The sequence below is a fragment of the Photobacterium salinisoli genome, assembly GCF_003614885.1.
In the GTDB taxonomy this organism is placed as follows: domain Bacteria; phylum Pseudomonadota; class Gammaproteobacteria; order Enterobacterales; family Vibrionaceae; genus Photobacterium; species Photobacterium salinisoli.
Genome location: NZ_QZMS01000007.1, coordinates 402362 through 460032, shown reverse-complemented (window position 1 = coordinate 460032; position 57671 = coordinate 402362). Strand labels below are relative to the sequence as shown.

General features: G+C 50.2%; 55 protein-coding genes and 3 tRNA genes (1 of these 58 cut by a window edge). 21 read left to right on the top strand and 37 right to left on the bottom strand.

Translation table 11 applies throughout. The features are described from left to right. Positions 1-464 precede the first annotated feature (464 nt). From D6M16_RS02855 to D6M16_RS02850, 4 genes are all read right to left on the bottom strand, one after another. A complete protein-coding gene (locus D6M16_RS02855) occupies positions 465-830 on the bottom strand; it encodes a hypothetical protein (protein WP_120510481.1) in 366 nt (121 codons plus the stop codon). Between the two features lie 10 nt (positions 831-840). Further along, positions 841-960 carry a hypothetical protein gene (locus D6M16_RS22670; RefSeq protein ID WP_420812225.1) on the bottom strand — a complete coding sequence of 40 codons (120 nt, stop codon included), beginning with the start codon at positions 958-960 and terminating at the stop codon, positions 841-843. Between the two features lie 65 nt (positions 961-1025). Then, the gene (locus D6M16_RS22135) at positions 1026-1181 is read right to left on the bottom strand and encodes a hypothetical protein (RefSeq protein WP_162940902.1); all 156 of its coding nucleotides are present in this window, start codon (positions 1179-1181) and stop codon (positions 1026-1028) included. An 877-nt stretch (positions 1182-2058) separates the two neighbouring features. Continuing rightward, positions 2059-2988: a LysR family transcriptional regulator gene (locus D6M16_RS02850; RefSeq protein ID WP_120510480.1), complete on the bottom strand. Its 930-nt coding sequence runs from the start codon at positions 2986-2988 to the stop codon at positions 2059-2061. A 139-nt stretch (positions 2989-3127) separates the two neighbouring features. Between D6M16_RS02850 and D6M16_RS02845 the strand changes: the two genes are divergently transcribed. From D6M16_RS02845 to D6M16_RS02835, 3 genes are all read left to right on the top strand, one after another. After that, the gene (locus D6M16_RS02845) at positions 3128-4063 is read left to right on the top strand and encodes a universal stress protein (RefSeq protein WP_120510479.1); all 936 of its coding nucleotides are present in this window, start codon (positions 3128-3130) and stop codon (positions 4061-4063) included. Between the two features lie 35 nt (positions 4064-4098). Continuing rightward, positions 4099-4542: a phosphate-starvation-inducible PsiE family protein gene (locus D6M16_RS02840; RefSeq protein ID WP_120510478.1), complete on the top strand. Its 444-nt coding sequence runs from the start codon at positions 4099-4101 to the stop codon at positions 4540-4542. A gap of 136 nt (positions 4543-4678) precedes the next feature. Then, positions 4679-5287 (top strand): MarC family protein, encoded by a 609-nt coding sequence (locus tag D6M16_RS02835; RefSeq protein ID WP_120510477.1) that lies wholly within the window; start codon positions 4679-4681, stop codon positions 5285-5287. Positions 5288-6097: 810 nt separating this feature from the next. Here the strand turns inward: D6M16_RS02835 and D6M16_RS02820 are convergent. The 3 genes from D6M16_RS02820 to D6M16_RS02810 form a co-directional block, all read right to left on the bottom strand. Continuing rightward, positions 6098-6184, bottom strand: a tRNA-Leu gene (locus D6M16_RS02820). 69 nt (positions 6185-6253) lie between these two features. Beyond that, positions 6254-6329, bottom strand: a tRNA-Gly gene (locus D6M16_RS02815). A gap of 3 nt (positions 6330-6332) precedes the next feature. Further along, positions 6333-6406 (bottom strand) — tRNA-Cys (locus D6M16_RS02810). Positions 6407-6782: 376 nt separating this feature from the next. On the opposite strand from D6M16_RS02810, the gene D6M16_RS02805 reads away from it, so the two are divergent. Next, the gene (locus D6M16_RS02805) at positions 6783-7535 is read left to right on the top strand and encodes a bifunctional UDP-sugar hydrolase/5'-nucleotidase (protein WP_120510474.1); all 753 of its coding nucleotides are present in this window, start codon (positions 6783-6785) and stop codon (positions 7533-7535) included. A 60-nt stretch (positions 7536-7595) separates the two neighbouring features. On the opposite strand, the gene D6M16_RS02800 is transcribed toward D6M16_RS02805, so the two are convergent. From D6M16_RS02800 to D6M16_RS02775, 6 genes are all read right to left on the bottom strand, one after another. Further along, positions 7596-8228, bottom strand: coding sequence for a bifunctional 4-hydroxy-2-oxoglutarate aldolase/2-dehydro-3-deoxy-phosphogluconate aldolase (locus D6M16_RS02800; RefSeq protein WP_046219344.1), 633 nt, complete (start codon positions 8226-8228; stop codon positions 7596-7598). Between the two features lie 14 nt (positions 8229-8242). Beyond that, complete coding sequence (locus tag D6M16_RS02795) at positions 8243-9136, bottom strand: sugar kinase (RefSeq protein ID WP_240435567.1); 894 nt, start codon at positions 9134-9136, stop codon at positions 8243-8245. Between the two features lie 193 nt (positions 9137-9329). Further along, positions 9330-10820 carry a sodium:solute symporter family protein gene (locus tag D6M16_RS02790; RefSeq protein WP_120510472.1) on the bottom strand — a complete coding sequence of 497 codons (1491 nt, stop codon included), beginning with the start codon at positions 10818-10820 and terminating at the stop codon, positions 9330-9332. 221 nt (positions 10821-11041) lie between these two features. Further along, a complete protein-coding gene (locus tag D6M16_RS02785) occupies positions 11042-11434 on the bottom strand; it encodes a RidA family protein (RefSeq protein WP_120510471.1) in 393 nt (130 codons plus the stop codon). Between the two features lie 47 nt (positions 11435-11481). Then, on the bottom strand, positions 11482-12921 hold the full coding sequence (locus D6M16_RS02780; protein ID WP_120510470.1) for an N-acyl-D-amino-acid deacylase family protein: 1440 nt from the start codon (positions 12919-12921) through the stop codon (positions 11482-11484). 61 nt (positions 12922-12982) lie between these two features. Continuing rightward, positions 12983-13846 carry a MurR/RpiR family transcriptional regulator gene (locus tag D6M16_RS02775; protein WP_120510469.1) on the bottom strand — a complete coding sequence of 288 codons (864 nt, stop codon included), beginning with the start codon at positions 13844-13846 and terminating at the stop codon, positions 12983-12985. Between the two features lie 169 nt (positions 13847-14015). Between D6M16_RS02775 and D6M16_RS02770 the strand changes: the two genes are divergently transcribed. After that, positions 14016-15290: an amino acid deaminase gene (locus tag D6M16_RS02770; protein ID WP_120510468.1), complete on the top strand. Its 1275-nt coding sequence runs from the start codon at positions 14016-14018 to the stop codon at positions 15288-15290. 82 nt (positions 15291-15372) lie between these two features. On the opposite strand, the gene D6M16_RS02765 is transcribed toward D6M16_RS02770, so the two are convergent. Next, positions 15373-16284, bottom strand: coding sequence for a LysR family transcriptional regulator (locus D6M16_RS02765; protein ID WP_120510467.1), 912 nt, complete (start codon positions 16282-16284; stop codon positions 15373-15375). Between the two features lie 113 nt (positions 16285-16397). Between D6M16_RS02765 and D6M16_RS02760 the strand changes: the two genes are divergently transcribed. From D6M16_RS02760 to D6M16_RS02750, 3 genes are all read left to right on the top strand, one after another. Continuing rightward, the gene (locus tag D6M16_RS02760; protein WP_162940900.1) at positions 16398-17054 is read left to right on the top strand and encodes an alanine--tRNA ligase-related protein; all 657 of its coding nucleotides are present in this window, start codon (positions 16398-16400) and stop codon (positions 17052-17054) included. A 26-nt stretch (positions 17055-17080) separates the two neighbouring features. Further along, positions 17081-17716 carry a LysE family translocator gene (locus D6M16_RS02755; RefSeq protein ID WP_120510465.1) on the top strand — a complete coding sequence of 212 codons (636 nt, stop codon included), beginning with the start codon at positions 17081-17083 and terminating at the stop codon, positions 17714-17716. Between the two features lie 223 nt (positions 17717-17939). After that, on the top strand, positions 17940-18140 hold the full coding sequence (locus tag D6M16_RS02750) for a hypothetical protein (RefSeq protein ID WP_120510464.1): 201 nt from the start codon (positions 17940-17942) through the stop codon (positions 18138-18140). Between the two features lie 73 nt (positions 18141-18213). On the opposite strand, the gene D6M16_RS02745 is transcribed toward D6M16_RS02750, so the two are convergent. The 4 genes from D6M16_RS02745 to amrS all read right to left on the bottom strand — a co-directional run bounded on the left by D6M16_RS02745 (position 18214) and on the right by amrS (position 20937). Continuing rightward, positions 18214-18903 (bottom strand): MOSC domain-containing protein, encoded by a 690-nt coding sequence (locus tag D6M16_RS02745; RefSeq protein ID WP_240435514.1) that lies wholly within the window; start codon positions 18901-18903, stop codon positions 18214-18216. Next, positions 18900-19352 carry an OsmC family protein gene (locus D6M16_RS02740; RefSeq protein WP_120510463.1) on the bottom strand — a complete coding sequence of 151 codons (453 nt, stop codon included), beginning with the start codon at positions 19350-19352 and terminating at the stop codon, positions 18900-18902. Before D6M16_RS02740 ends, D6M16_RS02745 begins: the two co-directional genes overlap by 4 nt. A gap of 61 nt (positions 19353-19413) precedes the next feature. Then, positions 19414-19713 (bottom strand): glutaredoxin domain-containing protein, encoded by a 300-nt coding sequence (locus D6M16_RS02735; RefSeq protein ID WP_120510462.1) that lies wholly within the window; start codon positions 19711-19713, stop codon positions 19414-19416. 99 nt (positions 19714-19812) lie between these two features. Beyond that, positions 19813-20937: an AmmeMemoRadiSam system radical SAM enzyme gene (amrS, locus tag D6M16_RS02730; protein ID WP_120510461.1), complete on the bottom strand. Its 1125-nt coding sequence runs from the start codon at positions 20935-20937 to the stop codon at positions 19813-19815. Positions 20938-21117: 180 nt separating this feature from the next. Here amrS and amrB point away from each other — a divergent pair, with 180 nt between their 5' ends. Further along, the gene (gene amrB / locus D6M16_RS02725; protein WP_120510460.1) at positions 21118-21921 is read left to right on the top strand and encodes an AmmeMemoRadiSam system protein B; all 804 of its coding nucleotides are present in this window, start codon (positions 21118-21120) and stop codon (positions 21919-21921) included. Further along, on the top strand, positions 21875-22489 hold the full coding sequence (gene amrA / locus D6M16_RS02720; RefSeq protein ID WP_120510459.1) for an AmmeMemoRadiSam system protein A: 615 nt from the start codon (positions 21875-21877) through the stop codon (positions 22487-22489). Before amrB ends, amrA begins: the two co-directional genes overlap by 47 nt. Positions 22490-22585: 96 nt before the next feature. Here amrA and D6M16_RS02715 read toward each other — a convergent pair whose 3' ends face one another. Beyond that, positions 22586-31552, bottom strand: coding sequence for an Ig-like domain-containing protein (locus D6M16_RS02715; protein ID WP_120510458.1), 8967 nt, complete (start codon positions 31550-31552; stop codon positions 22586-22588). A gap of 211 nt (positions 31553-31763) precedes the next feature. Further along, entirely contained in the window at positions 31764-32837 is a 1074-nt protein-coding gene (locus tag D6M16_RS02710) for a TIGR03032 family protein (protein WP_120510457.1), read from the bottom strand. 69 nt (positions 32838-32906) lie between these two features. Between D6M16_RS02710 and D6M16_RS02705 the strand changes: the two genes are divergently transcribed. Further along, positions 32907-34193 (top strand): sulfotransferase, encoded by a 1287-nt coding sequence (locus D6M16_RS02705; protein ID WP_120510456.1) that lies wholly within the window; start codon positions 32907-32909, stop codon positions 34191-34193. A gap of 21 nt (positions 34194-34214) precedes the next feature. Here D6M16_RS02705 and D6M16_RS02700 read toward each other — a convergent pair whose 3' ends face one another. The 6 genes from D6M16_RS02700 to D6M16_RS02675 all read right to left on the bottom strand — a co-directional run bounded on the left by D6M16_RS02700 (position 34215) and on the right by D6M16_RS02675 (position 38022). Then, a complete protein-coding gene (locus D6M16_RS02700; protein WP_120510455.1) occupies positions 34215-34742 on the bottom strand; it encodes a GNAT family N-acetyltransferase in 528 nt (175 codons plus the stop codon). 27 nt (positions 34743-34769) lie between these two features. Then, on the bottom strand, positions 34770-35852 hold the full coding sequence (locus tag D6M16_RS02695; protein WP_205576818.1) for a S8/S53 family peptidase: 1083 nt from the start codon (positions 35850-35852) through the stop codon (positions 34770-34772). Between the two features lie 239 nt (positions 35853-36091). Continuing rightward, positions 36092-36622, bottom strand: a complete 531-nt coding sequence (locus D6M16_RS02690) for a phage tail protein (RefSeq protein WP_120510453.1) — start codon at positions 36620-36622, stop codon at positions 36092-36094. 12 nt (positions 36623-36634) lie between these two features. Further along, positions 36635-37156, bottom strand: coding sequence for a phage tail protein (locus D6M16_RS02685; RefSeq protein WP_120510452.1), 522 nt, complete (start codon positions 37154-37156; stop codon positions 36635-36637). Between the two features lie 14 nt (positions 37157-37170). After that, positions 37171-37710, bottom strand: a complete 540-nt coding sequence (locus D6M16_RS02680; protein WP_120510451.1) for a phage tail protein — start codon at positions 37708-37710, stop codon at positions 37171-37173. A gap of 15 nt (positions 37711-37725) precedes the next feature. After that, entirely contained in the window at positions 37726-38022 is a 297-nt protein-coding gene (locus D6M16_RS02675; protein WP_120510450.1) for a DUF6916 family protein, read from the bottom strand. Between the two features lie 383 nt (positions 38023-38405). Here D6M16_RS02675 and D6M16_RS02670 point away from each other — a divergent pair, with 383 nt between their 5' ends. The 4 genes from D6M16_RS02670 to vctC are packed head-to-tail and all read left to right on the top strand — an operon-like array spanning position 38406 to position 41959. Next, positions 38406-39284, top strand: coding sequence for a siderophore ABC transporter substrate-binding protein (locus tag D6M16_RS02670; RefSeq protein ID WP_234204929.1), 879 nt, complete (start codon positions 38406-38408; stop codon positions 39282-39284). Between the two features lie 17 nt (positions 39285-39301). Continuing rightward, positions 39302-40240 (top strand): iron chelate uptake ABC transporter permease subunit VctD, encoded by a 939-nt coding sequence (gene vctD / locus D6M16_RS02665; protein WP_120510448.1) that lies wholly within the window; start codon positions 39302-39304, stop codon positions 40238-40240. 4 nt (positions 40241-40244) lie between these two features. After that, positions 40245-41195, top strand: coding sequence for an iron chelate uptake ABC transporter family permease subunit (locus D6M16_RS02660; protein WP_120511845.1), 951 nt, complete (start codon positions 40245-40247; stop codon positions 41193-41195). A 5-nt stretch (positions 41196-41200) separates the two neighbouring features. After that, complete coding sequence (vctC, locus tag D6M16_RS02655; RefSeq protein WP_120510447.1) at positions 41201-41959, top strand: iron chelate ABC transporter ATP-binding protein VctC; 759 nt, start codon at positions 41201-41203, stop codon at positions 41957-41959. A gap of 20 nt (positions 41960-41979) precedes the next feature. On the opposite strand, the gene D6M16_RS02650 is transcribed toward vctC, so the two are convergent. After that, positions 41980-42930 carry a LysR family transcriptional regulator gene (locus D6M16_RS02650; protein WP_162940897.1) on the bottom strand — a complete coding sequence of 317 codons (951 nt, stop codon included), beginning with the start codon at positions 42928-42930 and terminating at the stop codon, positions 41980-41982. Between the two features lie 112 nt (positions 42931-43042). Between D6M16_RS02650 and D6M16_RS02645 the strand changes: the two genes are divergently transcribed. After that, positions 43043-44986 (top strand): ligand-gated channel protein, encoded by a 1944-nt coding sequence (locus D6M16_RS02645; RefSeq protein ID WP_120510445.1) that lies wholly within the window; start codon positions 43043-43045, stop codon positions 44984-44986. 116 nt (positions 44987-45102) lie between these two features. Here the strand turns inward: D6M16_RS02645 and D6M16_RS02640 are convergent, their stop codons facing one another. The 8 genes from D6M16_RS02640 to D6M16_RS02605 all read right to left on the bottom strand — a co-directional run bounded on the left by D6M16_RS02640 (position 45103) and on the right by D6M16_RS02605 (position 51085). Further along, on the bottom strand, positions 45103-45414 hold the full coding sequence (locus tag D6M16_RS02640; RefSeq protein WP_120510444.1) for an NIPSNAP family protein: 312 nt from the start codon (positions 45412-45414) through the stop codon (positions 45103-45105). Further along, positions 45408-46028: a DUF2238 domain-containing protein gene (locus D6M16_RS02635; protein ID WP_046219367.1), complete on the bottom strand. Its 621-nt coding sequence runs from the start codon at positions 46026-46028 to the stop codon at positions 45408-45410. Before D6M16_RS02635 ends, D6M16_RS02640 begins: the two co-directional genes overlap by 7 nt. 55 nt (positions 46029-46083) lie before the next feature. Next, a complete protein-coding gene (locus D6M16_RS02630; protein ID WP_120510443.1) occupies positions 46084-46701 on the bottom strand; it encodes an NUDIX hydrolase in 618 nt (205 codons plus the stop codon). An 81-nt stretch (positions 46702-46782) separates the two neighbouring features. Continuing rightward, on the bottom strand, positions 46783-47901 hold the full coding sequence (locus D6M16_RS02625) for a DUF3541 domain-containing protein (RefSeq protein ID WP_120511844.1): 1119 nt from the start codon (positions 47899-47901) through the stop codon (positions 46783-46785). A 117-nt stretch (positions 47902-48018) separates the two neighbouring features. Further along, positions 48019-48630 carry an alpha-ketoglutarate-dependent dioxygenase AlkB family protein gene (locus tag D6M16_RS02620; RefSeq protein WP_120510442.1) on the bottom strand — a complete coding sequence of 204 codons (612 nt, stop codon included), beginning with the start codon at positions 48628-48630 and terminating at the stop codon, positions 48019-48021. Next, on the bottom strand, positions 48630-49760 hold the full coding sequence (locus D6M16_RS02615) for an endonuclease/exonuclease/phosphatase family protein (RefSeq protein WP_240435513.1): 1131 nt from the start codon (positions 49758-49760) through the stop codon (positions 48630-48632). The genes D6M16_RS02620 and D6M16_RS02615 overlap by 1 nt, the downstream gene beginning before the upstream one ends. 79 nt (positions 49761-49839) lie before the next feature. Further along, positions 49840-50334 carry a 3'-5' exonuclease family protein gene (locus D6M16_RS02610; RefSeq protein ID WP_120510441.1) on the bottom strand — a complete coding sequence of 165 codons (495 nt, stop codon included), beginning with the start codon at positions 50332-50334 and terminating at the stop codon, positions 49840-49842. Positions 50335-50575: 241 nt separating this feature from the next. Continuing rightward, the gene (locus D6M16_RS02605) at positions 50576-51085 is read right to left on the bottom strand and encodes an O-acetyl-ADP-ribose deacetylase (RefSeq protein WP_120511842.1); all 510 of its coding nucleotides are present in this window, start codon (positions 51083-51085) and stop codon (positions 50576-50578) included. 120 nt (positions 51086-51205) lie between these two features. On the opposite strand from D6M16_RS02605, the gene mobB reads away from it, so the two are divergent. Continuing rightward, positions 51206-51733 (top strand): molybdopterin-guanine dinucleotide biosynthesis protein B, encoded by a 528-nt coding sequence (mobB, locus tag D6M16_RS02600; protein ID WP_120510440.1) that lies wholly within the window; start codon positions 51206-51208, stop codon positions 51731-51733. 19 nt (positions 51734-51752) lie between these two features. Here mobB and D6M16_RS02595 read toward each other — a convergent pair whose 3' ends face one another. After that, positions 51753-52202 carry an RNA-binding S4 domain-containing protein gene (locus D6M16_RS02595; RefSeq protein WP_120510439.1) on the bottom strand — a complete coding sequence of 150 codons (450 nt, stop codon included), beginning with the start codon at positions 52200-52202 and terminating at the stop codon, positions 51753-51755. Positions 52203-52415: 213 nt separating this feature from the next. On the opposite strand from D6M16_RS02595, the gene D6M16_RS02585 reads away from it, so the two are divergent. From D6M16_RS02585 to D6M16_RS02575, 3 genes are all read left to right on the top strand, one after another. Next, positions 52416-53276, top strand: a complete 861-nt coding sequence (locus D6M16_RS02585) for a TPR end-of-group domain-containing protein (RefSeq protein ID WP_120510437.1) — start codon at positions 52416-52418, stop codon at positions 53274-53276. Positions 53277-53382: 106 nt separating this feature from the next. Next, positions 53383-53841 carry a methylglyoxal synthase gene (locus tag D6M16_RS02580; protein ID WP_120510436.1) on the top strand — a complete coding sequence of 153 codons (459 nt, stop codon included), beginning with the start codon at positions 53383-53385 and terminating at the stop codon, positions 53839-53841. A gap of 245 nt (positions 53842-54086) precedes the next feature. Next, positions 54087-55067: an alcohol dehydrogenase catalytic domain-containing protein gene (locus D6M16_RS02575; RefSeq protein WP_120510435.1), complete on the top strand. Its 981-nt coding sequence runs from the start codon at positions 54087-54089 to the stop codon at positions 55065-55067. A gap of 22 nt (positions 55068-55089) precedes the next feature. Here the strand turns inward: D6M16_RS02575 and helD are convergent, their stop codons facing one another. Next, positions 55090-57189 (bottom strand): DNA helicase IV, encoded by a 2100-nt coding sequence (gene helD / locus D6M16_RS02570; protein WP_240435512.1) that lies wholly within the window; start codon positions 57187-57189, stop codon positions 55090-55092. A 142-nt stretch (positions 57190-57331) separates the two neighbouring features. Between helD and yccS the strand changes: the two genes are divergently transcribed. Beyond that, a protein-coding gene (gene yccS, locus D6M16_RS02565; RefSeq protein WP_120510433.1) for a YccS family putative transporter crosses the window boundary here: on the top strand, positions 57332-57671 show its 5' end (the start). 1856 nt of this gene lie beyond the right edge of the window; 340 of the gene's 2196 nt are visible here — the first part of the coding sequence; it begins with the start codon at positions 57332-57334; its stop codon lies beyond the right edge, outside the window.

Below are 57671 nucleotides of genomic sequence, written 5' to 3'. Positions count from 1 at the left end.
GTCATCAAACATTGTCAGAAAGCAGGCTTGCTTATCACTTTTATTGCTGTTGTTTTCACGCTCTACACTGTGATTATGACAGGCTGATTATCATCTCGGAGCCGTATCAAACTTTACCTGTTTGAAACTGAATCTGAAATTCACTTTTCCGTTAGAAAAAATTACCTGGAATCCAGTTGCTGCAAAACCGCGCTGCAACTGAAGGTGAAGGTGAAAAATAGATTATGTGCGAAATGCGCTATCCTTTTGAGTTCACTGTTTGTATTTTTTGACAGCGATGCGTCAATTTCAGCAGCCTGATAGGTTTTTGACATTTAAAATTGAGGCATATGGATAAAAATAATGAAATTGATGAATTTATTATTTTCTTAATGTTCCGGTCCTGGTTATAACGGACCGGAATTAAGGCAACTGGGCGGAAAGGCGGTCATTTCAGCAAAAAGCCAAAAGCTGAAGTCAGCACACTACTCAATCGCCGGAAAGGTTCGATACTCATCGACTACGCCATCTTTGATGAAGAAAACGAGTAAGTATCCTTCACCGTACTGGCTTTGAACATTTCCGCCAATAAAATAAGCCAGATCATGATCGTACTCATGATACCCGGTTGGCTCACCAAGCAAATCAATCAAGGTTTCGCTTTTCATTCCGGTAACGCTATATTCTTTGAGAAAAGAATAAACCATCGTCCCTCTGGTTGATTCATCTGCTTCGCTCCAGGCACTCTGGCTGAATGCTTGATCACCTAAGGCTAAAAATGCGTCATTACTTTGCTGCTCAGAGCATGCTGAAAGAACCAGTGCTGCCGTTAGAAGGTAAATTTTTTCCACATATTACTACCTATTGAATAATCATAAGTTCGCCACCTTGAAGTGCAGCCATACATGCATTGGAAAGAGAGCTATCACTTCCACCTCTTGCTCCGATACGCAGCCCGACATCGTTGTTATGAAGATCCATTTTCTTCTCCATAAAGGGGTTATCCGGGCTGGATTCATGAGCATTAGCTCCATCAATTTGTGTGTCTATTTCTCTGTCAGCAGCACCAAAGCCACCGCCACCAACGCCTGATTATAAGAAGAATGGATGCCTTCACTCGCCATACCAATCGCAACTGAGATGTCCCATTTTTCGATGTTTGTTGCAGGCCCATGGTCATCTTCCGAGTGCTGTACCCTCAAATAATCACACCAATAACTGTATATAAAAAAGCGTGTATATGACCTTAATTTTGGAGTAAACATTATAAAATCAGCACTTTAGTAAAAGCGAATAGATAAAATTTCAGTATGATGATAACCATGCTTTACGTTGCTGCGTAATCCTACCGTGGTTCAGAAATTGTTGTAGGAGGCTTCACAGTAAAGGCATATATGACTCAGTTGATAGCTGAAAAATTACAATATCTTTCTGGCATGAAAGTTAGACATCTTCTGTTCGAAATTCTGTAAACTCCCGCCATGAAGAAGTAATATTTAGCTCAGCCCTTTCATCTTGTGTCAAAGACTCCCAGTAGGGAACCCAGAGCCAAGTAAACCAATAATCTATATCTCCCTGTAAACTCCCATACTCATCCGGGTTTATGTCAGGGAATGAAATCATTGGTTCTGGTGGGGAGAAATTGGCGTCTAAAATTGCGTCAACAATTGTGTGATCGTTCGTGATCAGATGGACTACACATCCCCCGAAATCATCCAGTAAGTTTAATTTAAATATTGAAGAATCAGAGCATGCTATCTCTTTTACCTCTCTGTACACCTCAACACTGACCTCAGGGTATTGGGCTTATAAAATACAATTCAATTGAGTCAAACATTAAATTTCCATTAGGGCTAAATAGAACAGCGCTTAATAAGCATGTTGCTAGCCTCAGTTATGGATGAATGAAAATCATCCCAAAACTATAGTAGGACCCCAAACTGACACCAATATAAACCAAGGTTTAATAATGTAGCGTACTTAACTTTATCATCCTTCATAGTCTAGTGGAGAACACACTTAAATGTAGGATGAAAATATATTAAACACTCTATTGTAGTTTCATCAATCGCCACAAATTCATGATGACAACAATTTATTATAAATTATTTTCTCATCTAACAAATGCTGAGTAAAAACTTTAGACAACGGCGTTTGAATTTTCATTGGTGATTTAACAATATGCCAGTAGGTTTCAATGGGAAATGTTTCCACCGGTAAGTAGGTGATATTATCATTTGGCTCATAATAAAGTGCATACTGAGAGAGAATAGCCAGTCCCATTTCTGCAAGAACACAGTGTTTAATTGCTTCATTACTCTCTATAACCAGCTTTGGTTTAAATGATAAGTTCAGTTTTCTCAGATGATTTTCAATAGCAAATCGAGTTCCAGATCCTGGTTCTCTTGCTAAGATCGGATAAGTTAAAAACTCATTGATTGAAATTTCTTTCTTTTGTGAAAGAGGATGATCGATGTGAGCCACTGGATAAAGTAAATTTGGCAAAAACCTAATCGCTGACTCATTCATTTCACTTTCAAGATGACTAAACAAGTAAACATCATCTAAACCTTGTTCGTAACGACTCAGTATAGTATCTCTGTTTCCAACTTTTAGAACGATATCTATTAAAGGGTATTTTTGACAAAAATCGCCTAACAGGTGAGGGGTGAAATATTTTGCCGATGTTACAACAGCTACACGTAAAGTACCGGCCTTTAAATCCACTAGATCAGCAAGTTCAGACTCTAGGTCATCTGTAGCAGAGGTTATTCTTTGGCAGTAACGAGCCACGGCATGCCCAGCTTCAGTGAATATGATGTGCTTTCCTCTCATTTGATACAGCGGAGAGCCAATGACTTCTGTGAGCTGTCTCAATTGGATTGATACTGTAGGTTGAGTAAGACTGAGCGCTTGGGCTGCAAGTGTTACAGAACCGAGTTCATAAACATGACTAAAAACGCGTAAAGGCCTAATGCTATTCAATCTGTTTCTCAGGTGCTGAGCCATAACTGCCACCCTCCAACATATCGACCCATAGATGAATGTCTATACAACGCATGTGTTTATTTAATTATAATTAATATTTGTTCTAGGTCATTATCCTCCTCAAGAAGCACTAACCACCCTAGTATTGAGGAGAATCGCTATGAACTTTCGCCACCTCCTACTTCCCATCGCACCAGATCAGCAACTTGATGAATCCTTTAAGGAAGTTCTGTACTTTGCTAATGAAAACTCAGCCAATGTTACCTTGCTTACTGTGATTGAAGGTCTAGATGAGTACATTGAGATATCTCATTATACTGGCACCACATTAGGCTTACTGGACAATGCGACCAAGTTCTATCACCAGTCGCTTAAACACCATGTTCATGCCTTCCGGGCTCAATATCCAAGCATCAAGTTCGCAACACTTATCAAGATTGGTGTTCCCTTTATAGAGATCATAAAAGCAGCTCATGAAGTACAGGCAAGTTTGATTGTTATTGATACACATAGAAAGAAGAAATCAAAACCCTGCCAATATGGCAGTACTACACGGCATCTCATGCGCAAATCAGATATACCAATCTGGTCATGCAGCATGAAGCCAATGGCTATACGTCGAGTCGGAGTAGCCGTCGATGTATCCAATCAAGAACAGGTCCAGTTCAACGAAAAAATCTTGTCATTATCCATGGAGTTTTGCTCCCTGACCGATGCTGAGTTGATATTGATACATGCTTGGCGACTTGATACCGAAGGTTTCTTACGCAAGTGGAGTGGTTACAGTCAATTAGATGTTGCACTCTTGGCTAAAAAAATGAGAGAGGATCATGCTGGGCGCATGAAATCACTGCTGAAGCCTTATGAAAACAACTTGGTGAAGCGGAAAATAAAGCTGTTAGAGGGCGATGCAAAACAAATAATTCCATCATTTATTGATAAAGAATCTATCGACATGGTGATAATGGGGTCGCTAGCTCGAGCTGGAATTGCCGGTTTTCTGATAGGCAATACAGCGGAGTCAATGCTGGATCAACTTAGTTGCTCAGTTTTAACTCTTAAACCAAATGAGTTTCACTCTCCCGTGCTTGGCTAGAAATCTGTGGGGGTTGAACGTCTAATGGAGGCGTTATGAAAATAGATAATGATGACAAACTATCCAAAAGATTGGAAAAAGTCATTCACTGGTCGGTAAGAACGTTGTCTATCCTCATGGTATTCGTGATTTTCATGGGGGTACTTGATGTAGCCTGGATACTTTATCAACGCATTATAACACCGCCAGTCTATATACTGACGATCTCCGATATGTTGGCAACTTTTGGTGCATTTATGGCAGTCCTAATTGCCATAGAAATATTTATTAACATTACAATTTATCTTAGGGAAAATGTCATCCATGTCAAAATTGTCATGGCAACGGCATTAATGGCAATTTCACGAAAAGTAATTATCATTGATGTGGAACAAATGGAAGCGATTTATCTATTCGCTATTTCAGCCGTAGCACTTAGCATGAGTATAGGATATTGGCTAATTCATCAACTTCCGAGACAAAGCCATATGGATGATTAATGTCCTAAATTATCCCATTCACCAGAGGCGAAATTATCGCCTCTAAACGTAGTATTGTTATCAAATTCAGTGACATTCAGATTAGTGTGATTTTAAACAAAAAAAATAGTCCGACCCCAATATGTTGGAATATGCCATGATTGATATTTTTGCTACTTTTATCGCATTCTTTGCTGTTGTAGATCCAATAGGAACGATTCCAGTTTTTATCGCTGCGACACGTCAGATTGATGATAAATTAAAATTACGGATTGCTATCAATGCTACAATTGCAGCAGCAGGAATTCTCTTGTTTTTTATTCTGGCTGGAGAATTTATTTTAACAGTCATGTCGATACCGCTTTCAGCATTTCAAATCTCTGGAGGTATAGTTCTATTCATTTTTTCACTCACAATGATATTTGGTGAAAGTAAGCCTGATGAAGAAATACGGTTAGTTACTGATCATCACGAGAGAGCCATATTCCCTTTAGCCGTCCCATCAATTGCCAGTCCAGGTGCAATGCTTACCGCAGTACTGTTAACTGAAAATGCGCGCTTCAGCTTTATTGAACAAGCTCAAACATTTATTGTGCTACTTACAGTCCTTTTCATCACATTTATAATGATGATTTTAGCTGGAAAAATAAATAAAATCATCGGCCGAAGTGGTGCAACAGTTATCAGTAGAGTGATGGGATTAATCCTTGCATCTGTTGCGATGACGAATCTATTATCAGGAATAGAGACATATTTTGGAATTTAGTAAATAATGCGCTCTTTAAATTATTCAACCCAAAAAAACATAGCAACAGCCTAAAAACTCAGAAAGTATCAGCCCACTCAACCTAGTTGATTCATACAACGGCTCCAACCTGTAAAGCTTTTTTATTGTTTCTTTCACATACCTCAACTGCGGGCCATGCTGCTGCTCCCTGGCTTTGTGGTGGAACTTCTGATGTTCATTGGCCAGCAGCATAGGCAGGTGAACAGGTCGTGGAATTTTCCAATCTTTCAACAACATCAGCCGTCAGTTCGGTGTATCTGGCATTGGTCGAGCGCTTTACCCTAACCCTATTCGCTTGTGTGCTTCCTCCCGCTTGAAAACGTCATCCATGAATGCGTCTGGCAGCTGTGGATAGACTTCATGCCTGACGGCCCACCAGCATAGCTCAGCGGACGTTAAAGCATGCATGCCCCCTAACCCAAGCTGCGAAGCAACAGCTTGTTGCTGTGACGTGTTGAATTTAACGAAAAGCGAACTGCGCGAAGAAGGCATTTTTTAGAACAAGGCAAAACGGGTTTGAAACAAATTAATGTGTGGTCTGCAGCATGAACAAGGCGGTAAAGGAATATGAAGAGACATCAGTGATTATGACGGCAGCTCAAAAGAGAAACAGGCATTCTCCGGCCATAAAACTGAACGTCAGGTTCCACCGATGATCGCAGGATTCAGATCGTCAAAACCATGAGCAAAGCTAATGTGCCCGAGCAGAAAGACTGATTTATATTAGGAAAAGATATTAGGAAAAGAAAAACGGCTTACAAGTGTTAGCCTGTAAGCCGTTGATTTTGATGGTGCCCCGGGCCGGACTTGAACCGGCACAACGCGAACGTCGAGGGATTTTAAATCCCTTGTGTCTACCAATTTCACCACCAGGGCACGCAATTCTGGATTGCGATGGGTCAGACACCATCTTTCACACCGAAAGTTATCGTTGTGATTAAAATTTGGAGCGACACACGAGGTTCGAACTCGTGACCTCAACCTTGGCAAGGTTGCGCTCTACCAACTGAGCTAGTGTCGCAAATGGAGGCGCGTCCCGGAGTCGAACCGAGGTCCACGGATTTGCAATCCGCTGCATAGCCACTCTGCCAACGCGCCTTAAACTGATAAACCAATTTGCTTATCGTTTACTACCACGACCGCTTCGTCGTTAACCTCCGTTGCGGTACGGGATGCATTCTACGCAATGGAGAGATCGAGTCAACTGCAAAATTCATCATTTTGAACTGAGTGATTATTTTGCGTTCAAAACCTGTCTTTCTTCTCGTTTTTTGCCCGGTAGCCTATGAGCACAGGCTGAGTTTTCAGCGCTATAAGAGGGAGTTAGCCCCTTTTACAGGTAAAAACAGTCGCCTGGTTTTTTGCTAATTTACCGATTTTTCTGCCACCGGCTATTACACCCTGTCACCTGGCCCCTTGTCATTTCTTTGCAAAAAGCAGAAAATAGCGACCCAGATCACATTCCGATATTGTTATGCGCCGTTACATCTTTTGCCTATTCTCTCTGATGTATTCCTTACTGGCAGGCTGTACGCCCGACCTGCAGGATAGCGCTCATCTGCAGGTTCGCTTTCTGACCCAGTTGCCACCTTCGCCGAGCCAGGCTGATCTTGATCAGGTTACCCTGCCGAGCAGCGAAGGCATCACCTTTTATTCCGCGCAAAATCCGAATGTGGAACGTCAGCCGTTTTCGTATATCACGGCCATTACCTCTGAGGCGCGAGAATACAAGGATTCGGTGAACCTGCTGCCACAGGCAAATTATCCGGTATTGGCAAGCAACATTGATTTTGGTCTGAAGCAGAGCGAGACAGGTGTCTATGCCTATAACCGTTATAAAGGCCGGGCAGATGCGCTTATTCGCTGGTATGGCAATACGCGGGTGGCTTATCTGGCGTTAATTAATCCGTATCATGATCAAACTGACAGCTTACAGGAACAGGATCTCGAGTTACTGCGTAACAGTGTCGACCGTCTTCAGATAAAAGGCATCAAAAACATTATTTTATTAAGCCAGTATCCGGCCAGTGTTTCACCGGACTTGCTGCAAGCCATTCAGGGCATCGATGTGGTTATCAGTACCGGCGAGCACAGCCAGACACAACTGGCAAAAAACGTCTGCATGGCACAGTTCTCCCAGAACCGGACAGATAATTTAGCCCTGGTATTTGATGCCAGAGGGCACCTGACACAGTGTCGTTTTCATCCATCTGGGTCGGCAACATAACAACAAAAAAGCCACCCTATTCAGGGTGGCAAACAACTCAAACAAGATAGGTATGTTGTCTTAGTCGCGAACCAGCTCTACGGCTTCGCGCACCAGACGGCCGATTTCATCCCAGTCGCCGTTGTCGATCAGCGCAGGCGAAACCATCCAGGTTCCGCCACAGCACAGTACACGGTCAACAGCCAGATAATCGCGCACATTCGCTTTGCTGATCCCACCGGTTGGCATCAGGCTGACATCAACGTAAGGCGCCAGTAGAGATTTCACCATATTGATGCCACCTGACGCTTCTGCCGGGAAGAACTTCAGAAAATTCAGCCCAAGCTCCAGCGCCTGTTCAATCTGACTCGGGTTATTCACGCCCGGCACCACAGCAATGCCTTTTTCCTGACAATAGCGAACCGTATTCGGGTTGAGACCCGGTGCAACAATAAATTCTGCGCCGGCCGCCTGCGCGCGATCAACCTGCTCGGCATTCAACACAGTGCCGGCACCAATACACAGCGACGGATAAGCTTCATGCATCAGGCGGATCGCTTCTGCCGCAGCGTCTGTCCGGAAAGTCACTTCAGCGACAGGCAGACCATTTTCAACCAGGGTTTTCGCCAGAGGGACGGCCTGTTCAACACTGTTGATCTGGATAACAGGAATGACTTTAAATTGTTTCAGTTTTTCAATCAGGGATTGAGACATTAACTTCTAGCTCCTTACATAATGTCTGTCATAGCTTCAGGCGGAATAATCGCGCCTGGGTGTTGAATGACGATGGCGGCCAGCTGATGACCCAGTTCGGCTGCGACACCTGCGGTTTGACCGCTTAAGCGTCCAGCGAGGTATCCGGCAGCGAAGGAATCGCCGGCAGCACAGGTGTCGACCACATTGTCGACCGGATTGGCCGCCACTTCACAGATGTCGGGTTGACGGTTTTGCAAACCGGTCACTACAACACAGGGGGCAGCGCCGCGTTTAATGACCACTTCATGGCAGCCCAGATCGCGGCACCGTTCGATCACGTCACTCTGGCCCCACACTTTGTGGTCGTCATCTTCTGTTATCAGGGCAATATCGACAAAAGGCAGCACCTGTTTGTACCAGTATTGTGCCTGTTTCGCCGTCCACAGCTGGGGACGGAAATTATTATCAAAAACAACTTTGCCGCCGTTGGCTTTATGCTTTTCCAGTAAGGTGATCAGAATGGCTTTAGCTTCCTCAGCCAGAATGGCCAGACTGATACCACTGATGTACAACACATCGAACTCTTTGTTTACAATCGACTTTTCCAATGGCGTTTCGTCTGAGGCAAAATAAAACTTCGCCGCACTGTCGTTGCGCCAGTAATGAAAATGACGCTCACCATTAGGTTCGGTTTCAACCAGATACAACCCGGGCAATTTGTCATCCAGGCGCCGCACCAGACGCGTATCAATGTATTCTTCCTGCCAGGCAGACAGCATATCCTGGCTGATATTGTCTTTTCCGAGCGCTGTCGCATAGCTGACATCCAGTCGGCGGGAACGCCCTAAACGCGACAAATAAAGCGCCGTATTTAAGGTGTCTCCCCCAAACGTACGCCGCAGTGGCTGGCCGCTTAACTCGACCATACATTCACCAAAAAATGCGATTTTCACACTGGTACCCTTCAATGAGATTGGACACTAGAGTCGGACATCTTAATGTGCTGGGCATATTTCACTGGCGCCAGCAACAAAGGTTAACCGATTCTAATTAAAGCCTAATTCATGATGCAGGCCTTGGTTCATCACAAAGACCTGCATTTTTACAAGTTTCAGCTAATTATTTCGCACAAGCAGCTTGCGTACCGATGTCCTTCTGAACACTGTTTTCCATCGCTTCTCGCTCGGCATCCAGAATCGCTTTGGCCTGAGCCGGCGTCACCTTATTGGCAGGTGTCACCAGGCTGACGGCAACACCGGCTGCCAGTGCTGTGATTACTGAAGGGATACACGGGTTACCCCAGTAAGCGCCCCACTCTGCATTGAGTATGATGGCAAAAGAGGCCGCTGATGCACCGGCCAGTGTCGCCAATGCTCCCTGCCAGGTGTAACGTTGCCAGAAGCGTCCCAGCATGCCGCAAACAAACATGCCTGACATCACGGTCGAAATCATTTTGGTGATATAGCCGATAATGTCATTCGATGTCAGGGCGAATAACAACGCCATGCCAATCACAACCACCAGCGACAGGCGCGAGTACAACACCATTTTGTCTTTGGACGGCACTTTGCCGGTAAACAGGATGAAGACATCGCGCAGCAAGATTGACACACCGGCGATGGCATCCGAGCTGGCGCTGGACATGGTGGCAGACAGGCCGGCAATCAGCACTATCATGCCAATGCCCACAGGCAACACCGTTGCCGCAATGTACGGGAAAGCATAATTGGCATTATTCAGCTCAGGATTGATCGCATGGGCTGACATGCCAATGATGGCCGGAATGACAGAGAAAAACAGGTAGAGCACACCGGACATCACGAAAGAGCGCCGGATAGTGGCGACATTTTTGCCTGAGTAAATACGCTGACGGAAAGACGGCGTGGCCAGAATACCGACACCCACCACGGTCGCCAGAGACAGCGCAGGCAGACCGCCCAGTTTCTCAATACCTAACAGACTCACTGCGGCAGGATCCATAGCAGCGTACAGGTTTTCCAGCCCGCCGATCTGATTGACCGACAGCACAGCCATCAGGATAAAACCGGCAAACAGAATGACGGCCTGAATGGTATCTGTCCACACCACAGCGGTATAACCGCCTATTACCACATAAATCGTAAAGGCGGCTGCGATGATGATTTTGGCGGTGTTCAGGTCGATATCGGCAATCCAGGCCAGATACAGGCCACCACCCAGAATATGTGCGCCAAGCCAGCCGATACACGCGATGAAAATCAGTAATCCGACCACGTTCTTAACCGCTTTATTGGCGCCCACATAGTAAGCCAGCTCTTCGCTCATGGTCATAAAGTTCAGCTTGCGCACCGGTGCAAACCACCAGGCGAGCAGCAGGATACCCAAAGCGCCACCGATACCGTAAAGTGCACCGGCCCAGCCATTGTTATAGCCGAAACCCACGGCCCCCATACTGGAGCCGGTACCGACCATAGTTGCCACTGTTGTCCCTAACATCAGGAATAATGGGAGACCGCGACCGCCCAGCAGAAAATCTTCACCCGATTTCTGCGAGCGGGACACAAACCATCCCAACCAGATCATAAACACCACATATGCACCGAATCCGGTGAGAAAGAGTGTACTGTTCATTCCATACCTCTTATAATCCGTCATTGCTTTTATTTGCTTGGGGATAAACCTGCTTGGTTATCCCATGTATTACTGCCATTGAGTTTTCATCGCAGTAATTTGCTTTTTACGGGCTGGTACATTGCCAGCCCTTTTTCTGTATCTCCGTCTGATATATTCCAGATCAGAGTGATTGTCTTACTGATTTTCAGGCTTCAGATCTTTCAATGAAGTTCGGCGAATTAACGGCGATCTTCACGGTAACAGGTCACATCTACTTCAACTTTTACATCCACCACCAGATCGCACACCATGCAGATACGCGCCGGTGGATGCTCGCCGAAGAACTCTTTGAAGACTTTATTGAAAGACTGGAAATAACGGGCATCCGTCAGCACCACTTTCACATGCACCACATCTTCCAGGCCGTAACCGGCTTCTGTCATGATATCGACACAGTTCTGAATCGCCAGACGCGACTGCTCAACAATACCGCCTTCAACCACTTCGCCGTCTGTCATCGGGGTCTGTCCGGACACATACAAAAATCCACCGGCCTGTGTCGCACGTGCAAATGGCAGATGCTGACCGCCTGTTCCTGTACCGCCTTCAACGCCGTAACGAATAATTGTCATACTTTGTTCTCCAATAAGGTTTACTGCTAAAAAATTCGGTGTAAGAGTCAGGATTGTTGTCTGGCCAGAAAGCGGCCATGACGTTGCGGACTGACCCGGCCCTGCCGGTAACTGATCTGTCCGTTCACCATCACCAGCTCAATGCCTTCTGCGGCGGCAACCGGACTTTCGAAACTGGCCACATCCCTGATTGTGTTCGGGTTAAACAGCACGAGATCGGCATAAGCGCCTTGTGCAATCACGCCGCGGTTTTGCAGCCCGAAACGCATCGCTGACATGCCCGTCATTTTGTGTACCGCCTGCTCAAGAGAGAACAGCTTGCGCTCCCGGCTGTAATAGCCCAGCACGCGAGGAAATGCGCCCCACAAGCGAGGATGCGGGTGCGGATCATTGGGCAGGCCATCGGAACCCACCATGGTCAGGCGATACTTCAGGACCCGCTCAACATCGGCTTCATCCATACAGTGATAGACAGCTCCGGCTGGCTGCAGGGCTTTGGCCGTGTCCATCAGCGACATCCCCAGAGTTGCTGCAATGTCTTTGAGCATTTTTCCGGCATGTTCAGGATGGGCTTCTGACCAGGTGATAAAAATATCAATTTCATCCGTCACCTGATTCAGATCCAAGGTCGAGGAACTGGCGGAATACGGATAGCAATCGCAGGCAACATCCTGACGCTGAGCGGCCGATTCCATTCGCGCCAGCACTTCGACCGTTCGCCCCCAGTTGCCGGCACCGGCACATTTGAGATGAGAAATCACCACAGGCACTTTAGCGTGCTTGCCGGTACGAAAGGCTTCATCCATGGCATCAAGGATCTGTTCAAACTCAGTGCGCATATGAGTGGTATAAATACCACCGAATACCGCCAACTCTTCTGCCAGCGCCATCACTTCCTCTGTCGGTGCCTGTTTTGCTGATGCGTAAGCCAGACCAGAGCTTAACCCTAACGCACCGTCTGCCATCGCCTGCTTTAACTGTGCTTTCATTGCCGAGATTTCCTGCTCGCTGGCGGCACGGTACACATCATCCATCACGTTATTACGCAAAGTGGTATGGCCAACCAGCGCCGCCACATTAACGGCGGGCTGCGCCTGACGAACGGCGTATGCGTAAGCGGCAAATGTCGGGTATTGAAAGTCCTGTTGTTTACCCAGCAGGTTCATGGGATCTGGCGGATCCCCGGCCAGAATCGCAGGAGAGGCACTGATACCACAGTTACCGACAATCACAGTGGTGACCCCCTGGCTGATCTTCGGCTGGCAGTCGGGATAACGAATGACATTGGTGTCATCATGGGTATGGACATCAATGAAACCCGGAGACAGTGCCAGATGCTGACCATTAATGATCTGAGTTGCCTCACACCCGGCCAGATCACCGATGGCGGCAATGCGGCCATCCTTGACTGCCAGATCGGCCTGATACGCCTCGGCACCTGTGCCATCAATAATGGTGACATGGCGGAATACGGTCTCAAAATGCATGCGTTTTCCTTCTCTTTGTATGCTTGGATGCCGCCATGTCGTGATAGATCAAGCTGGCGGGCTAATCTCCCAGCGGCTGACGATCATCGCCGCCCCTGTGACTGTCTAAGGCCAGTTTCAACCGACGAAGCCTGTCGCGGGATCGTCGCTTCTGGCTCAGTGCCAGTTCAGTCGACAGCACATCAATCAGTGCCATCATGGCGTAACGCGATGCCGAGGGCTTATAAATGAAGTCGGTTTCATCCGTGACCAGTGGCAATACCACATCACTGACTTTTGCCAGCGGCGAATCCGGTGCGGTTATCGCGATCACCTTCAGCCCGTACTGTTTGGCAATCGATGCCGGTTCCACCACTTCTGCCGTGTAACCTGTGACTGACAGGGCAACCATCACATCCTTGCTGTCGGCGGTTGAGGCCACCATTCGTGCCAGCAAACCGTCGTTGTAGGCACTGACAGCAAAGCCAATCCGAAACAGCCTGAACTGCAACTCCTGCGACATAATGGTAGAGCCGCCCCCCATGCCGATTGACAACACCTGACGGGCATTAAGCAGCATCTCAACCGCTTGGGCGACATCCGCCTCGTTCACTATTTTGCGGTTGATGTTGATGACGTTCTTAATCGACTCGTACACCCCCTGGATCCCCGACTCATCCGGACTTTCATGGATGAATCTCTGTCCTACCGCCAGTGACTGGGCCAGCTTCATTTTCAGGTCGCGCACATTTTTGCAGCCCACCGCTTTGGCAAAGCGAGTGATAGTGGCTTCACTGACGCCGGCTTCTTCAGCCAGTTCTGTGATGCTGGCTGAAGCTGCACCACTTAAATCGTCCATCACCAGGCGGGCGACTTTTTTTTCTGCTTCTCTTAATTGAGGGAAGCACTCTGTAATTCTGGACACTATGTCCACTTCAATGGTCACGGCTGCCTTTCCTCTATGGGGTGAATACTAGTAAGACGGGCGGTAACAAACAGTGAGAAACCGCACAAATCATCTCTTATTGTTTGATAGTTTCTAACATCAAGAATACTATCAATGCGCCACAAACCATATGTGGCAAGGCCTAAAGGCTATGTTAGGAGAATAACCAATGCCTCAAGCAAACAAAAAGCATGTTAGTAAATACCAAGAATTCGATCACAAAAACTTTCCTGCAGGCACCAAAGGTGTGTGGGTAAATGAAAAAAGTGACGCTCAATACAGCCTGATTAACGAGGAAATTTGCCTGCCTGCTGCCGTGATCCGGAAATCGGCTATCAACAATAACCTGAACTGGATGCAGCAGTTCGCCAACCATCATCAGGTGAAATTGTCGCCGCACGGTAAAACCACAATGACACCGGCGTTGTTTTCAGAGCAGCTGGAAGCCGGTGCCTGGGGAATTACGGTTGCCACACCCGCTCAGGCAGAGACAGCGGCAATGGCGGGCGCCAGGCACATTCTGATGGCCAATCAGTTAGTCGGCAAAGCCAATATGGCGCTGATTGCCCGGCTGATGCGCCAACACGGGGCGCAATTTTATTGCTGTGTCGACTCGTGTGAAAATGCCGCTCAGCTGAGCCACTTTTTTTCGGAAGCCGCTCTCACGCTGAATGTGCTGATTGAATACGGTGTACCTGGCGGGCGATGCGGGTGCCGTAATCACGAAGAAGTCGAGACACTGGCCGGTTTCATTCAAGCGGCCAGCGGCCTGACTTTGTACGGGCTGGAGGTTTACGAAGGGGTGATCCACGGTGCGGATGCGGAAGATAAGATCCGTTTATTTCTGCGCGATGCCGTAATGCTGGTCGAACAACTGACCGAGAAAAAACTGATCACAGTCGACAGGCCGATTGTCACAGGGGCAGGCTCTGCCTGGTACGACATAGTGGCCGATGAGTTTTCATCCCATCCGCACTTAACGGCCATCATACGCCCGGGGTGTTATCTGATCCACGACACAGGTATTTATCAGGATGCCCAGCAGCAGGTCATGTCACGTGCGAGACGCAATCAGGGCTATGCCTGTGAGCTGGGCGGTGATCTGGAATCTGCCCTTGAACTGTGGGCCTACGTTTTGTCTGTACCTGAAGCCTGTAAAGCCGTGATTGGTATGGGTAAACGGGATGTGGCTTTTGATGCCGGGCTGCCTCTTGTCGAGCGTGGATTCCGCGACGGCCAGGCGCTGAATGTGCAGGGGCTGGAAGTCACCGCAATTATGGATCAGCATACCTTTGTCAATGTGCCTGCCGGCACCGATCTCAGGGTTGGGGATATCCTGGTGTTCTCAACCTCGCACCCCTGCCTGACCTTCGACAAATGGCGCTACATCTGTGTCGCCGATGATACAGATACAGTGACTCACTTCGTGGATACCCGCTTCTGACGCCTGTCGTACGCAATGAAACTGCAGCCACTCTCGGGTGGCTGTTTCTGTGCCGATAACGGCTAAACGCATCTGCAAGCACTCACCGACCTAATTTACCGACAATATAATCGGCAAACAGGCTGACTTTTGCCGGGATATGCCGTGTTGCGGGGTACAGCATCCACAAATCACCTGTGTAGGCAGTTTCAAATTCCCAGTCCGGCAATACCTGTCTGATACTGCCATTGGTGATGCCAGCTTCTGCCACAAACACCGGCAGACTCGCGATACCAATTCCCTGCTCCGCCGCTTCCAGCCGCACACGGGAATGATTGGCCCGGTAGCGACCGGTAACCGGTACAGTCAGGCGGCTTTCGCCCTGTCTGAAGCGCCATTTTGAGTCCGCATCGTTTTCTCCCAGTGAAATACAACTGTGCTGCGTCAGCGCTTTGGGGTGATTTGGCGTCCCTCTGCGGCTCAGATACTCCGGTGATGCGCAAAGCACATGATCGATCGGCATCAAGCTGCGCCCTATCAGTCCCTGCGGCGGCTGACGGGTAATTCTGAACAGGATATCAATCTCTTGTTCAATCAGATCCAGCGCCTGATCATCCAGCACCAGGTGCACATCTATGTCCGGATACAGACTGAGAAACTCCGCCACATAAGGATGAATCAGCGAATGCGCGACAGCTTTCGGCGCGGCCACTTTCACCACACCGCGGGCTGAGCTGTCCTGGCTTTCGCAAATAGCTAACACCTCTCTTGCGGTGTCATCCAGTTGCAGGCAACGCTCGTACACTGTCCGGCCGGTTTCACTCAAACGCAGTTTGCGTGTGGTGCGTTGCAGCAAACACACACCCAGTTGCTGCTCCAGTTGCTTAATGGCGCGGCTGACCGCAGAAGGCGACACACCCAATAATCTGGCAGATTCGGAAAAGCTGCCGGTTTTCACCACAGATACAAAAATCGCCATATCCTGCATTAAACCAATGTGTTTATTGCTGCTCATGCCGCCTCTGATTGATGCGCTCTGCGCAAAAGTTATTTGAATTGATGATGGATTATCATGTAGTGCAGCCACTATTACAATGGATGACAGATAAGCGGACACGGAAGCACAACATGGCAACTGAAGCATTATACCTGGATTCCCACGCCCTCCACTGTGAAGCAGAATTACTCGCCTGCTTTGAAGAAGGCGAACACTGGATTGCTGTGCTGGACAAAACCGTCTTTCATCCACAAGGTGGTGGCCAGCCCGGCGACACTGGCCGCATTACCACCCATTGCGGTGAAAGGGCGCAGGTACTGCACACCAAAAAAGCAGGTGACATTATCCAGCATGTGATCAGCCAGCCGCTACCGACTGGCATAGTCACTATTGCTATGGATAAAGAACCCAGAAACACCCACAGCATACTGCACAGTTTGGGTCATCTGATCGGCAACATCGGTCAGCAAAATGGCTGGCAGCCCGAGAAAGCCCACCATTGGCCTAACGAGTGCCGGGTAGAATTCTCCCCCCGTGAGCATGTTATCGATCTGGACGAACACACCATACAGCAGCATCTGACCCGGCTGATCGCGGCCAACTTGCCCATGCGTTCACACACAAAATCGGATGGCACACGCTGGGTTGCCTTTGGTGATTTGATGGCCTGGCCCTGCGGCGGTACGCATGTTGCGGCGACCGGCGAGATCCCGGCGAATATCCAGGTTTCAACCAAACTGAAAAAAGGTAAGCTTCAGGTTCGCTATCAGATTGCTGATAGGGGCTGAGTCCAACAAGCATAAGGATATTGCTGATGTTAAATGAATACTGGCCTGAATTTATTTCCCTGGCGCTGATCCATTTTATGGCCGTTGTCGCCCCCGGTCCCGATTTTGTCATGACAGTACGCCAGAGCCTCAGGTTTGGCCGCCGACACGGTATAGTGACCGCTTTCGGTATCGGCGCTGGCCTTTCCGTTCACGTGCTCTATACCCTGCTTGGCGTCAGCGCCATTATGCATACCTCAGAGTGGCTGTTGATCGCGGCCAAACTGCTGGGCGCGGCTTATCTTGTTTATCTCGGCGTGCAGTTATGTCGCAGCAAACCAGCCACCAGCGACGCCCCGACGGTCGATACGACACCAGAGTCAGGCCATCAGACACTACGTCGCGCGTTTGGCATAGGTTTTCTGACTAATGCCACCAACCCGAAAGCCACACTGTTTTTTCTGGCCATTATCACTAATGTTGTCAGCCTGGATACGCCACTGACTATTCAGATTTTCTACGGTGTCTGGATGTGTGCAGTCACCGCCTTGTGGTTTGTCCTGGTCAGCCTGTTGTTTTCCGCCGAAAAAGCCCGTCTGTGGTTTCACCGCCAGATGCACATTATTGAGCGCACTTTGGGTGTGGTCCTGATTGCCTTTGCAGCAAGACTGGCCTTTGTATAAAAAGCAGCAGACAAACAGTCGCTTAGCCTTTACACCTTTGTCACTCTTGATTACATCCTCCGGGATTACACTCGCTGGCAGAAGGTGTATCATTCGCCCCGAAATAACGACCAATCAGGGTAAGATTCCGGTTGGTATAAGACGTGCAGTTCGTCACTGGCTAGCAGCCAGAAAGGCCAACAACAAGCATGCATACACCTTGGGCTCATAAAAGAGGATTGATATGGCGTTTATTGATTTCGTCCAGGCCGGTCTGTTCAGTCTGGGCGTACTGGCCGTTGCTCTGGCGGGAGGCTGCTTATTCAGCATGCTGACCGTTCAAAAAGAAGAAGTGGATTGTATCGTTGAAAAGCGCGTCGAATACGGCGTCTTTGGCGGGGCTTGCATTATTTTTGCCAGCCTGATTGGCTACGCCCTGTTGTAATCATCTGCAAACTGCGCGACAAGACAACGGGCTACCTGGGTAGCCCGTGCTTAAATGTGGATCCCTTTCAACATCAGTCCGCTCCGTTCAGGCGGAAATGCCAATTTTCGAGCTGACCTGTCTTCAAGCGTTTCTCCACCGTATTGCGCCAGCTGACCGACAGCGCCTCACACTCTTGCAGCATACGCAGTTTGTCCATATTCATCGGATCATTAAAATACCACTCCAGCACGCGTTTTACCGTAAACCTGTCTTCTCCTTGCTTGACCAGCACCAAAGGATCATTGCTACTGACGTATCCCGGCGTAATGACCCTGTAAAGCCAGCCACAGCGGCCTGTCTGCTGCATCACAGCAGAGAATTCCGGCAGTTCCCAACGGCGGCTGAGCTTAAAGCAAGGAGAGCGGGGCTGGCTGATTTCAATCACTGCCTCACCCCATTGAAAACGGTCACCGACCCGCACATTCTCTTCCGTCATGCCCTGAGTGCTGATGTTCTCTCCCACACCGGGGGCTGGCCAGTCACGTTCCGGAAACTGCTGCTTCCAGAACGCATAATGCTCCAGCGGATACTGATGCAGCGCTCTTTCTGTACCGCCATGAAATTTAGGCTCGGCGCATTCATCGCCATCCAGTCCGGTTGCGGACAGGTACAGTTTGCCACTGACCGCCTGCTTGGCCATAGCCGTCCTGATACCATACTTCTGCGCCACTTTTCCGCGGTAAAGGCCTGTTAATGCTATTGCTGTATCAAGCTGAATCAATGACTGAACTCCTTTCCGTTCAGCCGAACTGTGGTATTCAGGCTGTTGGCAATAAAACAGTTGTCGTGCGCTTTCTGGTGCATTTTTTCCAGCACCTCCGGCGATACTTCTGCACCATCCACAAAAGTGATGACAGGGTTGAGATCGATAGCCGCCACTTTGGTTTTTCCGGCTTCGTTCTTACCCAGTTCAGCGGTGACATTGTCCTGATAACTGGCAACCGGTAATCGCTTGAGGTGAGCAATAGCCAGGAAAGTCAGCATGTGGCAGGAAGACAAAGCCGCCATCAGGCTTTCTTCCGGGTTGACCTTATCAGCACTGCCTTTGAAATCCGGTGCTGATGAAGCATTGAGAGATTGCCCGCTGCCAAACCGGATTTGATGATCCCGACTGAATTCTTCACCCGGCTGGCTGTTACCCTGCCAGACAACGTTGACGTTAAAACTCATACCGACCTCCTAGTGAATGATTAATCAATAAAGAAAAGGCTCCCAACGGGAGCCTTGCTTATCACAATTCGAAGTCACCGAGCGCATCGGCTTCAACCTGCCGCTCTAAAAAAGCGACCAGATCATCGTGACCCCCGATATATTTACCGTCCAGGATGATTTGCGGCACAGTGCGTACTGTGGTGCCGGCCACTTGCTCGATAAAAGCAATCATCTCGGTTTTTTCCAAATTCTGGCCCAGTACCAGGGTGGTATAGTCAGTACCGCGATCATCCAGGATAGCTTTTGCTCTCACACAGTAAGGACAGTTTGGTTGGGTAATGACCAGATTCTGAAACTGGTGTAATTCTTCGATAGTCATGCGGGATGTTCTCTGTTTGGTACCGGGAAAAACGGTAAGATAATGCAAAGCAGCACAGGAGTAAAATCTCAAAGCCCGACTTGTTGCTTTTATCCGGTTTCAGGCACGAATCTGGATTGGAATCCGTCTGCGGCCAAAGCTGCCATGGTAAGCCGTAAACCGTCCTGCCAGATGAAAACCGCAATGCCGGCAGCAGCCATTCTCGGTCAGCTCATAATCACCCAGCGCATACCAGTTACGTGAAATCACCCGCTGGCCGCAACCCGGGCAATAGGTGCTGTCGCCAGCCTCATCGAAGATATTACCCACATAGACATAGTGCAGACCCGCCTCCAGCGCAATCCGCCTGGCCTGCAGAACAGTGGCAGGTGGTGTCGGCGGCGTATCCATCATTTTAAAATCTGGATGGAAGGCACTAAAGTGCAGAGGCACATCCGGGCCAAGGTTGTCCATCAGCCAGCGGCACATCGCCGCTATTTCGGCCGGGCTGTCATTCTCACCCGGGATCAGCAAAGTGGTGATTTCAAACCATACCCGGGTTTCGTGGCGAAGGTATAACAGGGTATCGAGCACAGGGGCCAGATGGCCGCTGCAGATTTTATGATAAAAGTGCTCAGTGAAGGCTTTCAGATCGATATTCGCCGCATCCATCTGGCGGTAGAACGCCTGACGGGGCGCATCGCAGATATAACCTGCACTTACCGCCACACTGTGAATGCCAAGTGCATGGCAGGCTTGTGCACAATCCATGGCGTATTCCATGAAAATGACAGGATCGTTGTAGGTGAAAGCAATAGAATCACAGCCGTATGCCCTGGCCGCCCGGGCTATCTGCTCCGGCATGGCCGTTGCGCCTAAGGTGTCGATTTCCCGCGATTTGCTGATGCTCCAGTTCTGACAGAATTTACAGCCCAGGTTGCAGCCCGCCGTACCGAATGACAACACTGAACTGCCGGGATAGAAATGGTTCAGCGGTTTCTTCTCAATGGGATCGATACAAAAACCGCTCGATCGCCCATAACTGGTCAGCACTATCTGACCATGTTTCGCCATGCGTACAAAGCAGGCACCGCGCTTGCCCTCACGTAACCGGCAGTGCCGCGGGCAAACGTCGCACACCACACGTCCATCATCCAGCGGATGCCAGAACTCGGTAGGCCAGCTTTCAGCTGAGCCGTTTTCTATTCCAATCTGCACTGCCGGTGCTGGGTTGAGTCGTGACATGGTGGTATTTAGTGTCCGGTTGGTTTCTGGAAAGGTGCCGCTAACAGTTCTGGTAACAGTTCTGGTAACAGCCCGGTCATTATTCCTTCCTATACTTAACTATAGTTGGTGGCGCTCTGTTCTCGCTTGAAAGCGGTGCGTTACCTTGTTGCAGTAATAACCTATGTCAAAGGCCAGACAATGAGCATTCGCGCTCCCGCTGTGGCCGGGCGGTTTTATCAGGCTTCACCGCTCGGACTGAGAAAACAGATTCAGCAATGGTTTGCTGAACCCTGTGAAACTGAGCTGATGCCAAGGGCGCTGATCGTGCCGCATGCGGGATACATGTTCTCCGGAAAAGTGGCGGCCAATGCTTTTCGCCGGCTGAAAAAAGCACACAGTCAGTATCGCAAAGTGATTTTGATTGGCCCCAGCCACCATTATGCGTTTGACGGTTGTGCCCTGCCTGCTGACCAGTATTTCGCCACACCGTTAGGTGACGTCAAAATCGACTTACAAGGTGTTGAAAAGCTGTCGCATTTGAATGATATTGAGTTATCAGATCGCATACACGAACTGGAGCATTGCCTGGAAGTACAGTTACCATTCCTGCAAAGCTGCCTTTCTGCGTTTACCCTGCTACCTATTCTGACCGGTCGCATTGCACCATCCCGGCTGGCAGAGATTATCGATCCCCTGTGGCAGGACGACACCCTGTTGGTGATTAGCAGTGATCTGAGCCATTACCACCCCTATGCAGATGCACAGGATATCGATCACCGCACCCTGAAAGTGATCGAAACGTTCGACCCCAGTCTGACGCCGCAGCAAGCCTGCGGGTCGACCGGGATCAACACCTTGTTATTACTGGCAAAGCAAAGAGGCTATTTCTTAACACAAATAGAATACAAAAACTCCGGCGACACAGAAGCCGGAGATAAGGAGAGAGTCGTTGGATATGTCAGTTACCTCGTGTCCGCCACCACCAAAACCGGCCCTGAATAAAGGGGAAATGACCCAACTGCTGGATATCGCCAGAGAGGCCATTCGCAGCCATTTCTCTGAAGCATTGCCGCGACCACCGCAACTGGATTTATACAATCGCAAGTTACTCGCCAACGGCGCATGTTTTGTGACCCTGGAAGTCGACGGCGAATTGCAGGGCTGTCTGGGGACGGTGACCGCCAATGAGCCTCTGGTACTTGAAGTGCACAATAAAGCCAGAGACAGCGCCTATCAGGACAGACGCTTCATGCCGCTGACCGAAGAGCAGCTCAGCAGCCTGACCATAGAGATTTCAGTGCTTTCCGATCCTAAACTGCTGCAGGTCGATTCCGAGGAAGCACTGATCGCCTATCTTGAAGAGCACAAAGTGGGCGTGATCCTGACAGAACACCATTCGCAGGCGGTCTTTTTGCCCCAGGTGTGGGATAAACTGGCCTCGCCGGCTGCCTTTATCAAGGCGCTGAAACAAAAAGCTGGCTGGCCAATCAACCACTGGTCACCCAATGTCAGAGTGAAAACCTTCACCACGACGCAAATCAAAGGGAAGTATTTCTCTCAGTTTGTCTGAGTGGATAGTACTAACCGCCATAGCCCCAATGCTGACAAACGCCGGCATTGGGCTGCTCAGATTGCGATTTACCTGGCGATGATTTCTGACTACGGACTACTGCCCAAACTGATAACTTAGCGTCAATGTGATCTGGCTGACATCGTTGATATCAATAAAATACCGATTGAATTTACCCCCGACCCGCCATGCCGGTGCAATGCGATAATCCAGCCCCGCAGTCAAATACGGATCGACACCCCAGTCGGATGAACGGATTGTCTGCCCCTGAAACGTACTGCTGTAGTCCGCTTCCCAGCGATAGACACCCCCACCGACCAGAAAGCGAAAATCCTTATCAGACACCACGGGGTAACGCACGTCCAGCGCCACACCAGAGGTCAGCACAGGTGTGGCCTTGACCACACTCTGATGATAGCTATCAGATACAGAGCTGTTGGGCTGAAGTGTGGCTTTGCCGTCCCCCTGATCCAGATAGCGGGCCGTCAGCAGCCAGTGATGACGGGTTTCATAACCCACACCCAGTGACACAGCCGTATCGCTGTCATCTTGTGAGACCAGAGTCTCCGCCGGCTGGGTATGTCGCTCGCTGGCTTCACTCACGCCCAGTTCGGCATCCACAAACCAGGCTGCCTGGCTGTTAAAGCTGATCAGCGCCAATACCAGCGCAAGCAGCCGTCCCCCCCAGCGCCGGATGACGGCCAAACCACCGAGTAAGACCAGCATCAGAGCAGTCACAGCTCCTCCTGCACGGTTTTTCACCACTGTGCCCTCACTGAGCCTGGTAGTAACACGTGCCTGCGCACTGGCTTGCAGGCCAGTCGCATCTTCTATCTGGTAAGTAATAATGCTCTCTCCTTCATAACCGGCTTCGGGCGTAAATGTCAGGCTCTGGTCACTGTTAATCCTGACTGTGCCGCGTGTGGTTATCGCAGAGATGACAGACAAACTGTCACCATCTGCATCGGTATCATTCTCCAGCACAGCAATGACCACTGCCGTTTTATCGTCGGTCTGAATAATATCGTCCACTGCAACCGGGTAATCACTGTTCAGCACTGTCACTTTCGCTTCCGCATTCGCCGTACCGCCGGTCCCGTCTGAAATGCTGTAACTGATGGTCGCATCGCCATAGAAACCATCGGGAGCGCTATAGTGGATCTGATTAGCCATCAGATTTACAACGCCGAAATCAACCGAAGCAGCCATCACAGACAAGGGATCATTGTTGGCATCCGTGTCATTGGCCAGCACATCAATCGTTATGTTTCCGTTCCGGTTAAGCAATACAGCGTCATCCACCGCCGATGGTGACAAATTCGCACTCAGAGGGACACCCACACCGCCCGGATCCAGCACGCTGCCATTGGCCAGGCCGTCATCATCATTCGGGCCACCATCTTCTATGGTTAGCTGCACGCACCAGTACCCTTCCTGTAATCCGGCCTGCCATTGGCTGTCGCCCGGAGGCGGACAGTAACCCGCCTCACCTTGCGCTGAAAACACAAGGTTCTGCGCATCCGTGACAAAGTTTTTCCAGCCCTGGCTCGCTGTGTATTTGCGATAGACCGCGTTTGCCGGTATGGGTAAACGTTGAGGCAGTACCACCTGATAACGCTGACCGGCTACCGGCAAACCATAAGCGATAAAGTCAAACACACCACCAATGTTTCTGGCCTCTGCATCTAGCGGGATTTCACTGGCCAGCAGCTGTACGCCCCCCGTCTGATTCCCTGCAATCGTCACGCCTTTATGCAGGCAAACACCCGGGTCGCCTTCCAGCAGATAGCGGCCTGATACCTGAACCTGCTCAGGTATGACATTACAGTCTGCCGCCATATCCAGATAATCCGGAATACCGTCTTCATCGCTGTCTGTAAAACCTTCCAGATTATCGGGCAGCAGATCGCCATCACTGTCCTCGCTGCCTAACTGTGGTAACTGAGTCACCGCCTCCAGGTAAATGTCTTTAATCACAGACTGAGCAGGCGTACCGTTATCCGTGACGGTCAGTTTCAGGCTGTATATACCCTGCGCCAGCACGTCCGGGGCAAAAATGAAGTGTTCATCATCAGTACTGATATTGGCAATCGCACTGTGGCTGGCTTCCCACAGATAGCTGTGACTGTCGCCACTGTTCTGATCTGTGACGTGCGCACTGACGGTGACCTGGCCGCCTGAGATATCCACAACATGCCGGGAGTCGCCATCCTGGCTGACATCCGTGGTTACCCTTGGCGCTAAATTCTCTTCTGAGATAGTCAGTGTGTAATCTGACTTACTGCCAAGGTTCAGCGCGGGCGATAGAGTGACCTTCAAGATTTCCGGCCCTTCGGGCAGACCATCGTTCAGAACATCGAACGCAATAGCACCTTGTGTTCCCTCGTGAATCTCAAACACACCATCAATAAGGGTGTGATCATTCGCATCACTGCTGCCTGATACAGTATAAGGAATCGTTACCGGGTAATCGGGCGCAGGGCCGTTAAGGTACACACGGATACTGTGTGTCGTCCCTTCCGTGGTGTGGTCATCTTTAGAGAGTGTGATTAATGGGTGCAGAACAATCTGCTGACTGACCTGGGACTCATTCCCTTGCGCATCCACTGCCCGCCAGTAAACCGTGTGCGTACCCGGCTTGAAAACGGGTGTCTGATCAACCAGAGAGACAGCCAGTGGCCTGCCTTTACTGTCTGTGGCTTTGGCAACGCCCAGATTGACTCTGGTAAACAAACCGGTTGCGTTCAGCTCAATATCAGCCGGGGGCTGGATCGTCGGAGGCTGACTCACCGCCGACTCAATCACCACAATCACCTGGCCGATTTGCTGGCTCCCCTCACCATCGCTGACGCCATATTTCAGCGAAAACGTACCCTGCCGAGTGGTGGCCAGAACCAGCTGACCATTCTGTATGCTGGCTGTTCCTTTCACCGCCGTCACCCAGAGCAGATTCAGCAGATCCTGATCAATATCCGTATCATTACTCAGCACATCCAGCACATAACGGCCCGAGTCACTGGCCTTAAAGTGATAGGTATCAGACACGATCACGGGCGGATCATTGACCGGAGTCACAGCAAGCGACACGGTATAGGTACCGGATACCGTGTCGCCGTCTGTCACCTGATAACTGAAACTGTCGACCCCGTTAAAGTCGGCATGGGGGGTATACAACCAGCCACTGCCCTGCACGGCCAGGCTACCGTGTAACGGCGGCTCGCCCACCAGCAAACCCAATGTTGTGCTGTCGACATCTGTCATGGTCGGGGTAATACTCAGGCTGGTATCTTCAGCCAGAGTCAGCGCCAGGTTTTCCCCTTGCGGCGCATCGTTGACGTTAATCACGCTGATACTGAAGGCTGCCAGAGATGCCGATTCACTGCCGTCGCTGACACTGATAATAATGCCGCTGCTGCTGCCGACATGGCTGTTATCCGGTGTGCCGGATAACTCACCTGTCTGCGTATTAAAGCTGGCCCATAGTGGCTTGTTCTCAATGCTGAAGGTCAGCGTGTCCGCATCGATATCGGAGGCCTGAGGGATAAAGCTGTACTGAGTATCTTCAGACACCTGATCCTGAGGCTGCCCGCTGATAACAGGCGCATCATTCACATTGTTGACTGTCAGGGTGAACGGCGGCAGCGAGGCAGATTTATCGCCATCAGTAACACTGATCACTATGTTGCTGACGCTGCCTACGGCATCATTATCCGGTACGCCATACAAACGCCCGGTCTGCGAATCAAAGCTCGCCCAGTCGGGCAGATGAGAAATACTGAAGGTCAGGCCATCGTTCTCTACGTCCGCAGCCACTGGCTGGAACTCGTAGCTCTGATCCTGATCGACGCTCAGCACTGGTGTACCGCTGAGGGTCGGTGCATCATTGACCGTTTCGATCGTCACTGAAACCGTGGCTGTATTGGAAACCTCGGCCTCGTTATCAGCAATGGTGTAAGTAAAGCTGTCATTCCCGGACTGATCCGCATCCGGGGTATAGCGCAGGCTACCGTTACCCAGATCCAGCACCTGACCCAGCTTAGGCGGCGTCAACACCTGAATGGATCTCAGATCAAGCGTACCGTCCAGATCACTGTCATTGCTGATCAGAACAATATCAACCGCCGTGTCTTCCTGAGTAGTTACCTGATCGGCATTGGCAACCGGCGCATCATTCACGGCCTGTACCGTCATGGTCACAGTCGCGATATTGGATTCAGCACCCAGATCGTCGCTCACTTTGTATGTAAACTGATCCTCACCGCTGAAATTCGCCGCCGGGGTATAGCTCACCATGCCATTGCTGTCTGCGCTGACACTACCCTGAGCCGGCTGGGTCACTATTGTTAATGTATTCGCGGCTATCGTGCCGTCGATATCCTGATCATTACCCAGTACGTTCACTGTGTGCGGCGTATCTTCCAGTAAAGTAGCCGTGTCGTTCACGACCACTGGCGCATCGTTCACATTGACCACAGTCACGGTAACCGTGGCTGGCTGGGACGTTGCACCCAGATCGTCCTGAACGACATAAGTGAAACTGTCATTGCCAAAGAAGTTAGCCGTTGGGGTATAAGTCACCTTGCCGTCTGCCGCAATACTGGCCTGCCCATGCTGTGGTTGGGTGATCACCTGTACCGTACCGGCATTGAGCGAGCCGTCGACATCGCTGTCGTTGGCCAGCACATCAATCGCACCGCTCTCATCTTCGTTAACCGACAAGATATCCGCCTCAGTGACAGGGGCGTCATTCACTCCAGCGACATTCATGGTCACAGTCGCGGTGTTGGATACCAGCCCTGTGCTGTCCTCGACGGTATAGGTCAGGGTATCCGTGCCTTCGTAGTTTGTTTCAGGCTGGTAATGAATCTTGCCGTTTTCAACCGTGGCCGAGCCGTGCGAAGGCTGAGTGATAATTGTCAGTGTGGCTGGCTGCAGAAGATCGCCTGAATCAATATCGCTGTCGTTAGCCAGCACATCCAGCACCACCAGCGTATCTTCATCCGTACTGCTGACATCAGCGGTTGCTACCGGTGCATCGGCCACAGGTGTCACTGTCACAGTGACGGTAGCTGGTGAAGATGCCGCGCCGTAAACATCCTGAACCTGATAGCTGAAGGTATCTGTCCCTGCGAAATTCGCATCCGGCGTAAAAGTAATAGTACCTGTTCCGGTATTGATGCTGGTGGCACCATGCAAAGGTGCCGTGACGACGGTGACACTGGCCGCATTGAGATCGCTGTCTGCATCACTGTCGTTGTCGAGCACATTGATAGCAATCAGGTTATCTTCCGCAACCGTTACCGCGTCATCGACCGCCACCGGTGTGGCGTTCGCAACAGAGAAGTTATAGACCGAATCACCACTGATACCGACAAAGGCATTGCCCGCCATATCTGTCAGGGCATCGCCGGTCATGGTGACGTAGTAAGTATGCGTGGGTGTGAAACTGCGACTCGGATCCACCAGCAACTGATTGCCGGAAATGCTCACCTCGGTGTCAGACATTGCGTATGTTGCCAGCGTTGTTGCATCCGTGGCATCTATCAGACTCAGGGTGCCTGAGGAATTGCCTGTCTGTATGTCCTCGCTGAAAGTCAGCGTCAGATTGCTGTTACGGCTGACATCTGTGGCATCATCGGCCGGGCTCAATGCGCTGATATATGGCGCAGTGCCGTCATAATTCACCACCAACTGAGTTGCAGCCAGATTTCCGTTGCCATTCGGATCAGTAAAGCGGCCACTGCTAATATCCAGGGTGATATTGCCGTCTGTCACCGGCGTCAGGGTCGCGCTAAAGCTGCTGCCGCTACCGGTAAAGCCCGACAAGGTCCCGCCACTCACAGTGACGTCCGCCGCTTCAAAATCTGTGCTGTCTTCACTCAATGTAAAGGTGATATTCGCGGTTTCACCCTGTTTCAGCGTTAGTTTATCCGCATTTAAGGTCACGCTTGGGGCTACAGTATCCACACTGATCGTGAACTGAGTCGCGACCGTATTGCCATTGCCGGCAGCGTCGCTAAACACATTCGCCGCGACATCAATCGTTGCCCCCATCGTACTGTCTGCATCTGGAGTGAAAACCGCGCTGTAGCTGGTACCGCTACCTGAAAAATTCGACAGCGTACCACCGGAAACAATCACATCGCCGGCGGCAAAATCGCTGCTGATCTCACTCAGGGTAAAGGTGATAGTGGCCGTTTCGCCCTGTTTTAATACAGTTTTATCGCTGCTGATGGTGACCGTGGGCAGCACGGTATCCACCGTGATGGTTTCCGTCGCGGCTACCGTGTTACCGTTGCCTGCGGCATCGGTGAACTTGCCAGCGGCGATATCGAGCGTACCACTGGTGACATTGGCATCTGGGGTAAAAGTGGCGCTATAGCTGGTGCCACTGCCGGTGAAGTTCGACAGACTGCCGCCGGTGACAGCCACATCGTCGGCGGCAAAATCGCTGCTACTCTCACTGAGGGTAAAGGTGACGGTTGCCGTTTCGCCCTGTTTTAATACAGTTTTATCGCTGCTGATGGTCACCGTGGGTAACACGGTATCAATCGTAATCGTTGTCTGCGTGGCCGCGGTATTGCCATTGCCAGCGGCATCGGTGAACTTACCGGCGGCGATATCGAGCGTACCACTGGTGACATTGGTGTCCGGGGTAAAGGTGGCGCTGTAGCTTGTACCGCTACCTGAAAAATTCGACAGCGTACCACCGGAAACAATCACATCGCCGGCGGCAAAATCGCTGCTGCTCTCGCTCAAAGTAAAAGTGATAGCGGCCGTTTCGCCAAATTTCAGGGCTGTTTTATCACTGCTGATGGTCACGGTGGGCTGCACGGCATCCACTGTGATGGTTGCAGGTGTGGTCGCAGTATTCCCATTGCCAGCAGCATCGGTGAATCTACCAGCAGCGATATTGATTGCACCGCTGGTAACATTGGCATCTGGCGTAAAGGTGGCGCTGTACGTCGTACCGCTGCCGGTGAAGTTCGACAGACTGCCACCGGTAACATCAATATCATCCGCGGCAAAATCGCTGCTGCTTTCGCTCAGAGTGAAGCTGATGGTGGCGGTTTCGCCCGGTTTCAGAACAGCTTTATCACTACTGATGGTCACGGTGGGCTGTACGGCATCCACTGTGATGGTTTCTGGCGTCGCCGCGGTATTGCCGTTGCCTGCTCCATCGGTGAACTTGCCGGCAGCGATATCGAGCGTACCACTGGTGGCATTGGCATCTGGGGTAAAAGTGGCGCTATAGCTGGTGCCACTGCCGGTGAAGTTCGACAAGCTGCCGCCGGTGACAGCCACATCGTCGGCAGTAAAATCGCTGCTGCTTTCAGTGAGAGTAAAGGTAATGGTGGCGGTCTCGCCCTGTTTTAATACATTTTTATCGCTGCTGATGGTGACCGTGGGCAGCACGGTATCAACTGTGATCGCTATCTGTGTGGCCGCGGTATTGCCGTTGCCTGCGGCATCGGTGAACTTACCGGCAGCGATATCGAGCGTACCACTGGTGACATTGGTGTCCGGGGTAAAGGTGGCGATATAGCTGGTGCCACTGCCAGTGAAGTTCGACAAGCTGCCGCCGGTGACAGCCACATCGTCGGCGGCAAAATCGCTGCTACTCTCACTCAGGGTAAAGGTGATAGTGGCCGTTTCGCCCTGTTTTAATACATTTTTATCGCTGCTAATGGTGACCGTGGGCAGCACGGTATCAATCGTAATCGTTGTCTGCGTGGCCGCGGTATTGCCGTTGCCTGCGGCATCGGTGAACGCGTCTGCAGCAATATCAATCGTACCACTGGTGGCATTGGCATCTGGGGTAAAAGTGGCGCTATAGCTGGTGCCACTGCCAGTGAAGTTCGTCAAAGCACCACCGGAAACAATCACATCGCCGGCGGAAAAATCGCTGCTGCTCTCGCTGAGGGTAAAGATGATGGTGGCGATCTCGCCCTGTTTCAGCGCGGTTTTATCGCTGCTGATGATCACCGTGGGCAGCACGGTATCCACCGTGATGGTTTCCGTCGCGGCTACAGTGTTACCGTTGCCTGCGGCATCGGTGAACGCGTCTGCAGCAATATCAATCGTACCGCTGGCGACGTTGGCATCTGGGGTAAAGGTGGCGCTATAGCTGGTGCCACTGCCGGTGAAGTTCGACAAGCTGCCGCCTGTCACAGCCACATCGTCGGCAGTAAAATCGCTGCTGATCTCACTCAGGGTAAAGGTGACGGTGGCCGTTTCGCCCTGTTTTAATACATTTTTATCGCTGCTGATGGTGACCGTGGGCAGCACGGTATCAACCGTGATCGCTATCTGCGTGGCCGCGGTATTGCCGTTGCCTGCGGCATCGGTGAACTTGCCGGCAGCGATATTGATGGTCGCCCCGGCGGTACTGTTGGCTGCCGGCGTAAAGGTGGCGCTGTAACTGGTGCCGCTACCGGTGAAATTCGACAAAGTGCCGCCCATGGCAGTTACATCGCCGATAGCAAAATTGCTGCTGCTCTCGCTCAGAATGAAAGTGATAGTGGCGGTTTCACCCGATTTCAGGGCTGTTTTATTGCTGCTGATACTAACAGTGGGTGGCGTGGTGTCCGAATCATTACAATCTGCATCTGTCGAACAGACTTGATTGTTATTGGTACAGATATACAAATAGCACTCACCCGCGGCCAGCATCGCCTCGCCGGCTTGTGTACTTCGGTTCGGCGCGTTAACAGGTGAGAGTTCACCCACTATATGTTTGGACGACTGTACACTGCGATTGAGGTTTTCGGTTTGTGCCAGAAAGGTATTCAGATCAAACTCAAGGCCGGAAGACGCTGACTGAGAAATAGCGCTGGGTTCCGAAACTGAGGTCTGTGACCTGAGTTGCTGGCTCACTTCTGCGTGAGCGCCAGCGATCAATAGCTGGCTGCCTGCCAGCCCCAGCGCCAGTGTGGTGACCCACTTCGCCACATCCTGCTTAACGGGATGCAGTGAGAGTGTTTCAACATTCACGTCATCCGAACATACGAAAAACTGCCGCGTAGCTTTTGCTAAACGCGACATCATCAGCCCGTTGTTCATAATTTGCCTGCAATAGTGTGATGCTTCAAAACGAGCCAACCCCGCTTTCCGCCAACTACTCAGGAATGGGCCTTAGCTCCAACAGAAAAAATAAAAAATTAAATGCAACTTGTAGCTATTAAATCAGAGGCTAATAAATGTACAAGAAAGCCATATGAAAAATATGACATAACAGGATATTTTAAACGCAAAAAAATGAAGGGAAACTTTGTCAGAAGTGAAATAAATCAGATAATTCTGTCGAGTTTGAATCCAAAATGAGTGGGTTATTACAGCCAATAACGATTTCAACGTCATAGATCTGATTCAAATCCCCCGAAAAAGTCAGACAGGCAATTTCACTGCCATCACGGAGATCTATCACACTAATGCCAGAGCGCAGATCTTGTTGTTTTTCCAGCAAAGGCATGTCGATATGCCGGGATGAGCCGTCTTTGGCCTTTCGCACTTTCGACAACCCGACGAACGCCATATCTCCCACAATACGCAGCCCGCGGGTGAAACCATTCAGCTCGGCCACCAGTTCCAAATCGCTTTTCAATGCCGGCAAGCGTGCTTCAGAACATCGCCACAGGCGTCCGGTACCCGATTCGCAAAAGTAAAGATAGTTCTGATGAATACGAGGTGAATGCGGGAGACACAGACCCTGAATGACTGGCTGTGCATCGGAAACGCGCATAATGGCGCCCCCAAAACTGCTGCCATCACGCCAGCCAAAACGGTGATCGGTGGCCGCAAAGTAGCTGACATATGCAGGCTCTCCGTGTTTGAGTGCCAGGCCATTCAAGTGACACCGATCTTCTGCCACCAGCGCGGAAATAAAGGGAGGTTGCCAGACAATCTCAAAACTTTTGCCATAGACGGGACTGGCGATGCAATTAAACCGGGTATTAACCATGTACAGCTTCTCTTTCCCCCAGGCAAGATCATGGGTGTTGAGATAGCCGGTCGTCATTGCACCACAAGGGTAAAAAACGGCGTCCCTGTCCCGGGCAGACGGAAAAGGTGCGTGCAGTTCGGACAATGCCGTGATTCGTTGATAATCCCATACCTGATGATAAGCCGCTAAGGATAAACGTTGTTGATCGTCGCTAAGCGCAATCCCCTGTAACTGCGGCAGACGCACATGCTCAGCCTTTATTTCGTCACCGTCACTGCTTATCACAAACAAGCAGTCGAGATTATGCGCGCTGACCAGTAAGCTGCTCTTCATTGCCTTAAGCAATAAGGGAAAACGGGCACAACTGGTCATGACATAATTCAGTTTCACTTCCTTGTCTGTCATAGCGATTGCTTTTCATCCAACAATAACGATAAGGTTTGTTATCTCTTTTTGACTTTATACAGGCAACATATGCTTCTTGACCAAGCCTGCATTCAGATAGGTGACGTCGATATCAGCGACATTAGCCGGTTCCTCAAACAATTACCGGATTCCGCCTGGAAGGCAAACACTTATCGTCAAAACACCTATGAAGTACACAAACAAACTGAAAGTATCGTGCTGTACTTTAAAACCGATACCTTCACGGAAAGCAATGATTCCTTGCTCTCTGTCGTTCAGCCTCTCCTCGCCCCGATATTTGCGCGCTTTGCCCAATACTACGGTTACGCACGCCTGGATATTGCCAAGCTGATGTTTGCTAAATTACCCGCAGGTGGAGAAATTGCCGAACACAGAGACAGCGCACCGATATTTGCCCGATACCACAGAGTACATGTTCCGATTATTACTCACGACCATGTGCAGTTTTATCTGGGCAAGGAACGGCATCAATTAAAAGCCGGCGTCATGTACGACATTAATAATCTGGATCTGCACAGGGTCATCAACCGCTCTGATACCGACCGCATCCATCTGATTTTTGATGCCAGGCCCGTCAAGCGAATTCACCATGCCAAACATCACCTGTTTATTATGAGTCCGAATAATTCTGGCTCATCCCTGGTGTCGGCAGCGCTCGGCGACTGTAAACAAGCCATCACACTGCCCGGCGAAGGGCACTATATTGCTGGTTTTGCCGGTCCGAATCCCAACCGGGACAACAGCCACTTTGTCTGGAGTCAGTTCAATACCCTGAATAAACTCCGCACTCCCTCAGCCTATGACTGGACGTCCATTCGCCGGCGGTGGGAAGAAATGGCAACGCCTCAATCAGATAACGCCTGCATCTTCGTCGAAAAATCGCCTTGCAATATTGCCAGAATGGCCATGCTGGCCGAGGAATTCGATGATGCAAAATTTCTCTTTCTGATCCGCAATCCGTACGCCATGTTTGAATCTGTTATCAGAGCCAGACGCGATCTGCCCGGTATTGAACAGTTGGCCGCACAGCATGTGATATGGTGTTTCAGGCAACAACAGGCCAATTTACAACAATGCAGTTCGCCACATTTACTGATTCGTTATGAAGATGTGTGCGACAGCCCCGGACAAACCGCAGAAACCATACGCCACTTTATCCCTGAACTCGATGACCTGGACTTTCAGCCCCCTCGCTGGGTCAAGGGGCAGCAATCCGCGCTGGAAAATCGCAATACCCGCCAGATTGCCCGCCTGAGTCCGCCAGCGCGCGCGATTGCTGATAAATATTTTACACCGCATGCCAGCTTGTTCGCCCAGTTTGGCTATCAGGTGTAACGCTGTCAGATACCCTTCTCGTCAGAGACCTGCGTAAATCTGACGGGTGCCGGGCGGATACCAGATCATCCGCTCATAAGGCGGTTCAATCTGATCAAGCACAAAACCGAGTTTAAGGTATAGCTGTCTGGCACTGTGATTCAGCTGCTGGACAGACAAGATCATGGGTGCTTTCAACTGGCTGGCTGAATACATGAATGAGCGAATGACCGCCTCTCCCAATCCGTGTCCTCTTGCTTCTCTTTTAAACGCAATATCAATCAGGTGGACTTTGTCCTGCGAAAAATCGAGTACTGCCCGTCCTACCGCCTCTTTGTGATACTCAATAATGAAGTACAAGGCATTGGGGAACTGATCGCCATACCCCTGATTCATCGCGTTGAACTGCATCTCAATCAGCGATTCAATAAAATCTCTCTCGCCGTCAATCAATCGCAAATCATCCCGACGCTCATTGTGCAGCTTCTCCAGAAACACCCTGTCTGCGGCAGAGGAATTGGATGGCCGGACATGTAATCCGCCCGGCAACGCTAAATCTTGTAATTGCATAATCTGACTTCCCTGAACCGATCGCTTTTAATGCGTCATACGATTGTGTTGCACATGATGCATCATGCTTTGTGCATTCAACGCTGGCTGACTATATTGCCGGACTAACTGAGCCAGCTGACTGGCAGACAATGACGGCTGTACACTCAGCACAGCCGCCAGCACGCCTGTCATGGCGGCTGTTGCCGCTGATGAATTGGAATACACCAGGCTGTATTTGCCCGTCGCGCTGGCATATACCTGATAAGGCACCTCGACATAGCTGACAATATGGCTACCTGTCACCGGCCACTTCACCTCTTGGCTCACCGCATTTACCGTCAGCACCTGAGGCTGAGCGGCCAGTGAAAATCCATCATCGAGGTGATCAGCATGATTACCTGCAGCCGCGACAATCACAGTGCCTTTTCCCTGCCGTCCACGATAGGACAGATAATCTAACGCCTCCGTGAGCGCTTGCTGAGTAAAAGGCAAAGTCCAGGCGGCCTGAACCAGATCAGCCCCCGTCAGATAAGACAATTGCAGCGACATGAGAATGTCCGAGGTCCAGTTTTTATCGCGGCGTAATAAAATAGCACTGGCATCAGGCGCAATGCCGGGGTAATCAGGGTGACGTGACCATATGGTGGCCAGACTGGCATCACCGTGTAACGTGTCGCTCTCAAGCAACGCCGGTTCTGGCTTTACCGGTAAGGCGCGCCGGTTATCTATGTCGTAATGCATCTCAACAGGCATGGAATCAAGCATAGGATCTGACAGGCTGAATGCAGAATCTATCACCGCAATCTTCACTCCACGCCCGGCATGTTCAGGCCAGCTGGTCAGTGACAATTGCTGCCTGACAGCGGCGGCAGGTGCACGGGAGACAGGGCTGTTGCCGCTGTCCCTATATAGCCTGACCTGTAACCAATCAGGTTCTGCCAGTGTGATGCCTTCTGTACGGCGCAGCTGTTCAATCAGAGCCAGAGACTCACTGGCGCTTTGGGTCAGAACGACAGACCAGCAGGCTTTTTCGAGCTCAAACACCCTGGCAAAGCGTCGGCCGGACAGCGCCTTCACCAGATCTAAATCCAGGGTTTTACTGTGACGAAACAGCACCCTTTGATCCAATCTCAGTCCTTTGTTTGTGAGCGCTGAATGCGTATAAACCGGAGCACCCTGCCTGAGAGAAGACAAGGTCAAGGCGATCGGCTGCCCCTGATACATGACTGAGATTGAGGCCGGCCAGTCTGTACCTGCGGCTACCCTGCCCGACAGCAAAACACATAACATTATTATCAATCGCATCATGCTGACCATATGGTCCAATAAAACACCTCCGGCTGTAAAAAAGGCCGGAGGATAAGAAGTTACGGTCGCTGAGGATAAATACCATCAATACAGATACAAAAATGGATGGCCAGATAGGGCTGCATATTTTCATGTGCCTCCGTCTGCCCTGTCTCACTCAGACTCTCTATATTCAATGTTGTATTCGGATCGCCTGTGCTGTAGCGGTTTTCAACCAGACTATTTCCCATCAGTATGCCAGGTACTGCGCCTTGCGCCTCAGTTGTCGAAAGGGGTTTTACCGCACCTCTCATCTGGTGGGTGTGCTCAGGCAGGTTAGCCTCCCACAGCGTGACTGCATCACTTCCCGCTTTCTCAGCCAGACGTTGAGGTGTCAGTCCAGGGCCATTGCCTGCGCCAATCGGCACTCTGGCTCTCAGATCAGGCAAATTGAGGTATGTCCGGTTGTCCGAGCCAAACCTGTCGCCAATCACTGCATACAAGACCTGATTTTGTATCAAGCTCATTTGCTGCCCGTTGCAGTATGCCCACCCTCTCGGCGCATAGGTATAAGGCATCATCATTATTTCACCATAAAATGCTTCGCTCATTAGCCTTGTCCTCTAGCTTTGGGATGGATATACACCTGCAGTGCAGATGATAAAATTCAGCGCCAGTGAGGGGGACATATTGGAATGCGCCTGTCCGCCGCCCGTGGAAGAAACCGCCTGCTGCTGCATGTCAACAAGATCCTCTGCCGCTGGATTGGCAAAGTACTGATTGGCCTGTCCGAGTACCAAAGCGGAAGAAGGCTCCGGAGACAGTGCAGGATTGGCCGAAGCCTGAAGTGCATGGCTGTGATTTGGCAGATGATTCACTGTTAGCTGGACAGTTTCCTGTCCGATTTTTTGCCCCTGTCTTCTTAATGTCAGTCCTGTACCCTGTCCCATACCAACCGGCACGCGCCCCTGAAGGTCCGGCAAAGCAAAGCTGGTGCGGCCATCGCCGCCATTCGAGACCCCCAGCAAAGAATACAGGGCTTCATTATTGGCAATCGGCAGTAAAGTGCCGTAGCAGTATGCCCACTGTACAGGTGCATAAGGACCGGCAAAGAGGGTGATTTCCGAAAGATAGCGTGTAGACATATTAGATCTCCGTATCAATCTCTTTGAGGAAAAAGGCCAGTCAGCGCGATACAAAAATTAATCACTGTACTGGGCTGGATGTTATTGTGTGGCTGATTGCCACCGGTTGCACCGATTGCCTTATCATTCATAGATACAAGTTGCTCAGACTGGGAGTAAACCGGCGTGTTTAAGGCCGATGACGATAAAACGGTTGCCTGGCTGGCCGCTTTGTTATTTGGCCTCGGGGAATTACCGGGGGCTGTTGAAGCATAAACCTCGTGGCTGTGCGCGGGCATTTGCGCCACTGACAGGGTCACAGCTTCCATCCCCCCAGACTGACCTTGCACCACTTGCCGGCCTGAATTCTGAAATACCCCCGGAGCAACAGGTATTCTTCCCTTCAGATCGGGAAGTTTAAAGCTGGTATTGGCCGAGCCACCAAATGTCACACCCAATAAAGCATATAGCGCTGGGTTTTGATTGATCAGGATCGTTTGCCCGTTACAAAAGGCATAATCTCTCGGCGCAAAGTTTGCCCCGAACATTTGAATATTACCGATATAAGGTTCCATGCTGACCTCTGATGTTTATGAGTGAGTGACCTTGCGGGAAAAAATCACTTCCAGCTCTTTTTCAGAATTAGGTGAAACAAACAAAGAAGCTTCACCTAAGCTTTGGTGGCCGAAAAGATACGTGCCCTGTTCAACCGCCCCATTCAGCCCACTGCTATCCAGGTACAATGCAAAAGATTCCCATGCTTTACTGTGAGTGCCAGTTCGTTTCACGCCGGTAATTTCGACATCAAAGGATGTCCCTTCATCGAGAGTCACCGACATTTTATCGCCAACTAACTTTTCCAATCGTTCGAATGTAAACTGCTCCATACCTGCTTCCTTATAAAGGGCGAGGACCCTTTGTCCATGTATTTTCCACTCGTAAGGTTTAGAGCATGGTTGCATGTGTGAACAAATGTCAGAATGAAAACTTGATGATTGATCATAAAAATAATGTGCTGTGTCTTCTGATATCCCCTGTGTATTTCCAGCGAAAAGTCAAGCTTGGCCGCATCCATTGGTCATCATGAGCCCGACCGCTCTTTTCGTAACTTTACATAAGAAATATTGATTTGTTCCTCAAAAACCATACAGTAATCGAAATGATAATAATTATCGATTATGTAAAGGAAATGGAAATGAAGTGTTTCGCTAAATCAGGTGTGATCACAGCGGGCTTAATCAGTTTCGGTGTTATAACCACGCTGCCTGCCATGGCTGAATCCGTCACCGTTGACCACATTATGGGCTCAACCACTATTGAGACATCGCCCACACGTGTCGTGGTGATCGGGATTGGTGCGTTAGATGCTGTTGATGCGCTGGGCATAAAGCCGGTTGCGGTATCAAAAGGCACGACATTACCCAGCTATCTCACTCAATATAATGATAATAATGTCTCTTCTGCGGGCACCATTTTTGAACCCGATTTTGAATCCATTTATACCCAGAAACCTGATCTCATTATTGTCGGCCCTCGCAGTTCCAAACACTTTAAAGAGCTGACTAAAATTGCTCCAACCTTTGTTTTTGCGGTCGAAAATGGCAGTGATTACTGGCAAAGCACCCAAGCGCTGTGGCACGACTTAGGAGAAATCTTTGATAAACAGGATGTCGTCAATCAAAAAATCGAAACCTTAAACCAGCGCTTTGCTGCAATCAAAAACTACAACCAAAGCCATAATATGGACGCGCTCATGCTGATGAGCTCGGGGGGCAATGTGACGTCATTCGGTGAAGGCTCTCGTTTCGCGGTCTTGTATCAGGATTTCGGCTTTAAACCCACCATTGAAACAGACGCAAAAGAGACAAAATCAGAGAAAACTGGCGGCCACGGTCAATTGGTCTCGTATGAACTGGTCAGCCAGGAAAACCCCTCCACCTTGCTGATTTTAGACCGCGATCAATTAGTTAATAAAGGCAAAAGTACCACCCGCCAGGATTTTGATAACGACTTGGTCAAATCAACCAAAGCTTATCAGGACAATCGTATGGTTTACCTTGATATTCCAGCCTGGTATGTCGCCAGCTCTGGTATTACAGCCACACAAACCATGATTGAAGACATTGAAGCGTTGAGCAAAGCGCAATAATCAGATCCGAGGTTGTTGTGACTAAATTGCTGTTTATTTTAGTCTGCCTGAGTCTGTCTTCATTGTTTATCGGGGTGGGCAACGTATCGTTAGCCCACCTTATTAATAATGATGCCAATGCCTGGCAACTGTTTATTTCTAGCCGTGTTCCCCGTTTACTTGCAATATTGCTGGCCGGCGGGGGGCTGAGTATCGCAGGCCTTATCATGCAGCAAATCAGCCAGAACCGCTTTGCTGCGCCTTCAACCTCGGGCACCATTGAGTGCTCAATGTTGGGTTTTGTCTTAAGTTTAGTGATTTTTGGCAACGGCGATCAGCTGTGGCTTATTTTTGCTACAGCGATGATCGGCACGCTTTTTTTTGTACAGCTTATCCAGCGAATTCAGTTTAAAAACGCGGTTTTTGTACCTTTAATCGGGATCATTTTCGGCAATATCATTGCTTCTATGGCAACCTTTATCGCCTATAAATATGATGCACTGCAAAATCTGTCTGGTTGGGCTGTTGCTAATTTTGCCAATATCCTGGCAGGTAATTATGAGCTGCTCTATATTGCCCTGCCTGTGACCATCTTCAGCTATTTATACGCAACACGTATTTCGGCTGCAGGCATGGGTAAAGACTTCGCAATCAATCTTGGTTTGAATTACCAGCAAGTGATGACGATTGGTGTCGCCCTGGTCTCAATTATGGCCGCTACTGTGGTGATGATTATCGGCCAACTGCCCTTTCTCGGTTTGATTGTTCCCAACCTGGTTAACCATTTCTACGGCGATAATCTACGCAAGAACATTCCGCGCACTGCTGTGTTAGGTGCAATTCTGGTTCTGGCATGCGATCTGGTTGGCCGAGTGCTGATATTTCCCTACGAAATTCCAATCTCCATGGTAATCAGCCTGCTCGGTGGCAGTGTCTTTATTTTCCTGGTGTTGAAAGGAATGCGCCATGATCAATAAACAGATAACGGATAAACATAAAATGTTCATCCTGCTGATCTTATGCATAGTCATGACCGCACTGTTCATTGGTTATGGCTTAACGGCAGACAACTACCAATACTTTTTATCGCGCCGAATTCCCAAGGTGCTGGCGATGATCATTGCTGGCTTGGCTATTGGCATGGCGTCTTTTTGCTTTCAGACCATCACCAATAACCGGATATTAACCCCTAGTATTATGGGCTTTGACTCGCTGTATTTACTTATTCAGGTGTTGGTAGTAAGCCTGTTTGGCGGGCTGAGTATGATGATGACAAATGCTGTGATCAACTTTTCGATCTCCGTGATCTTGATGATGGCATTCTCTTTTATTTTGTTTTTACTCTATTTCCGGTATTCCGCCAGGAATATTATTTCACTGCTTTTATTAGGTGTTATTTTTGGGCAGCTTTTCCAAAACGGTTCGTCTTTTCTTACCATGCTGATGGATCCGGATGAGTTTGCCAATGTACAAGCTAATATGTTTGCAAGTTTCAATAATATTCATGTGGAATTAGTATATTGGACATTACCTGTTCTTATTCTGGTAACAGTCTGGTTATTTAACATTCACCGAACGCTTGATGTGTATTTACTCGACCAGGATAACGCTACCAGCCTGGGTGTAGATATTCAACGAACAACGCGTTCCGTTTTATTACTTTCCTCTGTACTGATTGCCATTTCAACCGCATTAATTGGCCCGATTATGTTCTTTGGCCTTTTGATCACAAACCTGACCCGGGAATGGCTGAAAACCTATCAGCACAAATATTTATTAACTGTCTGTGGCTTGATGTCTGTTGCCACTTTGCTAACCGGCCAATGGATTATCGAAAAAGCATTTGGCTTTGAAACCACACTGAGCGTAGTGATTAACTTTGTCGGCGGCATCTATTTCTTATTCTTACTGTTACGAAGTAAAGTGGTGTAACCCTGATGATTGAATTAAAACATTTAACTAAACGCTTTGGCGAGCACCCTGTGGTGAAAAATGCCAGTGCTGAATTTGCAAAAGGGAAAGTGACAGCCATTATTGGCCCCAATGGTGCCGGAAAAAGTACACTGCTTTCTATCGCCGGACGTTTATTGAAGCGTGACGAGGGCGAAGTCTGGATTGATGGCAAGGAACTGGTTGAATGGGATACCAAAGCGTTGGCCAAACGTTTATCTGTATTGCGCCAGGCTAACAACGTTAGCCTGCGGTTTACCGTGCGGGAGCTTATCGCTTTCGGCCGGTTTCCTTATTGCCAGGGCAACCTAGCCACAGAAGATAACGATGTGATCGATAAAGCCATCGAATATTTAGATCTCGGTAACATCCAGGATAAATACCTTGACGAGCTCAGTGGCGGGCAGCGTCAGCTTGCTTTTATTGCCATGGTCATCGCGCAAGATACCGATTATGTCTTTTTGGATGAACCGCTCAATAACTTAGATATCAAGCACTCTTTGCAAATCATGCACACCATTCGGCGTTTAGCCCATGAGTTACATAAAGCAGTCATCATCGTCATTCATGATATCAACTTTGCCTCCTGCTATTCCGACACCATCATCGCGCTGAAAAAAGGTCAAATTGTTGCTAAGGGCCGGGTTGAGCAAGTGATTGATGCTGATGTGTTGTCTGAGATTTACGAAACTCCCTTTAACGTTGTCGAAATCGGCGGAAAACGTATGTGTTTATACTTCTCATAAGTGCTGATATCCACTCTGCATCAACCCACTTCAGACAAGCTATCAGGGGTATGGGCTGTCACGTTAATAGGCTCCAGCCATTCTTTCGGGGCATGCTCATTCAGTGTTTTGATCAGGGTTTGCACCCTGAGCGGCAGCACGCCGGCGGCAAAATAGCACAGCACAGGGCGGGCTGCGCCATACCATTCGGGTAAGCAGGGCATTAAATTACCCGGGTGTGCTTTAAGGTAATTACTGGCAATCCAAGTCGGTAATAACCCGACGCCATATCCCGATGAGATGGAATCAAGCTGAAGCAGCAGGTTATCGCTGCTTAACCGGCTGATGGGCGGCATCACCACACAGTCCTCCTGCCCGTTAGAAAGATAAACGGTATTGATTTTATCGCTGTCAAACGGCAACCACTGATGCGCATGGAGCTGTTCTGGGTGTGTAATCACCCCGTATTTCTGGATATAACGCGGAGATGCATACAGACCAAACTGCCAGTAACCAAGCGTTTTCTTACGCCATGTTCCCGGCAGTTCCTGCTCCCCAATCGCTAACACAATGTCCGGCTCGTGCTGGAAATATTCATCACGATCTTCGGTAAATAAGCGGATATTGACCTGAGGATGGGCATCCAGGAAGTGATGCAGTTCATGCCTTAACCAGCCTCGCACCAGGCTTTGGGGCGCCAGTAAAGTGACTTCGCCTGCCACACTTTGCTTAAGTGATTGCAGCGCATTTTGTGACTCTTCAGCCATTGTCAGTAAACGCTGACAGTATTCAGAAAAGACCTCTCCGGCACGTGTCAGCATCAGACGTGAACCTTGCTTGATAAAAAGCCGCTGTCCCAGTTCAGTTTCTAACTGAGCCAGGCGTCGACTGATGGTCGATTTCGGCTGATTCAATGCCTTTGCTGCGGCAGTCACACTATGAAAACGACTCAGTGCAGCAAATGCCCGGATACCCTGCAGTTCTGTTTTCATCCTCATCCCATTTTCGGAACGGCCCGTTCCACTCATTGATCTAGTCAGTAGCAGCGAATATAGCAATAATCGCAAATAGATTTAAGAATCATTATCATTTATGGAAAAAATAATGTCTAGCTATCGTTTACCCCTCTCCACTTTGACAGGATCAGTACTATTGGCTGCCAGTGTACAGGCCGCTCAACAATCCCCTGTGACCGAAACCATGGTAGTGACTGCGTCCGGTTACGAGCAAGCAGAAATCACCGCGCCCGCCAGCATCAGCGTGATCACTCGTGAGGAGCTTGAGCATAAATATTATCGTGATGTCACAGATGCACTGAAAACCGTTCCCGGTGTCACCATCACAGGGGGTGGCGATAATAAAGACATCAGTATCCGTGGTATGGGTTCAGCGTACACTTTGATTCTGGTTGATGGTAAACGCCAATCATCTCGTCAGACCCGACCAAATAGTGACGGTCCGGGCATTGAACAGGGCTGGTTACCGCCTTTAGAAGCGATTGAGCGCATTGAGGTTATCCGTGGCCCGATGTCGACACTGTACGGCTCAGATGCCATTGGCGGTGTTGTCAACATCATCACCCGCAAAGACAACCAGCACTGGCTCGGCAATCTCCAATTGGGTACTGTCATTCAGGAAAATCGCGACTCTGGTGATGAGCGCAGCGCTAACTTCTTTCTTACCGGCCCATTAACGGAAAATCTCACCGCACAATTTAACGGGCAAACCACAGTCCGCGATGAAGATGCGATCACCAATGGCTATGAAAATAAAGATCTGAACAGCTTCAACGCCACACTTACTTACCAGCTTAATGATCTGCACGCGATGTCGTTAGAAGCAGGGATCAGCGAGCAATCCCGTGCCGGAACGGTCGGTAAGTCAGTTGCGACTGAAGGTTGCCGTGGAGAATGTGTTGATACTTTAGAAGAATATACCCGTACCCATTACGCCATCACGCACCTGGGTGACTGGGGCGCAATCGGGCAATCCAACACTTACCTGCAATATGAAGACTCGGAAAATAAAAGCCGGGAAATGGAAAGTAAAAATACTGTCTTCAAGACCAGCCTGGTTACGCCAGTCTATTCCCATATTTTGACATCAGGTTTTGAATATCAATATGAAAAACTTCAAGATTACACATCTAACAGTGCTTCCGACCTGACTGAGCTGGACAGTGACCGTGTGGCGGTATTTCTTGAAGATGAATGGGCCATTGCCGACTCATTCAGCCTGACTTTAGGAGCACGTGTCGATGATGATGAAAACTATGGTACTCACGTCAGCCCACGGGCTTATGGTGTCTGGAGCATCACATCAAATTGGGTGTTTAAAGGCGGTGTATCTACAGGTTATCGCGCGCCGACACTGCGAGAAACCTCTGCAGAATGGGCACAAGGCAGCCGCGGCGGTGATATCTATGGTAATCCGGATCTGCAGCCTGAAAAGTCAGTAAATACCGAAGTCAGTCTGAACTACCAGAATGATAACGGGCTAAATTCGAGTGCCACGCTCTTTCATAACGACTTCAAAGATAAGATTTCTCGTATCGAATGTTCCAGTTGTGGCCCGACCAATAGCAGTGGCAGCGTAGCAACAAAACGCATCAACATCGATGAAGCGACGACACAAGGTGTCGAACTCAGCCTCAGCACTCCACTGGGTGACAGTGTCTTCTGGAATGCCAGCTACACCTTTAACGATTCTGAGCAAAAATCGGGCGACTATAAGGGCCAGCCACTGGTTCAGTTGCCAAAGCACTTATTCAGTACCGATCTTTCCTGGCAAGCCACAGCTGACTTAGAGACCTGGTGGCAAGTCACCTATCACGGTGAAGAGATGGAACCGACAACAGGGCCATCATCAAGCAGCCTGGAAGCCCCGTCTTATACCTTCCTAGACATGGGGGTAAGTTATCAGTTAACGGATAATGTGGCCGTCAATGCCGCCATTTATAACCTGCTGGATGAAGAAGTCACTTATGACGAATATGGCTATGTGGAAGATGGTCGACGTTACTGGGTCGGGATGAATGTCGGCTTCTGATACCTGACTCCCCTTACTATCAATGCCAGCCGGTGTCGGCTGGCATTGTTCTGATCTATCCCGGCTCATCCAATATCACTGGCATTGCAGCCAGACAACGCATGCTCGCAAGCGTGTTATGCATTGCCGAACACCGGGCGGAAAAAGTTTCGCTCGTAACTGATAATACAGCGGGTATCCTCGGCATACTGAAAGGCGCGCAGGCAATCCGGATCCGTCATGGACGCTTTCCGGTAGGTTTCGTAATCCGCCAGGCTGGGAAAGGTGAACAGCGCCAGGGCGATATTACTGGCACCTTCAGAAGGCAGGAAATAGCCGTTGTGCTGACCACCAAATTTATTGACGAGCGGGATCCACATACGGGCATATTCTTCAAATTCGCTGACTTTATAAGGGTCTATAACGTAGCGTAAAAAACAAGTCACCATGATGCATTCCTTTGATGTGTTTCATTCCTTCGATGCACAGAAACCAGCTGACTGTCATGCCAGCGGGAAAGCAAAAACGTAGCGCACAAGGCACCGACTAATGCAAAGGCCATATCAGACTGGGTATCCCAGACATAACCCTGTGTGCCCAGAAAAGCCTCTGCGTTTTCGCCTGTTGCCAGCGCCACCCACCATTCAATCAATTCATAAAAGGCGCTGAAGGCTAAACACACAGACACAGCAACAACACTCACCCAAAACCGGCCATTGACTATCTGCTTTCTGATGAGTATTTCCCTTGCCAGAATAGCCGGGACAAACCCCTGAAAAAAGTGACCGACTTTGTCGTAGTTATTTCTTTCGGCCCCGAACAGATTGTCGAACAAAGGCACTTCGGCGTAGGTGTAATGCCCCCCCACCATTAATACAATGCAATGCAGTAAAATCAGCCCGTACAGTAAAGGGGTGAGCCTGAATGTATTATAAGTGAACACTATCAAGATCAGGCCAATCAGCGCAGGCAATACTTCAAGAAACCAGGTAAAGGTATCTTTCGGTTCAATACCAGACCAGATAAACACCACGGTAAACACAGAGAGCCAGATATATTTCAAATGCTTGTCCTTTTATACAACATATTTACTGAGTTACCTTTCCCGTCCGGCACCATTAATCAACTTGCACAGGCAAGTTCGGGTTTTCAACATGCTCGAACATCATGACGATATCTTCGGCAAGTACCCGGCTTTGCGACAAAGGCGGAATGGTGTCCCGTGCAAAAAAATCAATTGCTGAAATTTCGATGTTCTCTTTTGGCTCACCGGACACAAAATGACAAAGAAAGAAGAGCTTATAAACGTGATAGGGATAATCGGGCTGGTATGGGTGAACCGCTCTGTCTTTTATCGCAATCAGTTTGGGCTGACTGACGACCAAACCGGATTCTTCCAACACTTCGCGGACAATCCCCTGTGACGGGGTTTCACAGACATCGGCCCACCCTCCGGGTAATGTCCACTTGCCATCCTCACGTTCTTTGACCAGAAGAATTTTGTTATCGCGAATCACTCCGGCCCGCAGATCAACTTTCGGGGTAGGATAGCCCTCTTCAGGAATAAACAGATGATGCACTTTACTGAGTGGCTGGCCGCTAATCTGTGCAAACATTTGATATGAAATGTCGGCAATCTGATCAAAGCGTTCAAGATCGTATAGATCGTGACTGTAAGCTTTACCGGCTTGTGCAATGGCCTGAAGTTTCTTGGCCCAAGTTAACCAGTCACTCATTATAGTCATGCCCTCATTTCGGAAAAAATATTGACTCACCCTATATGAACCAATACTCACAATCAATAAGGTTTCATTGTTCTACTGCCGCGGCACCAAACCAAAAGGTAAACTCTCGAACATAGCCGGCTGGTTGGTGACAGTCGGGGCGGCATGTACGCCACGCCAGTCCAGTAGCATGATTGCCAGCGTGTTGCGGTGCTCACCGTCATACAGCTCGCTTTCGCCTTTTACTGACGGCACCATACCCGTTTGCCGGTCGATCGATTTCTGGATGAACTGGCGCGTTTTTTCGACCACGGGATCATCCTGCAGGCCGGCTAACAGGAAGCTGATACCCACTTCGGCCACCACATCTTCCTTGGTATGCAACAGAATATCGTCGATATGGCGGCGAAAGTGATCATAAATCCACTGAAAATCGCTTTCCTTGAGCTGATATTGATAATACGAGGATGCCGCAAAGATAATATGGGTCATGCCGTATATCTTATTCATGTACTGCTGCTCGCTGAGCTGTTTATCCTGGCTGTCCGGATAGATCGCCCGGAAAGCAGCAATAAAAGGCTCAACCACGTCCTGCTCGCCAAGCTGACGTAACCAGTAAACCTGATTGGCAAGCTGCGCTGCCCATGCGCGGATCATGTCTGGGTCGGTGGCATAACGGGCAAAATCATAGCGACGGATGATGTCGCGTAATTTGTGGTCTTCTCTGTGTTTAAGGCCGTATTCATTGGCACGGGCCATAGAGCCAAGCAGATCGACGCCCAGAAAATAATACTCAGGGTAATCTCTGGTGGCCAGATAACGTAAATCGCTGCGGGCATCGTCTTTGCGCTGATACCTGGCTTCGCGGGCTTCCGAATAGGCTTTTATTTGTGCCGGCGTGTAAATTTCTGTCGTCACGGCATTGAGCCGGCTGGCCACACGTGCCAAGTCTGACCACACGGCCGACTGGTATTTGGGATCCATCGTCTGGCGATACATCCTCAGGCCATAATGGCCCATTTTAAATGCCGGTAATGTAAACAACTGGGTTTCAAAGGTTTGCCGTATCAATGCGGCGTCATCGGCATAGGATGGCAATACCTGTTGCTGTACAGGCGGTTCTGCCGGTCTGGGCGAAATTTGCATCGCCGCCCAGCCAGGCAGTGAAAGAAGCGTAATCAGAAGATAAACAATAAAACGACGAATATTCATAGCAACCCCGCAACGATTTAACAACACAATCATAGCAAAGGCGCCGTTGTTCACGTCAGTGGTATGTCATTTAAGCCTGTGGAATATCTGCATTTTTACGTTTGCGGTGCTGAGCAGTTACGTATTAATCCATCGGTAAGTCAGGTTAATCCGCTCACTGAGAGGCTGAGTGGTCTTTGGCACGCTATGCACCCAGTGGGACTGAGTCTGGCCCGCCATGATGAGCAAAGAACCATGACTGAGCTGAAAATCAATTTTCTGCCCGGTGTTACGATGCTTCAGCAAAAAACGCCGGGTCTCGCCTAAGGTTACCGAGGCAATCACAGGCGCGGGGCCGAGTTCGGGCTCGTTATCCTGATGCCAGCCCATGCTGTCCTGTCCGTTACGATACAGATTAGCCAGCACCGAATTAAAACGGGTATTCGCCACTTGTTCACAGGTGGCCTTTATCTGCAGCAAGGCTGGCGTCCACGGGTCCGGCTGCATAGTCAAGCCCGAGTAGGTATAGGAAGCCTCCCCGCACCAGGCCTGCAAACGCGGCTGCATCACCCGGCGACCATACAGTGTAATGGCTTCCTGCTGCCAGTTGAGCGACTGGCGCAGCGCGCGAAAATAGCGATCTGAGTCGGAAACGGTAAAAAAGGCCGGCGCCCAGAACAGCAAGCCGCCATCAATAGCAATCCACTCGCCCGGCGTGCTGGCTTCACCGAATAAGTCGAGATTGTGCATCAGCTGTACTCGTCCTTCACCGCAGGCAGACGTACATCGACCCATACCAGCCGGTGATCAGAGCTGATATCAGCCCGCTCTTTGCCGTCTTCGCCAGTGACCAGTCTGCGCAGCGGATCTTTCTTATCCGGCCAGAACACGCCGCTGTTCAGCACATCGAAATCGGCAGAAGGCAGAACATAATCGAGCCGCAGACCACTCAGGTGTGTCCACTCCGAACTTCTGCCCCGGCGTAATTTCCAGGGCCGGAAAAATCGCCCGCCCAAGCTTTTCGGGGTCAGTTTACCTTCTGCAACAGCCCGATGAACCCTGGGGTGATACAGCAGGTGCCGGAGTGCAAGCACCATACCTTCACCATCATGCAAATCGGCGTTGAGATCCCCCAGCAACACAAAAGGCGTGTCTTGGTTCAGACCGCCAGAATTACCCTGATCATCGGTCAGATAGGCTTCATCATTGATAATGTCCATTAAGAGTCGCAACTCATCATGGTTACGGCGGGCATTACGCCGCTCGGGGCCGTCAAACACAGGCGGCGTCGGGTGAGCGCAGAGCAGCTGGAATCGCCTGTGCCCGACCTGTACCGGAATTAAAAGATGATTTTTCGATGACAGCCTGAGCTGTGCCATTGCTTCTGGGCTGTAATAGCCTTCCGGCATATGGTTATCCGGCATCTGCTGCCACAGCAGGGTTTGCCAGCTGCGGATATCCTCTTCTATCAACGGATAACGCGACAGCACCACAAAGCTGAAATGACCATGATGAAACCCATAGCCCTGACCATCCTGAGGCAGGGTGCGTTCCCCGTCTCCGTCCAGATCCGCCTCGCACAATGAGCCGGTATTCGCAGGCGGGCAATAACGGTAAGGGTAATCAATTGCGACCTGACCATGTTGCGGTTCGGCGAGATAATAGCGGCAGAAATCCGTCAGGCCACCGTCATCGCCCCCTTCACCGGGGTGGTCAAACTCGCACAGTAGCAGGACATCGGGCTGCACATGCTGAATCATGGCTGCCAGCCGGGAAATTCTTGCGTGGCCCGGCGCCGACAGCTTCTGCCGTATCCGGCCGGCAACAGGATCAGACAGGGCGATATTAAATACCGCAACTCTTAAGGTAGGTGTTGGCACAACGCACTCCCAACAGACTGAAATTCAATAGCCTGTATTGATTGTACGCTGTGTTGTTCAGTTGCTCCAGCGCCTGACATCAGCCCGGAATATTCACCAGGCTGCTTATGGCCTGATAAATCTGCCTGGCATCATGCATGGCTCTGTGCCTCGCAGGCCCCAAGGCTTCCAGCGCACGCTGAAAACGGGCTCTTTCTATGCCGTTTTCCTGCTGCAGCCAGTGGCCGATTTCGGTCAGTGTGAAGGAGGGCCGCATATGGGCCGCATGATACAGCCGCCCCAGCCAGAACAAATCCCACTGGCTGTCACAAAACACATAGTCCAGTTGCCCCAGCACACTGTTCAAATGCTGGCAGACTTCCAGCACCTGCATACCATGCTGTTCCAGTTCGCTGCGGGGGATTCTGTGAATACGTTGCTCGGCGTAGCTGTCCCAGTACTGCCAGACATCACCGGCGGTCAGTGGGTTGATCAGGATACTTTGCCCGTTGCCGTCAGGAAGTACATAGCCCACTTCAATAGGGTAGGATTGGTCCGATAAGCCTGACGCTTCAAAATCTAGTGTTGCCCACATTGCACTCTCCCTGATGCTTATGTCGTCCACGGCTCAGCCATTCTGGTTCCTTCCCTACCTGCAATTACAAATTGCCGGTAAGCCGAGCCGGACATCTCTCAGTGAACACAGCAGCTCTGCAGACCCCTCTCATACCCCGAGAGCGCATCCAGACTGTGTCACCGACTGCCTTCTCATTAACTGTAGACCCGCGATAATACTTTACCCGCTATTTCATCTGCTTGACGCAGGATTGATACACTCAGTCAGACCGTAACAAGCTGTGATAAATCTCAGCATCTTCCTGGCTGAAACAGACAAAATACACTTTGTCGGGTGTACTTTTGCCTTCCAGACACTGCCGGGCTGTCTGCACGGCAATACTGGCCGCCAACTGTTTCGGGAAACCGTAAATCCCGGTACTGATGCAGGGAAAAGCAATCGTGCCGGCGCCCACTTCATCCGCCAGCGCCAGACTCTGCCGATAACAACTGGCCAGTAATTCAGCCTCATTCTGTTTACCGTCCTGCCATACCGGCCCCACCGTGTGAATCACCCACCGGGCTGGTAACTGGTATCCGGGGGTGATTTTTGCTTCACCCGTCGGGCAGCCATGCAGGCGCCGGCACTCTTCCAGTAACTGCGGACCCGCCGCTTTGTGAATGGCGCCATCGACACCACCGCCCCCCAATAAGCTGTTGTTCGCTGCATTAACTATCGCATCCACATTCAAGGTCGTTATGTCGCCCTGCCATACCAATAAATCTGCCATTTCAGCCTCCGGTTTGATCTGACACAGCAAAACGTCAGGTGCCCAGGCAAGATACTGTGTCGGCACTGACTATCATGTTATTTTAGTGCCAATCTTTCATTAACAGGCCAAAGACTTACTATGACACCCGTCATCGGTTTCGCCGGTTTCAGCGGCGCAGGAAAAACCACATTAATTGAGCAGGTTATCCCGTATTTAAAGCAATATGGGTTGCGTGTTGGTCTGCTGAAACACAGTCATCATGATGTTGAGCCGGATACAGCGGGAAAAGACAGCTATCGTCTGCGCCATGCCGGCAGCGATCAGCTGTTGCTGGCGACGCCGCATCGACACATTCTGTTTTTTGAATATCCGGATGATCAAAAGCGTGAACCGGTACTGGAAGATTGCCTGATGCAGCTGGATCACAGCCGCCTGGATATCGTGCTGGTAGAAGGGTTTCGCGACCAGCCAATCACCAAAATTGAAATTCACCGGCCGGATTACGGAAAACCTCTGCTGTACCCCAAAGATACAAACATAGTGGCCATAGCCACCAGCGAACCGGGCGACATTCACCCGATTCCTGCGCTGGATTTAAATCAGCCTGCCGGTGTGGCAGCGTTTATTATGACCTGGCTTGAAAGCGCCGAACCTGCGCGGTTCTGACAGTCACTATCGGGTTTAATCAGAACATCAGGCGTTTGCGGCCGGTCTGCTGATCGGCATCTTTGCCAATTGAGGCAGACTTGCCTGTATTTGGCTTCTTGTTGCCGCCTTTTCCGGCTGGCGAGCTTTTGCCCGCTTTGGCAGAACGGTGCTTCGCCGACTGGTTTTTTTTCGGTTTGGAGGCTGTGGGCTTGGCAACAGGTTCACTGACCGTTTCCGTTACTGGCTGATCACAGAGCACCACATAAAACTCACCGTTAAACTCTATGACATCACCGTCATAAATCTTGCAGCGTTTCCGCAGTTCAATCTCACCATTCACGGCAACATAACCTTCGGAGATCGCCATTTTGGCCTCGCCTCCGCCTCCGACGGCATTGGCAATTTTCAGCACTTTATATAACTCGATGGGCTGAACAGACACTTCAATCCCAAGCGCTTCAACTTCTATTTCCTGATCCTGACTCACGGTACTCGACCTGTTTTTACTGAGAATACGGTGAGTATACCACTTTGCCTTCCCTCTCTGCGCATCATTCCTGCTGTCAATCCAGCCCGCTCTGTGAATACGCGGTCAATTGCACCGACCACAAGGTTTTGGCCCGTTACATAGAGATAACGAACCCAATCGGTTATGCTTGTTACAACTTTCACGTACGTTCCCGTTAACAAGGAAAACATTATGCTGAAACTGCTGTATGCCGCTGTATTCTGTCTGCTTTTCGCTATGCCTGCCATAGCGCAGGAATCAGAAGAAGCGCCCCCCTACTCGGAGCAGCCAGTGTTAGATAAGCCTTTAATGGAAAGGTATATTCTTGATGAAATGAAATCGCTGCGCCAGGATCAGCAGGATCTTGAACGTCGCTTAACCCTCTCTTTTACCGATCGCGAACTGGCAGTGGCAGATAAATCGCTCAATTATGCCAATGTGACAGTCACCTATTTTTTCTATCTGATCGCCGGTGCCGCCTCACTCATTGCGCTGGTAGGCTGGCAGTCGCTGAAAGAAATCAAGGTCAATACCAAGAAAATGGCCGAACAGCAGTTAAAGGAAATCACGGATCAGTACGAGAAGAAATTCCAGATGCTGGAGCGGGATCTGAAACGCAAAACCCGGATCATCGCGCAAAATAACAAAGAGATTGAGATTATCAATGAAGTGCATAATCTCTGGCTCAGAGCTCAGAGTTCGCAAACCGCCGAGCAGCAGATGGAAGTGTATGATGAAATCCTCAAACTGCGACCGGGCGACCTGGAAGCACTGACGCACAAAGCGGATGCTGCGATGGAAATCCGTGAATTCCATTGGGCACTGAGCATTTGTAACCGTGTGCTGGAAGTGGACAGCACCAATGCCAATGCCCTGTACCAGCGTGCCTGTGCATACGCCTGTCTGGGAGCGGAAGATCAGGCCGTGTCTGATCTTGAGCGAGCAATTCAGGGCAGTGCTTTCCTGCGTGAGCTGGCAAAAGAAGAAAATGACTTTGAAACACTGCACGGTCACGAACGATTCGAACAGCTTATCACTCACCATAACGAGTAAGTTTCTCTGCGTATTATTCTTACTTGGGATATTCACTGGACAAGCTAATAACAGCAAGCTTAGTATCTGGTTATACGGAGATTATGCCGACTTAACGGAGTAACAAATGCACGCCACAACCCGACAGATGCAAGCCCGGAAACACATTGCCCTGGTGGCTCACGATAACTGTAAAAGCCACTTACAGCGCTGGGTCAGTGAACATAAAAGCAAACTGGAAAATCATACCCTGTATGCCACTGGCACGACCGGGCATCTGCTGTCAAAGCAAACCGGTCTGCCGATTAATTGTTTACTGAGCGGCCCAATGGGCGGCGATCAGCAGTTGGGTGCGCTAATTTGCGAAGGCAAGATCGACATGATGATTTTCTTCTGGGATCCACTGAATGCCGTGCCCCATGATCCCGATGTAAAAGCACTGCTTCGGATTGCCGCAGTCTGGAATATCCCCGTTGCCACCAACCGCGCCAGTGCCAATTTCATGATTGCTTCCACCATGATGGAGGAAGCCGTGTCGATAGAAATTCCCGATTATGAAGCTTATCTGGCTGAGCGCCTGTCTTAAGAGGCCGCGCCTGAGTGCTGAGCAAGTAGCTATCCGTCAGCTCTGCAACTGTCATAAAACAGCACTCAGACAGCTGTAACACCCCGCTTCAACACATCGTCCCCGCACAGACGGGGACCACCTTACTTTCACACTGCAACTCCGATTTCCACCTGCTTTACCGCTTTTACCGCCAGCAAAGCCATGCGTTTAGGTATATGCTTTAAATTAATACCAAAAACAACCTGTTACCCTCATGGTGGCTTATGAAAGCATGGACTCTGACTGAACCCAACGGACTGGACAGCCTGCAGCTGACACGTACTACCCGCCCCAAACCCGGTGCAGATGAAATCTGCATCAAAGTGGCCGCGATGGGCCTTAACCCGATTGATTACAAGCTGGCAGACTGGGGATACGCCACCTGGAACTACCCGCAAATCATCGGCATGGACATTGCAGGAACCGTGGAATCCGTTGGCCTTAATGTACGCCAGTTTAAACCGGGAGACAGGGTATTTACCTTTCTCGACCCGCGCCATTGCGGCGGTTTCGCTGAGTATGCCTGCTGTAAAACCGGGGCCGTCAGCCGCCTGCCTGCAGCTGTCAGTGTTGAACAGGGGGCGGCTTTACCTTCTGCCGGTTACAGTGCCTGGCTGGCGGTACATGATAAGCTCAGACTGAAGCCGGGGCAGCGAGTCGCCATCACAGGTGCCGGTGGCGGCGTGGGCGGTTTTGCGGCCCAGTTAGCCAAACTGGCCGGCGCCACTGTGTATGCCATTGCCGCTGAAAGGCATCACGCCAGATTACTCAGTTATGGCGTCGATGCCGTCATTGATTCGGATCATGACAATGTGGCCATGAAAATCATTGAATTAACCGAAGATAACCTGCTGCATGCTGTGATTGACTGTGTTTCTGCCCGCTCAGGAAGCATTATGAGTGCGCTGATTCGCTTCAACGGCCAGATAGTCATGGTGGCCGATCAATTCAATCAGGTTCCTTTGCTGGCGACAACAAAAGCACTCAGCATGCACGAAGTGGCGCTACATGGCACCTATGCGCATGGTGCGCCCGAGGATATCCACCATCTGTCTGATATGGGGAACAGCATGAGCAACCTGATCGCCGAAGGAAAACTGGATCCTATGATAGATAAGCTGTTTTCCTTTGAGCAATTGAAGGAGGGACTGGCGCTGCTGCACAGGCAGCAGCACAGCGGCAAACTGGTAGTAGTACTGGATTAAAAAAACGAGTGATAAGACGGTATCAGCGTTTCATTTTTTTAATCTTATTATTGACCTGATATCTGTCTTCAATCAGTTCATTCACAAACGGCGAGAGAGTTTCCGGGTTGGCGCAGATCCAGACATGCTCTTTGGCCCTGGTCATCGCGACATAGAACAGACGGCGCTCTTCCGCATCGGCAATGCCTTCGTTACCGCCAGACTGCAGACAAGCCAGCAAACCTCTGTCGCGATCCTGGGCCGGGAACACGCCGCGGTTCACATTGAGCACAAACACAAAATCTGCTTCGCGGCCCTTGCTGGCATGGCAGGTCATAAATTGCAGATTAAGCTGTGGCCACTGACTCTGCCAGTCGGCCAGCTTTTCAGGCCGTTGATCGTGATTGCGTCCCAGCAACAGCACGCTGGCTTCTTTTTTCACTTTAGAGGCAAGCTGCACCAGTTCCTGTTCCAGCAGGTCCTGCGCCAGTAAGGTGACTGCCTTTCGCTTCTGTTTTTTCACACTTGCCAGCGATTTTTTCAGTTGCTGCGGATTTTGCTGAATAAACATATTGGCGACTTCACCAATCATGTTGTTAAAGCGGTAAGTAGTGTCGAGTTCCATGACATGGCTGGCACCAAAACGCTGCTCAAAGCCAGTGGTCAGATTGACATCGGCACCGGCAAAGCGGTAAATCGCCTGCCAGTCATCTCCAACGGCATATAAGCTGGGGGCTAAGTTGTCCGTTCCCGGTACCTGGCAAATAGCATCGATCAGCGCCAGCCGGTGTGGCGAAATATCCTGGTATTCATCGACCATGACAAAACGCCACTGCGGAATGAATTTGCCTTGTCTTACATACTCAGTGGCCGTCTGGATCATGGTATTGAAATCAATCTGGCGATTGGCTTTCAGGTGCTGGCTGTACACCTTGTAACACGGCCACAGCAGGGCCAGTTCGCTTTTCATCTGAGCTTTATCACCACTGCCCATGGCACTGTCGACCATGGCTGATAATTCCGCTTTGTTGCCACCTTGCTGGCCCATCAGCTCAATATGGCGCCATACCCAGTTCAGCAAGGGTTCGCTGCGCGCCTGTTCTTCGATGGAATTGTCACCACGAAAGCCCGGTATGCGCCACTGTGTCAGGTGCTTTTGCCAACGCTTTGCCGCCGTCTCGTTCTGCCACTGATCTTTGAGCAGAGCAGACAACCATTCATTACGGGCTTGTTCATCCTGTACTAACGGCGACACGCCCGGTAATTGACCTTCAACCGCCTGAATAATCTGGCAACCCAGACTGTGGAAGGTCGCCACTCTGATCTCGCGGCCGACTTTGTCTTTCAGCCGCTCGCTCATTTCTTCCGCCGCTTTTCGGCCAAAGGCTAACATCAGAATATCGTCCGGCCCGGCTTGCTGGCTGGCCAGCAGGTAACCGGCCCGGGCCACCAGCACACTGGTTTTGCCAGAACCGGCCCCGGCCAGTATCAGATTATGGTCCTGATTCAGCAGCACGGCCTGCCGCTGAGAATCATTGAGCGGTGACGATTCAATCCGGTCAAACCAGGACGACCACTTCTCGGTTTCTTCCTGTATCCAGGCAGCATTGGTTTCACTGACCCAGTCTGCATTGTCTTCGAGCCAGGGGAATATCTGTTCAAATGCCATTGGACGAAATGAAGCGGCCAATTCATCCGTCAGGCCTGTTTCAGACAAGGCATTATGGAGCGATTGTTGTAAGTTCAGGTAATCGGAACGGCGTTTATAGCCAGGCTGGGTGATAAATGCGTCGATGCGGGCCAGCATCTGCGGCAGGTGGGCATCCAGTTTTTCGACCCGCCCTTTCGCCCATTGGCGGTAAGTGTCCACCAGATGGTGGGCGAAAGCTTGACACTCCGCCCAGGGCAGCCCATGCACAGTCCAACTTGCCGTCTGATCTGCCGAACTCAGTTCCATTGCGCCCCACAACACCCCGCGGTGCAGCGTCACTGAACCATCCCAGTCATCAAATGACAGGACTTCACTGTTTTGCAGGCTTTCCAGAACAACCTGTTCTTCATCCAGTTCAATACTGCAATAATCGCCCTGCACTAACCATTGTGCGAGCCTATTGGCCGTTAATCGCATTGTGTTACCTGACACCTTGATTCACTCAGCGAGAAGATTATCAAGAACTGCGCACAGACCATAGCGGTAAGCGCTTTATTTACGTAAAATTTGAGACAAAAATGCCCGCTGCTTCAATGAACAACCCTGTTTATTATCAGCATCGACCGGATACCCGATGACAAAATTTTCTCTGCAAACCACTTTTCGACGTTACTGGGCAAAAGACCGCCTTCATCTCAGTGCCCGCGTCGCATTAGCCTTGATTGGCGCTGTCGTACCCTGCTGGTATCTGAATGCAACCACTGCAGTCACTCCATTGGTATTGGGGATCATTGCAGCTGCACTGGCAGAAACCGACGATAATCTGGCCGGCAGACTGAAAGCACTGGCAATGACCTTGCTGTGTTTTCTGATTGCCTCACTATCGGTTGAGTTACTGTTCGATTACCCGGCGCTTTTTGCCGTCGGGCTGTTCTCATCCAGCTTTGGCTTCATGATGCTGGGCGCGATGGGCA

Bases quoted from the DNA above. Each gene is read 5' to 3' on its own strand.
- D6M16_RS22670 (WP_420812225.1), bottom strand. From the start codon at position 960: ATGGATCTTCATAACAACGATGTCGGGCTGCGTATCGGAGCAAGAGGT.
- D6M16_RS02850 (WP_120510480.1), bottom strand. From the start codon at position 2,988: ATGGCTCAGCACCTGAGAAACAGATTGAATAGCATTAGGCCTTTACGC.
- D6M16_RS02845 (WP_120510479.1), top strand. From the start codon at position 3,128: ATGAACTTTCGCCACCTCCTACTTCCCATCGCACCAGATCAGCAACTT.
- D6M16_RS02840 (WP_120510478.1), top strand. From the start codon at position 4,099: ATGAAAATAGATAATGATGACAAACTATCCAAAAGATTGGAAAAAGTC.
- D6M16_RS02835 (WP_120510477.1), top strand. From the start codon at position 4,679: ATGATTGATATTTTTGCTACTTTTATCGCATTCTTTGCTGTTGTAGAT.
- D6M16_RS02805 (WP_120510474.1), top strand. From the start codon at position 6,783: ATGCGCCGTTACATCTTTTGCCTATTCTCTCTGATGTATTCCTTACTG.
- D6M16_RS02800 (WP_046219344.1), bottom strand. From the start codon at position 8,228: ATGTCTCAATCCCTGATTGAAAAACTGAAACAATTTAAAGTCATTCCT.
- D6M16_RS02795 (WP_240435567.1), bottom strand. From the start codon at position 9,136: ATGGTCGAGTTAAGCGGCCAGCCACTGCGGCGTACGTTTGGGGGAGAC.
- D6M16_RS02790 (WP_120510472.1), bottom strand. From the start codon at position 10,820: ATGAACAGTACACTCTTTCTCACCGGATTCGGTGCATATGTGGTGTTT.
- D6M16_RS02785 (WP_120510471.1), bottom strand. From the start codon at position 11,434: ATGACAATTATTCGTTACGGCGTTGAAGGCGGTACAGGAACAGGCGGT.
- D6M16_RS02780 (WP_120510470.1), bottom strand. From the start codon at position 12,921: ATGCATTTTGAGACCGTATTCCGCCATGTCACCATTATTGATGGCACA.
- D6M16_RS02770 (WP_120510468.1), top strand. From the start codon at position 14,016: ATGCCTCAAGCAAACAAAAAGCATGTTAGTAAATACCAAGAATTCGAT.
- D6M16_RS02765 (WP_120510467.1), bottom strand. From the start codon at position 16,284: ATGAGCAGCAATAAACACATTGGTTTAATGCAGGATATGGCGATTTTT.
- D6M16_RS02760 (WP_162940900.1), top strand. From the start codon at position 16,398: ATGGCAACTGAAGCATTATACCTGGATTCCCACGCCCTCCACTGTGAA.
- D6M16_RS02755 (WP_120510465.1), top strand. From the start codon at position 17,081: ATGTTAAATGAATACTGGCCTGAATTTATTTCCCTGGCGCTGATCCAT.
- D6M16_RS02750 (WP_120510464.1), top strand. From the start codon at position 17,940: ATGGCGTTTATTGATTTCGTCCAGGCCGGTCTGTTCAGTCTGGGCGTA.
- D6M16_RS02740 (WP_120510463.1), bottom strand. From the start codon at position 19,352: ATGAGTTTTAACGTCAACGTTGTCTGGCAGGGTAACAGCCAGCCGGGT.
- D6M16_RS02735 (WP_120510462.1), bottom strand. From the start codon at position 19,713: ATGACTATCGAAGAATTACACCAGTTTCAGAATCTGGTCATTACCCAA.
- amrS (WP_120510461.1), bottom strand. From the start codon at position 20,937: ATGTCACGACTCAACCCAGCACCGGCAGTGCAGATTGGAATAGAAAAC.
- amrB (WP_120510460.1), top strand. From the start codon at position 21,118: ATGAGCATTCGCGCTCCCGCTGTGGCCGGGCGGTTTTATCAGGCTTCA.
- amrA (WP_120510459.1), top strand. From the start codon at position 21,875: ATGTCAGTTACCTCGTGTCCGCCACCACCAAAACCGGCCCTGAATAAA.
- D6M16_RS02715 (WP_120510458.1), bottom strand. From the start codon at position 31,552: ATGAACAACGGGCTGATGATGTCGCGTTTAGCAAAAGCTACGCGGCAG.
- D6M16_RS02710 (WP_120510457.1), bottom strand. From the start codon at position 32,837: ATGACAGACAAGGAAGTGAAACTGAATTATGTCATGACCAGTTGTGCC.
- D6M16_RS02705 (WP_120510456.1), top strand. From the start codon at position 32,907: ATGCTTCTTGACCAAGCCTGCATTCAGATAGGTGACGTCGATATCAGC.
- D6M16_RS02700 (WP_120510455.1), bottom strand. From the start codon at position 34,742: ATGCAATTACAAGATTTAGCGTTGCCGGGCGGATTACATGTCCGGCCA.
- D6M16_RS02690 (WP_120510453.1), bottom strand. From the start codon at position 36,622: ATGAGCGAAGCATTTTATGGTGAAATAATGATGATGCCTTATACCTAT.
- D6M16_RS02685 (WP_120510452.1), bottom strand. From the start codon at position 37,156: ATGTCTACACGCTATCTTTCGGAAATCACCCTCTTTGCCGGTCCTTAT.
- D6M16_RS02680 (WP_120510451.1), bottom strand. From the start codon at position 37,710: ATGGAACCTTATATCGGTAATATTCAAATGTTCGGGGCAAACTTTGCG.
- D6M16_RS02675 (WP_120510450.1), bottom strand. From the start codon at position 38,022: ATGGAGCAGTTTACATTCGAACGATTGGAAAAGTTAGTTGGCGATAAA.
- D6M16_RS02670 (WP_234204929.1), top strand. From the start codon at position 38,406: ATGGCTGAATCCGTCACCGTTGACCACATTATGGGCTCAACCACTATT.
- vctC (WP_120510447.1), top strand. From the start codon at position 41,201: ATGATTGAATTAAAACATTTAACTAAACGCTTTGGCGAGCACCCTGTG.
- D6M16_RS02650 (WP_162940897.1), bottom strand. From the start codon at position 42,930: ATGAAAACAGAACTGCAGGGTATCCGGGCATTTGCTGCACTGAGTCGT.
- D6M16_RS02645 (WP_120510445.1), top strand. From the start codon at position 43,043: ATGTCTAGCTATCGTTTACCCCTCTCCACTTTGACAGGATCAGTACTA.
- D6M16_RS02640 (WP_120510444.1), bottom strand. From the start codon at position 45,414: ATGGTGACTTGTTTTTTACGCTACGTTATAGACCCTTATAAAGTCAGC.
- D6M16_RS02630 (WP_120510443.1), bottom strand. From the start codon at position 46,701: ATGAGTGACTGGTTAACTTGGGCCAAGAAACTTCAGGCCATTGCACAA.
- D6M16_RS02625 (WP_120511844.1), bottom strand. From the start codon at position 47,901: ATGAATATTCGTCGTTTTATTGTTTATCTTCTGATTACGCTTCTTTCA.
- D6M16_RS02620 (WP_120510442.1), bottom strand. From the start codon at position 48,630: ATGCACAATCTCGACTTATTCGGTGAAGCCAGCACGCCGGGCGAGTGG.
- D6M16_RS02610 (WP_120510441.1), bottom strand. From the start codon at position 50,334: ATGTGGGCAACACTAGATTTTGAAGCGTCAGGCTTATCGGACCAATCC.
- D6M16_RS02605 (WP_120511842.1), bottom strand. From the start codon at position 51,085: ATGGCAGATTTATTGGTATGGCAGGGCGACATAACGACCTTGAATGTG.
- mobB (WP_120510440.1), top strand. From the start codon at position 51,206: ATGACACCCGTCATCGGTTTCGCCGGTTTCAGCGGCGCAGGAAAAACC.
- D6M16_RS02585 (WP_120510437.1), top strand. From the start codon at position 52,416: ATGCTGAAACTGCTGTATGCCGCTGTATTCTGTCTGCTTTTCGCTATG.
- D6M16_RS02580 (WP_120510436.1), top strand. From the start codon at position 53,383: ATGCACGCCACAACCCGACAGATGCAAGCCCGGAAACACATTGCCCTG.
- D6M16_RS02575 (WP_120510435.1), top strand. From the start codon at position 54,087: ATGAAAGCATGGACTCTGACTGAACCCAACGGACTGGACAGCCTGCAG.